Origin of the sequence: Bradyrhizobium sp. SZCCHNR1017 (assembly GCF_032381375.1) — a bacterium.
Taxonomy (GTDB): domain Bacteria; phylum Pseudomonadota; class Alphaproteobacteria; order Rhizobiales; family Xanthobacteraceae; genus Bradyrhizobium.
This window is the reverse complement of record NZ_JAUHIR010000002.1, coordinates 172,036-227,963: the sequence shown is the minus strand read 5'-3', so window position 1 is coordinate 227,963 and position 55,928 is coordinate 172,036. Positions and strand designations below refer to the sequence as shown.

At 66.1% G+C, this 55,928-nt stretch carries 58 protein-coding genes; 25 read left to right on the top strand and 33 right to left on the bottom strand.

Annotation, left to right across the window (positions count from 1 at the left end; translation table 11 throughout):
* Nucleotides 1–127 precede the first annotated feature (127 nt).
* Genes rpe through QW863_RS06625 form a run of 4 tightly spaced genes read left to right on the top strand, consistent with a single transcriptional unit; the run spans nt 128 to nt 2,766 of the window.
* Nucleotides 128–829, top strand: a complete 702-nt coding sequence (rpe, locus tag QW863_RS06640; RefSeq protein WP_315714981.1) for a ribulose-phosphate 3-epimerase — start codon at nt 128–130, stop codon at nt 827–829.
* A 15-nt stretch (nt 830–844) separates the two neighbouring features.
* Nucleotides 845–1,330: an ureidoglycolate lyase gene (locus QW863_RS06635; protein WP_315714781.1), complete on the top strand. Its 486-nt coding sequence runs from the start codon at nt 845–847 to the stop codon at nt 1,328–1,330.
* A 47-nt stretch (nt 1,331–1,377) separates the two neighbouring features.
* Nucleotides 1,378–2,208, top strand: coding sequence for a bifunctional allantoicase/(S)-ureidoglycine aminohydrolase (locus tag QW863_RS06630; protein WP_315714982.1), 831 nt, complete (start codon nt 1,378–1,380; stop codon nt 2,206–2,208).
* A 42-nt stretch (nt 2,209–2,250) separates the two neighbouring features.
* Complete coding sequence (locus QW863_RS06625) at nt 2,251–2,766, top strand: hypothetical protein (RefSeq protein WP_315714782.1); 516 nt, start codon at nt 2,251–2,253, stop codon at nt 2,764–2,766.
* 133 nt (nt 2,767–2,899) lie between these two features.
* Here the strand turns inward: QW863_RS06625 and QW863_RS06620 are convergent, their stop codons facing one another.
* The 7 genes from QW863_RS06620 to QW863_RS06590 all read right to left on the bottom strand — a co-directional run bounded on the left by QW863_RS06620 (nt 2,900) and on the right by QW863_RS06590 (nt 8,941).
* Complete coding sequence (locus tag QW863_RS06620) at nt 2,900–4,231, bottom strand: dicarboxylate/amino acid:cation symporter (RefSeq protein WP_315714783.1); 1,332 nt, start codon at nt 4,229–4,231, stop codon at nt 2,900–2,902.
* Nucleotides 4,232–4,395: 164 nt separating this feature from the next.
* On the bottom strand, nt 4,396–5,853 hold the full coding sequence (locus QW863_RS06615; RefSeq protein ID WP_315714784.1) for a bifunctional serine/threonine-protein kinase/universal stress protein: 1,458 nt from the start codon (nt 5,851–5,853) through the stop codon (nt 4,396–4,398).
* Nucleotides 5,854–5,856: 3 nt separating this feature from the next.
* On the bottom strand, nt 5,857–6,597 hold the full coding sequence (locus tag QW863_RS06610) for a metallophosphoesterase family protein (protein ID WP_315714785.1): 741 nt from the start codon (nt 6,595–6,597) through the stop codon (nt 5,857–5,859).
* An 88-nt stretch (nt 6,598–6,685) separates the two neighbouring features.
* A complete protein-coding gene (locus QW863_RS06605) occupies nt 6,686–6,844 on the bottom strand; it encodes a hypothetical protein (RefSeq protein WP_315714786.1) in 159 nt (52 codons plus the stop codon).
* 44 nt (nt 6,845–6,888) lie between these two features.
* The gene (locus QW863_RS06600) at nt 6,889–7,497 is read right to left on the bottom strand and encodes a hypothetical protein (RefSeq protein WP_315714787.1); all 609 of its coding nucleotides are present in this window, start codon (nt 7,495–7,497) and stop codon (nt 6,889–6,891) included.
* Complete coding sequence (locus QW863_RS06595; protein WP_315714788.1) at nt 7,494–8,165, bottom strand: hypothetical protein; 672 nt, start codon at nt 8,163–8,165, stop codon at nt 7,494–7,496. Before QW863_RS06595 ends, QW863_RS06600 begins: the two co-directional genes overlap by 4 nt.
* The gene (locus QW863_RS06590; protein WP_315714789.1) at nt 8,162–8,941 is read right to left on the bottom strand and encodes a MotA/TolQ/ExbB proton channel family protein; all 780 of its coding nucleotides are present in this window, start codon (nt 8,939–8,941) and stop codon (nt 8,162–8,164) included. The genes QW863_RS06595 and QW863_RS06590 overlap by 4 nt, the downstream gene beginning before the upstream one ends.
* 194 nt (nt 8,942–9,135) lie before the next feature.
* Between QW863_RS06590 and QW863_RS06585 the strand changes: the two genes are divergently transcribed.
* Nucleotides 9,136–10,494 (top strand): histidine kinase, encoded by a 1,359-nt coding sequence (locus QW863_RS06585; protein ID WP_315714790.1) that lies wholly within the window; start codon nt 9,136–9,138, stop codon nt 10,492–10,494.
* Between the two features lie 10 nt (nt 10,495–10,504).
* Nucleotides 10,505–11,152: a response regulator transcription factor gene (locus tag QW863_RS06580; protein ID WP_315714791.1), complete on the top strand. Its 648-nt coding sequence runs from the start codon at nt 10,505–10,507 to the stop codon at nt 11,150–11,152.
* Nucleotides 11,153–11,169: 17 nt separating this feature from the next.
* On the opposite strand, the gene QW863_RS06575 is transcribed toward QW863_RS06580, so the two are convergent.
* Both QW863_RS06575 and QW863_RS06570 read right to left on the bottom strand, forming a co-directional pair.
* Entirely contained in the window at nt 11,170–11,757 is a 588-nt protein-coding gene (locus QW863_RS06575; protein ID WP_315714792.1) for a TetR family transcriptional regulator, read from the bottom strand.
* Nucleotides 11,754–11,927 (bottom strand): hypothetical protein, encoded by a 174-nt coding sequence (locus tag QW863_RS06570; RefSeq protein WP_315714793.1) that lies wholly within the window; start codon nt 11,925–11,927, stop codon nt 11,754–11,756. The genes QW863_RS06575 and QW863_RS06570 overlap by 4 nt, the downstream gene beginning before the upstream one ends.
* 281 nt (nt 11,928–12,208) lie before the next feature.
* Here QW863_RS06570 and purB point away from each other — a divergent pair, with 281 nt between their 5' ends.
* On the top strand, nt 12,209–13,516 hold the full coding sequence (purB, locus tag QW863_RS06565; protein WP_315714794.1) for an adenylosuccinate lyase: 1,308 nt from the start codon (nt 12,209–12,211) through the stop codon (nt 13,514–13,516).
* A gap of 13 nt (nt 13,517–13,529) precedes the next feature.
* Here the strand turns inward: purB and QW863_RS06560 are convergent, their stop codons facing one another.
* Nucleotides 13,530–14,294: a hypothetical protein gene (locus tag QW863_RS06560; RefSeq protein ID WP_315714795.1), complete on the bottom strand. Its 765-nt coding sequence runs from the start codon at nt 14,292–14,294 to the stop codon at nt 13,530–13,532.
* Nucleotides 14,295–14,423: 129 nt separating this feature from the next.
* Entirely contained in the window at nt 14,424–16,862 is a 2,439-nt protein-coding gene (locus QW863_RS06555; RefSeq protein WP_315714796.1) for a DUF2235 domain-containing protein, read from the bottom strand.
* Nucleotides 16,863–17,199: 337 nt separating this feature from the next.
* Here QW863_RS06555 and QW863_RS06550 point away from each other — a divergent pair, with 337 nt between their 5' ends.
* Nucleotides 17,200–17,742 (top strand): cytochrome b, encoded by a 543-nt coding sequence (locus QW863_RS06550; protein ID WP_315714797.1) that lies wholly within the window; start codon nt 17,200–17,202, stop codon nt 17,740–17,742.
* Between the two features lie 154 nt (nt 17,743–17,896).
* Here QW863_RS06550 and ftsH read toward each other — a convergent pair whose 3' ends face one another.
* Together ftsH and QW863_RS06540 are read right to left on the bottom strand one after the other, a co-directional pair.
* Nucleotides 17,897–19,744 (bottom strand): ATP-dependent zinc metalloprotease FtsH, encoded by a 1,848-nt coding sequence (ftsH, locus tag QW863_RS06545; protein WP_315714798.1) that lies wholly within the window; start codon nt 19,742–19,744, stop codon nt 17,897–17,899.
* Between the two features lie 66 nt (nt 19,745–19,810).
* Entirely contained in the window at nt 19,811–20,764 is a 954-nt protein-coding gene (locus QW863_RS06540; RefSeq protein WP_315714799.1) for a lipid kinase, read from the bottom strand.
* 577 nt (nt 20,765–21,341) lie between these two features.
* On the opposite strand from QW863_RS06540, the gene QW863_RS06535 reads away from it, so the two are divergent.
* The 7 genes from QW863_RS06535 (at nt 21,342) to QW863_RS06505 (ending at nt 28,958) form a co-directional block, all read left to right on the top strand.
* Nucleotides 21,342–22,319 (top strand): TerC family protein, encoded by a 978-nt coding sequence (locus tag QW863_RS06535; RefSeq protein WP_315714800.1) that lies wholly within the window; start codon nt 21,342–21,344, stop codon nt 22,317–22,319.
* 28 nt (nt 22,320–22,347) lie between these two features.
* A complete protein-coding gene (locus tag QW863_RS06530; protein WP_315714801.1) occupies nt 22,348–23,301 on the top strand; it encodes an exopolysaccharide biosynthesis protein in 954 nt (317 codons plus the stop codon).
* A gap of 241 nt (nt 23,302–23,542) precedes the next feature.
* Nucleotides 23,543–25,288, top strand: a complete 1,746-nt coding sequence (locus tag QW863_RS06525; RefSeq protein ID WP_315714983.1) for a CHAD domain-containing protein — start codon at nt 23,543–23,545, stop codon at nt 25,286–25,288.
* Nucleotides 25,289–25,371: 83 nt separating this feature from the next.
* Nucleotides 25,372–25,584, top strand: coding sequence for an MJ0042-type zinc finger domain-containing protein (locus tag QW863_RS06520; RefSeq protein WP_315714802.1), 213 nt, complete (start codon nt 25,372–25,374; stop codon nt 25,582–25,584).
* 194 nt (nt 25,585–25,778) lie between these two features.
* Complete coding sequence (locus tag QW863_RS06515; RefSeq protein WP_315714803.1) at nt 25,779–26,951, top strand: M20 aminoacylase family protein; 1,173 nt, start codon at nt 25,779–25,781, stop codon at nt 26,949–26,951.
* A 307-nt stretch (nt 26,952–27,258) separates the two neighbouring features.
* A complete protein-coding gene (locus QW863_RS06510; RefSeq protein ID WP_315714804.1) occupies nt 27,259–28,173 on the top strand; it encodes a DMT family transporter in 915 nt (304 codons plus the stop codon).
* A gap of 53 nt (nt 28,174–28,226) precedes the next feature.
* Nucleotides 28,227–28,958 (top strand): hypothetical protein, encoded by a 732-nt coding sequence (locus QW863_RS06505; protein WP_315714805.1) that lies wholly within the window; start codon nt 28,227–28,229, stop codon nt 28,956–28,958.
* Between the two features lie 241 nt (nt 28,959–29,199).
* Here QW863_RS06505 and QW863_RS06500 read toward each other — a convergent pair whose 3' ends face one another.
* Nucleotides 29,200–30,216, bottom strand: coding sequence for an NAD(P)-dependent alcohol dehydrogenase (locus QW863_RS06500; protein WP_315714806.1), 1,017 nt, complete (start codon nt 30,214–30,216; stop codon nt 29,200–29,202).
* Between the two features lie 343 nt (nt 30,217–30,559).
* Complete coding sequence (locus QW863_RS06495) at nt 30,560–31,414, bottom strand: HWE histidine kinase domain-containing protein (RefSeq protein WP_315714808.1); 855 nt, start codon at nt 31,412–31,414, stop codon at nt 30,560–30,562.
* Between the two features lie 500 nt (nt 31,415–31,914).
* Between QW863_RS06495 and QW863_RS06490 the strand changes: the two genes are divergently transcribed.
* From QW863_RS06490 to QW863_RS06475, 4 genes are all read left to right on the top strand, one after another.
* A complete protein-coding gene (locus QW863_RS06490) occupies nt 31,915–32,328 on the top strand; it encodes a hypothetical protein (RefSeq protein ID WP_315714984.1) in 414 nt (137 codons plus the stop codon).
* A 166-nt stretch (nt 32,329–32,494) separates the two neighbouring features.
* Entirely contained in the window at nt 32,495–32,680 is a 186-nt protein-coding gene (locus tag QW863_RS06485; protein ID WP_315714985.1) for a hypothetical protein, read from the top strand.
* 157 nt (nt 32,681–32,837) lie between these two features.
* The gene (locus tag QW863_RS06480; protein WP_315714986.1) at nt 32,838–33,374 is read left to right on the top strand and encodes a thermonuclease family protein; all 537 of its coding nucleotides are present in this window, start codon (nt 32,838–32,840) and stop codon (nt 33,372–33,374) included.
* Nucleotides 33,375–33,490: 116 nt separating this feature from the next.
* A complete protein-coding gene (locus QW863_RS06475; protein WP_315714810.1) occupies nt 33,491–34,588 on the top strand; it encodes a D-alanine--D-alanine ligase family protein in 1,098 nt (365 codons plus the stop codon).
* Nucleotides 34,589–34,613: 25 nt separating this feature from the next.
* Here the strand turns inward: QW863_RS06475 and QW863_RS06470 are convergent, their stop codons facing one another.
* The 16 genes from QW863_RS06470 to QW863_RS06395 form a co-directional block, all read right to left on the bottom strand.
* Nucleotides 34,614–35,813 carry an efflux RND transporter periplasmic adaptor subunit gene (locus QW863_RS06470; protein WP_315714811.1) on the bottom strand — a complete coding sequence of 400 codons (1,200 nt, stop codon included), beginning with the start codon at nt 35,811–35,813 and terminating at the stop codon, nt 34,614–34,616.
* A 2-nt stretch (nt 35,814–35,815) separates the two neighbouring features.
* Entirely contained in the window at nt 35,816–38,182 is a 2,367-nt protein-coding gene (locus tag QW863_RS06465) for an ABC transporter permease (RefSeq protein WP_315714987.1), read from the bottom strand.
* Entirely contained in the window at nt 38,176–38,937 is a 762-nt protein-coding gene (locus tag QW863_RS06460) for an ABC transporter ATP-binding protein (RefSeq protein WP_315714812.1), read from the bottom strand. Before QW863_RS06460 ends, QW863_RS06465 begins: the two co-directional genes overlap by 7 nt.
* A gap of 166 nt (nt 38,938–39,103) precedes the next feature.
* Nucleotides 39,104–39,376 (bottom strand): hypothetical protein, encoded by a 273-nt coding sequence (locus QW863_RS06455; protein ID WP_315714813.1) that lies wholly within the window; start codon nt 39,374–39,376, stop codon nt 39,104–39,106.
* Nucleotides 39,377–39,568: 192 nt separating this feature from the next.
* Nucleotides 39,569–40,816, bottom strand: a complete 1,248-nt coding sequence (locus QW863_RS06450) for a PHB depolymerase family esterase (RefSeq protein WP_315714814.1) — start codon at nt 40,814–40,816, stop codon at nt 39,569–39,571.
* 4 nt (nt 40,817–40,820) lie between these two features.
* Nucleotides 40,821–41,261: a CopG family transcriptional regulator gene (locus tag QW863_RS06445; protein ID WP_315714988.1), complete on the bottom strand. Its 441-nt coding sequence runs from the start codon at nt 41,259–41,261 to the stop codon at nt 40,821–40,823.
* Nucleotides 41,262–41,708: 447 nt separating this feature from the next.
* On the bottom strand, nt 41,709–42,122 hold the full coding sequence (locus QW863_RS06440) for a GFA family protein (protein WP_315714815.1): 414 nt from the start codon (nt 42,120–42,122) through the stop codon (nt 41,709–41,711).
* 14 nt (nt 42,123–42,136) lie between these two features.
* A complete protein-coding gene (locus QW863_RS06435) occupies nt 42,137–42,616 on the bottom strand; it encodes an SRPBCC domain-containing protein (RefSeq protein WP_315714816.1) in 480 nt (159 codons plus the stop codon).
* Nucleotides 42,613–42,942, bottom strand: coding sequence for a metalloregulator ArsR/SmtB family transcription factor (locus tag QW863_RS06430; RefSeq protein WP_315714817.1), 330 nt, complete (start codon nt 42,940–42,942; stop codon nt 42,613–42,615). The genes QW863_RS06435 and QW863_RS06430 overlap by 4 nt, the downstream gene beginning before the upstream one ends.
* Nucleotides 42,943–43,397: 455 nt before the next feature.
* A complete protein-coding gene (locus QW863_RS06425; RefSeq protein ID WP_315714818.1) occupies nt 43,398–44,075 on the bottom strand; it encodes a transposase in 678 nt (225 codons plus the stop codon).
* A gap of 47 nt (nt 44,076–44,122) precedes the next feature.
* Nucleotides 44,123–44,461: a hypothetical protein gene (locus tag QW863_RS06420; RefSeq protein WP_315714819.1), complete on the bottom strand. Its 339-nt coding sequence runs from the start codon at nt 44,459–44,461 to the stop codon at nt 44,123–44,125.
* A 726-nt stretch (nt 44,462–45,187) separates the two neighbouring features.
* Nucleotides 45,188–45,544: a hypothetical protein gene (locus tag QW863_RS06415; RefSeq protein WP_315714820.1), complete on the bottom strand. Its 357-nt coding sequence runs from the start codon at nt 45,542–45,544 to the stop codon at nt 45,188–45,190.
* A gap of 48 nt (nt 45,545–45,592) precedes the next feature.
* Complete coding sequence (locus QW863_RS06410) at nt 45,593–45,859, bottom strand: transposase (protein ID WP_315714821.1); 267 nt, start codon at nt 45,857–45,859, stop codon at nt 45,593–45,595.
* Nucleotides 45,860–45,988: 129 nt separating this feature from the next.
* Complete coding sequence (locus QW863_RS06405; protein WP_315714822.1) at nt 45,989–46,762, bottom strand: hypothetical protein; 774 nt, start codon at nt 46,760–46,762, stop codon at nt 45,989–45,991.
* A 41-nt stretch (nt 46,763–46,803) separates the two neighbouring features.
* On the bottom strand, nt 46,804–47,226 hold the full coding sequence (locus QW863_RS06400; RefSeq protein WP_315714823.1) for a hypothetical protein: 423 nt from the start codon (nt 47,224–47,226) through the stop codon (nt 46,804–46,806).
* A gap of 130 nt (nt 47,227–47,356) precedes the next feature.
* The gene (locus tag QW863_RS06395) at nt 47,357–48,493 is read right to left on the bottom strand and encodes an HlyD family type I secretion periplasmic adaptor subunit (RefSeq protein WP_315714824.1); all 1,137 of its coding nucleotides are present in this window, start codon (nt 48,491–48,493) and stop codon (nt 47,357–47,359) included.
* 1,007 nt (nt 48,494–49,500) lie between these two features.
* On the opposite strand from QW863_RS06395, the gene murI reads away from it, so the two are divergent.
* From murI to QW863_RS06365, 6 genes are all read left to right on the top strand, one after another.
* The gene (murI, locus tag QW863_RS06390; RefSeq protein ID WP_315714825.1) at nt 49,501–50,298 is read left to right on the top strand and encodes a glutamate racemase; all 798 of its coding nucleotides are present in this window, start codon (nt 49,501–49,503) and stop codon (nt 50,296–50,298) included.
* A 12-nt stretch (nt 50,299–50,310) separates the two neighbouring features.
* Nucleotides 50,311–51,084 carry an HpcH/HpaI aldolase family protein gene (locus QW863_RS06385; RefSeq protein WP_315714826.1) on the top strand — a complete coding sequence of 258 codons (774 nt, stop codon included), beginning with the start codon at nt 50,311–50,313 and terminating at the stop codon, nt 51,082–51,084.
* A gap of 240 nt (nt 51,085–51,324) precedes the next feature.
* Nucleotides 51,325–52,149 carry an acyltransferase gene (locus tag QW863_RS06380; protein ID WP_315714827.1) on the top strand — a complete coding sequence of 275 codons (825 nt, stop codon included), beginning with the start codon at nt 51,325–51,327 and terminating at the stop codon, nt 52,147–52,149.
* Nucleotides 52,150–52,363: 214 nt separating this feature from the next.
* Nucleotides 52,364–52,981, top strand: a complete 618-nt coding sequence (gene rpsD, locus QW863_RS06375; RefSeq protein WP_011925811.1) for a 30S ribosomal protein S4 — start codon at nt 52,364–52,366, stop codon at nt 52,979–52,981.
* 204 nt (nt 52,982–53,185) lie between these two features.
* Nucleotides 53,186–53,740: a hypothetical protein gene (locus QW863_RS06370; RefSeq protein WP_315714828.1), complete on the top strand. Its 555-nt coding sequence runs from the start codon at nt 53,186–53,188 to the stop codon at nt 53,738–53,740.
* A gap of 74 nt (nt 53,741–53,814) precedes the next feature.
* Nucleotides 53,815–54,882, top strand: a complete 1,068-nt coding sequence (locus QW863_RS06365; RefSeq protein ID WP_315714829.1) for a threonine aldolase family protein — start codon at nt 53,815–53,817, stop codon at nt 54,880–54,882.
* 53 nt (nt 54,883–54,935) lie between these two features.
* On the opposite strand, the gene QW863_RS06360 is transcribed toward QW863_RS06365, so the two are convergent.
* Nucleotides 54,936–55,505, bottom strand: a complete 570-nt coding sequence (locus tag QW863_RS06360; RefSeq protein WP_315714989.1) for an O-acetyl-ADP-ribose deacetylase — start codon at nt 55,503–55,505, stop codon at nt 54,936–54,938.
* Nucleotides 55,506–55,514: 9 nt separating this feature from the next.
* A complete protein-coding gene (grxD, locus tag QW863_RS06355; RefSeq protein WP_315714830.1) occupies nt 55,515–55,853 on the bottom strand; it encodes a Grx4 family monothiol glutaredoxin in 339 nt (112 codons plus the stop codon).
* Nucleotides 55,854–55,928 lie beyond the last annotated feature (75 nt).

Sequence of the window (55,928 nt, the reverse complement as noted above, 5' to 3'; positions counted from 1 at the left end):
TTCGCGATGTTACGGTGGCCTGAACCCGGCAGATCGTGCCGTGCCCGGCAGATTTTTCCCGCTCGCGTTGCCGCAGCCGGCCCTGCATGATACGGCGACATCCCCGATCGTCCTGGAACAGCCGCCCATGACCCAGTCCTTCACGCCGCGTCCGCTCGTCATCGCGCCATCGATCCTGGCGTCGGATTTCTCCAAGCTCGGCGAAGAGGTGCGCGCCGTCGATGCCGCCGGGGCCGACTGGATCCATCTCGACGTCATGGACGGGCATTTCGTCCCGAACATTTCCTATGGCCCGGATGTCATCAAGGCGCTGCGCCCACACACCACCAAGATCTTCGACGCGCATCTGATGATCACGCCGTGCGATCCCTATCTCGAGGCCTTCGCCAAGGCCGGCTGCGACCACATCACGGTCCACGCCGAGGCCGGCCCGCATCTGCATCGCTCGCTGCAGGCAATCCGCGCGCTCGGCAAGAAGGCCGGCGTCTCGCTCAACCCGTCGACCCCGCTCAACGTCATCGAATATGTGCTCGACCTCGTCGACCTCGTGCTGATCATGTCGGTCAATCCCGGCTTCGGCGGCCAGGCCTTCATCCCCTCGGCGATTGGCAAGATCCAGGATCTGCGCGCGATGACCGCGGGCCGGCCGATCGATATCGAGGTCGATGGCGGCGTCGGCCGCGACAATGCCGGCGCACTCGCCGCCGCTGGCGCCAACGCCTTCGTCGCAGGCTCCGCCGTCTTCAAGGGCGGCACGATGGAAGCCTATCGCAGCAACATCGCCGCGATCCGCAGCGCCGCCGCGTTGGCGCGCGGCGAAGCGATCTGAGGCACGCGAGACGGGATGCACACGCTCACGCCGCAGCCGCTGACGAAAGCGGCCTTCGCTGCTTTCGGCGACGTCGTCGAGACCGATGGCGCCCAGCCCATCGACATCAACCAGGGCTTCGCCCGCCGCTGCAACGGCCTCGCTGCTGTCGACGTGACATCGGGCGGCGCGGCCGTGAACATCAGCCTGTTCGAGGCCAAGCCGCGGCCGTTGCCGATCGAGATCAAGCTGATGGAGCGGCACCCGCTCGGCAGCCAGCTGTTCATGCCGTTGCAGGACCGGCCGTGGCTGGTGCTGGTCTGCGCCGATCCGCGCGATCCCGCGAGCTACCACGCCTTCACGGCAACCGGCCGCCAGGGCGTCAACTACGCGCGCAACGTCTGGCATCATCCGCTCTTGGTGTTCGACGAGGCCTCGCGCTTCATGGTGGTCGACCGCATCAGCCCCGACAATCTCGAGGAGCTGTGGCTCGACGAGCCGCTCTACCTTGCCATTCCCTGATGACCGATGGCGCGCCGGTTGATCATCCGCGCCGTGGAGAGACGATGATGGACAAGCCGAACTACTTCGTGCCGCATGGCGGCCACCCGCCGCAGACCGACCTGCTGACCGGCCGCGCCGTGTTCACCGAGGCGTATGCCGTCATCCCGAAGGGCGTGATGCGCGACATCGTCACCTCGGCGCTGCCGTTCTGGGACAAGACGCGAACCTGGGTGATCGCGCGTCCCCTCTCCGGCTTCTCGGAAACGTTCTCGCAATACATCGTCGAGGTCTCGCCCGGCGGCGGCAGCGCCCAGCCCGAGCCGGATCCGGAGGCCGAGGGCGTGCTGTTCGTGGTGTCAGGCGAGATCATGCTCACCATCGCCGGCAAAGAGCATCGCCTGGGCCATGGCGGCTACGCCTTCCTGCCGCCGTCCTGCAAGTGGACGATGCGCAACGACAGCCAGGCGCCCGCGACCTTCCACTGGATCCGCAAGGCCTATGAGGCCGTTCCCGGCATCGCCGTGCCCGAGGCCTTCGTCACCAACGAGGCGACGATCGCCCCTGCCGCGATGCCGGAGACGCAGGGCCGCTGGGCCACCACGCGCTTCGTCGATCCGCTCGACGTTCGCCACGACATGCACGTCAACATCGTCACCTTCGAGCCCGGCGCCGTGATCCCGTTCCTGGAGACGCATGTGATGGAGCACGGGCTCTATGTGCTCGAGGGAAAGGCGGTCTACAAGCTCAACCGCGACTGGGTCGAGGTCGAGGCCGGCGACTTCATGTGGCTGCGCGCCTTCTGCCCGCAGGCCTGCTACGCCGGTGGCCCCGGCCGCTTCCGCTACCTGCTCTACAAGGACGCCAACCGGCACATGAAGCTGCGGCCGTTCAGGTGAAGGCCAGCAGCATCCGCTGAATGAGTCCTGGATACACGGCTGATGTCGACCGTTCCCGAACGCCTGGAGAGCTTGATCGAAGGGGAATTGGCTGAGCTGTCCGACAAGCGTGTGCTCTCGCATATCCGCGGCATGCTCGTCGCACCTCACATGGTGCTGCGCGATTGGGACTATGGCCAACCGGGGGAGCAATATCCCTGCTGGTTCGTGCTTCGCGATGCACAATCCGGTGCCGAGATCGCCTATTGTGAGCACGGCTTCGGACCGGGCTGCCCCTGGGGCCTGGTGAGTTCTGCGCACGAACCGGAGTTCCGCCATATGGGCATGGACTCCGGCTGGTTCACCTCGTTTCTGGATGCATTTTTCGATTCTTTCGCCTGCGTGGCGCTTCTAATCTGGAAGGTGATCAACATCGATGCTGACGGAACCCGGACCTGTCTGACCGCCGAAGGCGCGTGGGAGAGCACATGGCAGCGGGTCTACGAATTGCGCAATCATGATCCGAGCGGCCGCTATGAATGCGGCCACGACATCGGCTATCGCAAGACTGCCACCTGATGCGCTCGTCGAATCTTCGGCCGCAACCGCCGACGAAGAGCTTCTCCTCATCGGCCTCGAACACCGGCTCGATCGCGCGATCGACCAATCCACGCCGTACTCGCTCCCTCATTCTCCCCCTAGTGATCCTCCCTCACGCCCCCTGATACTCCACCTCTTCCGCCGTGCCGCGGTCGAGCACGGCCTTCGCCTTGGCATGGTCGAGGTCGTCCTCCCAGGCGGCGACGACGACGGTGGCGACGCAGTTGCCGATCAGGTTGCCGACGGCGCGCGCGATGCCGACGAACCAGTCGACGGACAGCACCAGCACCAGACCGATGGCGGGGATAGCCGGCACGGCGCCGAGCGTTGCGGCCAGGATGACGATGGCCGAGCCGGGCACGCCATGGGCGCCCTTGGACGTGACCAGCGACACGCCGAGCACCAGCAGCAGGTCGCTGACCGACAGCGGCGTGTTGGTGGCCTGGGCGATGAAGACGACGGCGAGCGTCAGGTAGATCGAGAACGCATCGAGGTTGAAGGAATAGCCGGTCGGGATGACCAGGCCGACGACCTCCTGCTTGACGCCCATCGCCTCGAGCTTGCGCATGATCTGCGGCAGCACGGAGTCGGACGACGCCGTCGCCAGCACGATCAGCAGCTCCTCCTTCAAATAGCGCAGGAACTTGAACAGGCTGAGGCCGGCCATGCGCATCACGAGGCCAAGCGCGGTCACGACGAACAGCGCCACCGAGACGTAGAACAGCACGACCAGCGCCAAGAGCTGCTTGAGCGAGCCGACGCCATATTTGCCGACGGTGAAGCCGATGGCGCCGAGCACGCCGAGCGGCGCGACGCGCACGATCAGCCCCATCGCCTTGAACAGCACCTTGGCGACGGACTCGATCAGGTCGACCACGGGCTTGCCGGGCTCGCCGACCAGCGCCAGGCTGACGCCGAAGATCACCGCGAAGAACAGCACCTGCAGCACGTCGTTGCGGGCAAAGGCGTCGAACGCCGTCGGCGGAATGATGTTGAGGATGAAGCCGCCGAAGCCGCCGCCCTGCAGCTTGTGGGCGTTGTCGGCGAAGCTCGCGAGCTGCTTGGCGTCGAGCTTGGAGACGTCGATGTTCATGCCGTGGCCGGGGCTGAAGACCAGCGCCAGCACGAGGCCGAAGGCCAGCGCGATCGTGGTCATGCCCTCGAAATAGACCAGCGACTTGACGCCGACGCGGCCGACCTTCCTGAGATCGCCGGCGCTCGCAATGCCGTGCACGACGACGCAGAACACGATCGGCGCGACCACCATGGCGATCAGACGCAGGAAAGCGTCGCTGAAGAATTTGAGCCCCTGGGCGGTCTCGGGCGCGAAGACGCCGATCAGGATGCCGAGCACGAGCGCAGCCACGACCTGAAAGAAGAGCGAGCCGAACAGGCCTCGCTTCGGCGCGGCTGTCCCCGCCATGCTCACATCCGTTGCCGCCATTGATCGTCCCCCCTCAGAAAAAAACCGACACGTTCCGCACGCGCCGGATCACTTTGGAGGGGGAACTTTCGAAACGCAACCGCAGCCGCGCCTCACTTTTCAGCCTGTGCATGCCGTTCTGACTGTCGTGCTTGGAGGCGCCGTGGATCTTCATCGCATGTCCATCATTCCCCCGACACGACCCTTGCCGGCGCATCATCATCGTCGCCCTCGGCTTCCCGTGCCGCGAGCCGTGTCCGCACCACGGTCACCGTACACCCCGCCTCCGCGGCGACCTTCGCCGAGACGCTGCCGAGCAGCGAGCGCAGCACGGAATCGCGGCGGGCGCCGATGATGATGTGGTCGACCTGGTTGGCCTCGGCGAATTCGATGATGGAGGCCGCCGGATCGACCGCCTCCAGCACGTGCACCGTCAGCCGGCTCGTGTCGAGCTTGAGCGGCGTCGCCCAGTGCTTCAGCGCGACCATGCGGTCGATGTGCTTGTTGTTGCCCTCCTCGTCCAGGGTGCGGTCGATGGTGAGACGCCCGAGCTTCAGCACGTTGACGCAGGCGAGCCGAGCCGCGGGCAAAGTGGCGAGGATGCGCTGCGCGGTCAGCCGCAGCGCGCCGTTGAGCTCCTCGCCGCCTTCCACGGTGTCGATCGCGACCGCCACGATCGGGCTGGAGGCGATCTGCACCGCGACGTCGGATGTTTTCTGTTCCGGCTGCACCAGGCCGCGGTTGAAGCGGCGGCGCCACACGGCCGTGATCGGGTCGCGCTTGACCTTCTCCGCACGCGCCGTCAGCTTGACCTGGTCGGGATGGCCGAGATCGAAGGCGAGCTGCGCCGCGGTCGGATAGCGCCACACCGGCTCGATCTCCAGGCAGCGCAGCACGATCTCCTGCAGCCACGGCGGATAGTCCGGCTTCAGCTGTCGCGGTGGATAGGGATCGCGCCACAGCCGCCGGCGCATGCCGCGCAGGGTCTCGGTCTCGCCGAACGGCCGCACGCCGGTGGTGAAGAAGTAGAGCAGCACGCCGAGCGAAAAGATGTCGCTGCGCGGATCGCTACGCGTGCCCATCATGCGCTCCGGCGCCATGTAGGGCGCGGTGCCGTAAGGCAGGCGGAACTCCTCCTGCAAGAGATCCGGCAAGTGCTTGTGGCAGGACAGGCCGTAGTCGATCAGCACCGCCTCCCCCGTCGGCCGGAACATGATGCTGGAGGGCTTGATGTCGTGATGGATGACGTGCTGCCGGTGAATATCGGCGAGCGCGGTCGCGATCTTCGCGACCAGCACCCGCGCCTCCTCGTAAGCCAGCGGCAGCTCGGGCAGCCGCTTGTACAGCGTATCGCCTGGAATCTGCTCGATCACCACATAGGCCTGGGTGGCGAAATCGCCGGTGCCGAAACAGGCCGGCACGTGCGGTCCCGACAGTTTTGGCAGAATCATCTGCTCCATCTCGAAGCTGACGATCGCCGCAGGATCCTCGCCCTCGGAGACGCGCGGCACCTTCATCAGGATGGGCCGGTCGATGTCCGGATGGGTGACGCTCCACAACGTCGCCATGCCGCCGGAATGCACGCATTCACCCACCGTGAAGCCGTCGATCACGACGCCCGGCTTGAGCCTTGATTTCGTCATGCTCTAGCGCCCCATCGAGAGCCGCTGCGCCAGCCAGGGCGGCAGGCCGTTGTCGCGAATGCGCTGCGCCGCCGCCTCGACGTCATAGGGCACGCGGCAATAGGTCAGCTCGCGGGTCCTGGTGTCGAAGGTCACGAACGACGCGGCCGGATCACCGTCGCGCGGCTGGCCGACCGAGCCGACCACGGCCAGCCATTGCCGGCCGCGCAACAGCTGAATGGGCATGTTGGCGGTCGGGGTGAAGCTCGTCATCTTCGCGGTGGCGGACATCGAGTACAGCGCCGGACGGTGGATGTGGCCGCAGAACGTCACCTGCGCCTCGGTCGCGATCATGCTGCGCGCGGCGTCGGCCGACGACTGCACATAGCGCCAGCGCGGCGGGCTGGACGCCTCCGCATGCACGAACAACCGGTCGTCGTCACCGATACTCATCGGCAGCTCGGCGAGAAAGCGGCGCTGCTCGGCGCTGAGCCGCCCGCGCGTCCACTCCATCGCCGCCTGCGCCTCGGCATTCATGCTCTCGCTCGCCGTCGAAACGGCATTGTCGTGATTGCCGCGCACCGCCAGCCCGCCCTCGGCGACGATCTCCATGACGGTGTCGACCGACCATTCCGGATCGGCGCCATAGCCGACGATGTCGCCGAGACAGATGAGACGATCCGCGCCACGCGCACGCGCCGCCTCCAGGCAGGCCGCGAAGGCCTGCCGATTGGCATGGATATCGGTGAAAATCGCCAGCAGCAACCCGTGTCCTCCGGTTCTCAAGGCTAGCGGCCGTGGCCACACGAGACTTGAGGAACATCAAACAAGATAGGCGGAGAGATGCGGAATGTCAGCGTTGCAGGTCCCCTGCGATGCGCCGGTGCGGCTTTCTTCCCTGGGTAAAGCCGAAGCCCAGGAACTTGCGGTGGTTCGGTCTGGCGACCGCGCTCTTGACCTTGTTGACCTTGAGCTCGAGGCGCCGTGCCAGGAACGTCCCGATGCTCGCCATCACCCGCGCGCGAGCTTCGCGCGGGAGGATACGGCCGCAGCCGCCTACTGCTCGTCCTTCGGCGGCATGCGCGGCGGCAGCAGTGGCGTGAACGAGACGCCGTCGCCGGCGTTCTTGGCGGCCTTGAACTCGCCGGTGGAGGGATCACCGCCGGCGGTCTCGATGATCGTCTTCGGCAGAATGTATTCGCGCGCGGCATCGATGACCCCGCCATCACCGGTGCCGAAATCGGCGGCGCGGCCGCCCTGCGGATGGCCCGCCGCGATCTGGTCGGCGGCGTGCTGCGCCTTGTCGGCAAGTGTGTCGCTGTAGGGAATACGATAGGCGCGCGGCACGCCGCTCGGACGGTTGTCGTCGTCCAGCGCCTCGACCCACAGATAGACCGCGCCGGGATCGCCCTCGACGGAGTGCGGATCGACGATCCGCACCTGCAGCACCTTGAAGCTCCTCGGCAGCCGGTCGACGCTGGCCCAGCCGAGCAGGCCGCGGGCGCCGGCGAAGCTGCCGACATAGAACGCACTGGTGATGACCACGGCGACCGCCTTGGCCTGCCAAGGCAGCCTTGCATAGACCAGCACCAGCAAGAGCAGCGCGCCGATCAGCGCGTAGCACGCGGACAGCGTGACGATGACGGTCTGCAGACTGCTCATCATCGCCTGATCACCCTGACGCCGGTCTTGGGATCGAGATCGGCGCCGTTGCGCCAATTGCTGCGGAACGTCTCCAAAAGCGATTTCGGTCGGCGCTGCACATCGATCACCTTGCCCTCGGCATTGAGCTTGAAGCGCAGCGCCGTCTTCTCGTCGCCGGAATGGTCGAGCACGACCTTGTCGTCGAAGATCACCTGCGCGGTCGGGTTGAGCTTCTGCACCTTCACGGTGGCCTCGACCGGCGCGCCGCTGACGTTCTGGAAATGCGAGATGTTGACGGTGTATTCGCCGGCGACGATGCCTCTGATGGTCACGATCTCCTCGCGGATCGGCGACGGGATCTTCAGACCGTTGACCAGGATGAAATCGTTGGCGCCGCCGCGGTCGTCGCGATCGAGGGTGAGGAAGCCGGCCTCGCGATGCCGGTACCAGGCGATGTTGCCGACAGGGTCCTGCACGAACAGGTCGAGATCGTCGGGATGGTTATCCGGCCAGTCCATCGTGATCAGGAACTCGGCCTTCGAGTCGACCTTGCCGTCCTTGGCGTCCGGCGAGATCGCGAGCACCGCGATGAAGAAGAAGAACGCGACGATCTGCAGCGCCTTGAATAGCATGACGCTGAACGGGTCGAACTGCTCCTCGCGCGGATAGAGCCCGAAATCGTCCATCATGCGCCCTGCTCCGGCGCGCGATCCATCGCGCGCTCGAGCCGCGGCGTCACCCGCGTCTCGGTGAGCATGACAGCGTCCGAAAACACGCGCCCGGTCGCCGCGTCCAGCATGTAGTACTGGATGCGCACCAGGATCGAGCCGACGAGGCCGGCGAGCGTCGTGTACATCGCCACCGCCATGCCGTCACTCATCAGCCCCATCGAGGATTTCATCGCCAGCTTGTCGTTGACGTCGAGGCCGGCAATCGGCGCCAGCATGATGATGAAGCCGATGATGGTGCCGAGCAGGCCGAGCTTCATCAGCGTGTCCGATGCGAAGCCGCCGAAGCCGTTGGAGCCGCGCAGGCGGTCGGCGAGCGTCCGCAGCAGCAGCGTCTGGTCGAGCCGCCCTGCCCCTTGCGTCCGCGCCTTGGTGACGAGGCTGCGGATGTGGTTGGTGACCAGCCCTTTGGGAAGCAACTGCGCATCAGGTTCGAGCGCGCGCGCCGCATCGGGCCCGATCAGCACGGCGCGGCAGCGCCGCGCCGCATCCGCCTCGCGCGCGATCGCTCTGGTGCGCCAGAAGCAATGGCAGCACGTGGCGACGTAGAGCACGGCGATGACGCTGGAGATGTAGGTGCGGTCGGAGGCGACCATCAGGTGGAAATAGCCGTAGCGGGCGAGCACCACGGCGGCGAATATCGTGAGGCCGGTGAAGATCATCCAGAGCAGCAGCGGCCCGCGCTCGGCTGCGTCGCGCGCAGGTTCCACTCGTTCGGCACTGCTGACCACGCTCATGCATGAACTCCCGATGCGCGCCGTTTCGTTCGGCGCTTCGCAGACGAGTTAAGCAGAGCAGCGGAACAGCGTCCAAAGACATCTGCCTCGAGGCTCTCGGGAAAATTTCCCAACCTGCCGCTTGCTGCAGTGCATTTGCTTGGCGGAGCACCAGCCCATTGTTACGCTGCGGCAAAAGCCGTGGAGAGGATCGCATGCGTCTCGTGCTCCAGCTCATTGCGCGCCTTGCGCTGATCGTGCTGCTGTGTCTGGCCGCCGCGGCCGTATGGGTCACCGTCGACGCCTATCGCAGCGTCGACCGCGCCACCGCGGCATCGGCCGACCGGGTCTCGCAGGCGCTGGAGGCGCTGTACTGGCGCGAGCTGCTGCTGCGCGGCAACCGATCGCGCGAGCGGCTGCTGCCGCTGCCCGACTGGCGCACGACCGAGACCATGAAGCTGATCGCGCCCGGCATCTGCGTACAGTTCAAGCCGGAGGCGGCGTTCGAGAAGCCGCTGTGCGGCCAGAGCAAGGGCCTCGGCGCCGCGCCGCCGCGCTGGTTCTCAAGCGCCGTGGAAGCCATCCTCGGCGATCACGCGGCGGTCGCGCAGCCGATCAGCGCGCGCGCCACCACGGCGGGAACCGTCTCGGCGATCGCCGATCCCGATGCGGCGATCCAGCTCGCCTGGCTGCGCATCCAGGACAGCTTTGGCGTGGCGCTGGCGATGGCGGTCGCGATCGGCGTACTGGCCTCGCTGGCGATCGCCCATGCGCTGGCGCCGGCGCGCAGCATCGTCTCGGCGCTGCAGCGGATGGCCGAGGGCGACCACCGCCCCTCACTGCCGCGCTTCCGCTCGATGGAGCTCGCGATGATCGGCCGCGCCGTCGGCGAGCTCGGCGACCGGCTGGCGCAGGCCAACGAGCAGCGCGCCGCGCTGACCGAGCGCCTGCTCGACATCCGCGACGAGGAGCGGCGGGCGCTCGCCCGCGAGCTGCACGACGAGTTCGGGCAGAACCTCACTGCGATCCTCGCTTTTGCCTCGACGATCGAGAGCGCCGGCAACGGCCGCAACGATCAGATCGCCCAGGACGCACGCATGATCACGCGATCCGTCAGCCATCTGATGGCGTGCCTGCGCGGCACCTTGAGCCGACTGCGCCGTCCGCTCACCGAGGAGCTCGGCCTCGCCGCAGGCCTGATCGCGCTGACCGAGAACTATCAGCACGCCGCGCGACCGGCGATCCGGCTCGACCTCCACGGTGATCTCGCCGACATCCAGGGCCCGGTCGCGGTCACCGCCTACCGGATGGCGCAGGAGTGCCTGACCAACGCCCTGCGCCACACCAGTGCGAGCGAGGTGTCGTTGCGGGTCGAGCGGCGCTCCGGGCCCGACAGTGCGCTGCTGATTTCAGTCGAGGACGACGGCGGCGGCGATGCGACACTGCTGGCGCAATCGAGCGGCTTCGGCCTGACCGGAATCCGCGAGCGCATCGCCGCGGTCGGCGGCTCGCTGTCGATCGGACCGGCCGCGCGCGGGCTCAGCGTCTCCGCGACAATTCCACTGGCCGCCTGAGACAACCGGGATGCCCGAGCGCACAGGCATTTCGATCCTGCTGGTCGACGACCACCCGGTGGTCCGGCAAGGCTATCGCCGCGTGCTGGAGAGCCAGGACGGGTTTCGAGTCATCGCCGAGGCCGACAGCGCCGCGGCGGCCTATGCCGCGTTCAAGGCGCATGCGCCCGACGTGGTCGTGCTCGACATCTCGATGAAGGGCGCCAGCGGGCTGGAGGCGATCCGCAACATCCGCGCTCGCGACAATCGCGCCTGCATCCTCGTGTTCTCGATGCATGGCGAGGCGCCGTTGGTGAAGGCGGCGTTCGCCGCCGGCGCGAGCGGCTTCGTCACCAAGAGCAGCGAGCCGTCGGCGCTGGTCCGTGCCATCCGCATGGTGATCAGCGGGGAGCGCGCGCTCAGCGACGACGTCGCCCATGTGCTGGCCGCCGACAGTCTCGATCCGCAGCAGACCGTGCTCGACCGGCTCGGCGAGCGTGAGATCGAAATCCTGCGCCAGTTCGCGTCGGGCCTGACCACCGAGCAGATCGCCACGAACCTGCACCTCAGCGTCAAGACGGTGCAGAACTATCATTATCTGGTGAAGGCCAAGACGGGACTGCAGACGGATGCGCAGCTGGTGCGGCTGGCGGTGACCAGCGGGCTGACGGATTTGTAGCCCGGATGAACGCGCGCCTAGCGCGCCTGAAGTCCACGGAGCAGCAGGGTCAGCACGGCATCGACGCGGGCCGAGCAGGTGCATTCGCCCCATTCGTCAGCGTGGGCGGGATGATGGAAGCTTCGGGTCGCGTCGAAGATCGCCGCGGCCGCGGTCTTGGGATCAGCGACATCGAACGTCCCCTGCGCGACCCCCTCAGCGATCATGCCCTCGACCTGGGCGATCAGGTTCTGCTTGTGCGCCTTGACCACCGAGCACGCCTCGCGCGCCAGGGTGAGATAGGTCGCGAACATCTCCGGATCTTCACAGACCCGTTTCTGCTTGGCGCCGAACAGCTCGCGCAGCCAGCGCTCCAGCTTCGCCGGCGCCGGTCCCGGCTCGGCCGCGATCTGCGCCAGCGGCGCGCTGACCCGCTCGAGCCAGCGCTTGGCAACCGCCTCGCGCAGCGACGCCTTGCTCGGAAAGTGACGGTAGACGGAGCCGTGGCTGACATCGAGCGCTCTCGCGACGTCGACGACCGTCGCTTTGGCGAGCCCATAACGGCGCAACACGTCCTCGGTAACTTCGAGGATGCGCTCGGATGTCAGAACCACGGCCTCATTCATGCGTGCACCATATCGGCGTCGGACGTATTCGCCTTGATCTGGATCGTCTCAGCCTGGTCGGCGGACGATGGCGCGCGAAACCTGGTGGCCTGGGCCTCCAGGTGACGCGCGACCTGGAGATTCAGCCAGTCCTGAAATTGTGAGTGCAACAATCGCTTTTCAATCTTCATCGAAGCGGTCCTTCGCAGTTGAAACCGCTGAACCCAAGGTCAGACAGTGGAAGTTGGTCTTAAGCAAGATGGCAGGGTCGACATACACCATCGCGCTGACAGATTTCAATATCTGTCAGCGCGATTTTTTGAAAATGGTATTATGATCCGGAAACGGCATGCCGAGCGGCCGGAAAGACCGCCGTTTGTGTCGATCCGGCCACTCTGGTAAAGCGCGGCGTAAAATGCCGGCGCGGACGCTTGGTCCCGCCCACCTTCCCTCCCGCCTCGGAGCGCCGTCGATGATCCCCCGCTATTCCCGTCCCGAAATGGCCTCGATCTGGGAGCCGCAGACCCGGTTCAAGATCTGGTTCGAGATCGAGGCGCATGCGGCGGACGCGCTGGCGGAGCTCGGCGTGATCCCCAAGGAGGCCGCCAAGACGATCTGGGCCAAGGCCAAGGACGCCACCTTCGACGTCGCCCGCATCGATGAGATCGAGCGCGAGACCAAGCACGACGTCATCGCCTTCCTGACCCATCTCGCCGAGATCGTCGGTCCCGAGGCGCGCTTCGTGCACCAGGGCATGACGTCATCGGACGTGCTCGACACCTGCCTCAACGTCCAGCTCACCCGCTCCGCCGACCTGCTGCTCGCCGATCTCGACCGCGTGCTTGCGGCGCTGAAGACACGCGCCTTCGAGCACAAGATGACGCCGACCATCGGCCGCTCGCACGGCATCCACGCCGAGCCGGTGACGTTCGGCCTCAAGCTCGCTTATGCCTATGCCGAATTCTCCCGCGCGCGCGCGCGCCTGGTCGCCGCGCGGAAGGAAGTCGCGACCTGCGCGATTTCCGGCGCCGTCGGCACCTTCGCCCAGATCGATCCGCGCGTGGAAGAGCACGTCGCCAAGGCGATGGGCCTGTCGCCCGAGCCGATCTCGACCCAGGTGATTCCGCGCGACCGCCACGCGATGTTCTTTGCGACCCTCGGCGTGATCGCCTCCTCGGTCGAACGCTTTGCGACCGAAGTCCGCCACCTGCAGCGCACCGAGGTGCTGGAAGCCGAGGAGTTCTTCTCCGAGGGGCAGAAGGGCTCGTCGGCGATGCCGCACAAGCGCAACCCGGTGCTGTCGGAGAACCTCACCGGCCTCGCCCGCATGGTGCGTGCCTATGTGACGCCCGCGATGGAGAACGTCGTGCTCTGGCATGAGCGCGACATCTCGCACTCCTCGGTCGAGCGCATGATCGGCCCCGACGCCACCGTGACGCTCGACTTCGCGCTGGTTCGCCTCGCCGGCCTGGTCGAGAAGCTGCTGGTCTATCCCGCCAACATGGAAAAGAACCTCGACCGCCTCGGCGGCCTCGTGCACTCGCAGCGCGTGCTGATCGCGCTGACCCAGAAGGGGGCGAGCCGCGAGGACTCCTACAAGCTGGTCCAGCGCAACGCGATGCCGGTGTGGCGCGGCGAAGGCGACTTCCGCACTTTGCTCAAGGCCGACGCCGACGTGAAGAAGTACCTGAGCGACGCCGAGATCGACGAGCAGTTCGACCTCGGCTATCACCTCAAGCACGTCGACACGATCTTCCGGCGCGTGTTCGGGGAGAGCTGAGCGGGCGGACGCCTCAGTCCGCCTCCTCGCACTTGTCCTGCTTGACCTTGAACATCTTCCGGAACTGGGTCTCGAGCGCGCTCCGCATCGCCTCCATCTTCTTCTCGCCGGTGTTGCGGAGGTTGTAGTTGATAGCGCAATTGCTCCAGCCGAAATTGACCAGATAGATCCGCATGCGCTCCTGGCCGTCCGGCTTCTGCGCTTCGGCGGCGTAGCGAGCGACGCAGGCCTTCGGACTGGCGTTGTCGGCACAGCCCTTGTCGACGGTCTGGCGAAACATCTGCTGCAGGTCGGTCTTGCCCTCGATCGCGTCGACGAACTTTGCACAGGCGGCGGCAGGCTGGTAGTCGCGCAGCGCCGCGGGCGTCTTGAATCCGCGGGTCTGCGCCAGGTCGAAATCGCAACTGTCCTTCAGCTCCGCCACCCTGGCGCGGCGGTAGTCGTCGACACCGGGCAGCGCGATGAACTCCAGCCGCGCGGCAGCGTCGAGCGTGGCCTTGCAGGCGCGGTCGATCTTGTCGGCGTCGAGCGCCGCGACCGCCTTCGGGTCGAATGCCGGCAACGTGCCCGGCGAGTCGAAATCGGACGGGCCAAACAGCAGACGGACGGTGTTGCGCAGCCGCGTCTCGTCGTGCTTGGCGGGATCGTACCGGACCGTGAAACGGCAGCCGCTGTCCCAGGACATCGTCCGCTCGGCGGCATGGGCGCTGGCACCGGCGAGCGTGACGGCGGCGAGCGCCAAGCGTGCGGTCCATCCTGTCCAGCTTCGTCGGGTCATGGTACTCTTCGCAGTCGATCAATGCCTGTATCCTACCCAGCCCCGACGCCAACACCAGCCCGTGCCGCGCAGCATCTGAAGCGTGACGACGTCACGCTCGACAAGTGCCAGACCTGGCAGCGCTTGCAGCTACAGCTTCTTCAACGAGACGACCGCGTTGCCCTTGTTGTTGAAGTAGAATCGATACAACAGCAGCCAAGGAAGCATGATGGACGTGTCGTTGACGTAGACGAACACCTCCCCATCGCTGCGGGCCGTGAACCTGGCTGTCCAGCGGCTGCTGCCGGGCGTTTCCTGCTGGAAAGCCGGGAGATGCTCCTCCAGCCCGGTGCTGCCCACCCGCACGATCGGTGCGAACCAGTTCGACCAGATCAGCCGCTTGAAGGGTATCCCAGGCAATTGGGTCCAGGTGCCGTAACCGAAGCCGGCCGGAGTCGCAGGGATGCCGCCGTCGCTCCATGCCTCCCCGACGTCGAGCACGATCTGATAGGTCTCGCCCTGCGCCACGGTCAGCGCTGTCGGATAGCAATGGTGACGCGTCTCGAATACTGGCCGGATGCTTCCACCAGGGTATGCGCCGATCTCTGTCTCCTCGACCTCGATCGGCCTCAGCGTCTCCTTGCAGAACAGCCCGGCCGTATTGGCCGCGCCGAACCCCAGCCACCAGAACAGCCAGAACATGATGGCGAACGGGAAGATCCACGTTTTCAGCAGATAGAAACCGGCAACATACCAGCCCTGGCGTCGCAGCGAATAAACCGTCGCGCGCCAGCCGGTCACCGGCTTGTGCCGGGATGGATCGTTCCAGGCGATGCGTGCGGCGTCGCGGATCGTTCGCTGCAGTGAGGTGCCCCACGCCGTCAAGCCGAGCGCAGCGGCCACACCAACCACCAGCAAACCCGGCGAATCCCGAAACGCGACGAACCATGGGTCGAGAAATTTGGGCAAGAAGGCTGCCGCTCCGTTGACCAGCGGATTTACCAGCCCATGCAAGGGCTCATAAAGCACGCGCGGCCAATAGATGACGAAATATGGGATCGCCGCGACGAACAGCAGCGCGAACATGGTGGCGAAATAGACCACGCGGCGCAGCCAGACCCAATTCCAGACATCGTCCTGCACCCGCGTCCGCGCGTGCCCGTGATCGAGCGGATGCAGCGCATCGACCGGCGTATCGGTCTCATCCGTGACGCGGTAAGCGGCGGGTACGACCACCGGTGCATAGTGATCGGGACCCGACCCAATGCGTTCGAACACGGTGCGGTGGATCGTCGGCTTCACCGGCGGCAGAGGTGGCTGCGGCAGGCTCGGATGCAGATCGTCAGCAAGAAGCCCGGTCTGGGCCTTGAACGGCGAATGAAGCAGCCACTTGATGCGACTGACATCGTACCGGAGCGATAGCTTGTAGGGCGGCGCGTCATAGATCTCGCGCAGATTGCGCGGCTTGTAGCGGTAGTAGGCCGCAAGCCCCTTGCGCGAGTCGTTCAGCGTGTCGAGCGGATCGATCTCGGGATCGTAGAGGAGCCTGCGCCGCCCGTCGAGATAGACGAGACCATAGGCCTGGGCGCGGTCGAGCATCCAATCGAGCGTCACATAGGAAAGGCCATCCTGCGGATAGCCGCCGCCGATGTCGGAATGCACGCCGGTAAACCACACCTGGCTGATGCGCTCGCGGTCACGTGGCGGCAGATCGGTGCGCAGATGCGGCGGCGGCTCGGCCAGTTTCGCAGCCGCACTGCGCGGATCGTGGTCGATGCCGAACAGCCAGTCCTTCTTGTCACTGCGGCCTGAAACAGCCTCGTCCCGTCCCCACACATAGCGCTCATCCCAGATCACCGGGCGGAAGGCGTCACGCTCCTCCTCGATCGCGAGGGCGTGGCAAGCGCGATGGATCTTGGAATTCATGAACTGGTCCGGCATCGACAGCGGCCAGATCCAATAGTCAATGGCGCGCGTCATCTCCTCGATCGGCCCGCCGTAGGCGTCAACGGTGTCCCAAATGCCGACGAAATGCACGCTCTCGACCTCGACTGCTGGCGGAGCCTGCAGCGCCACGCCCTGCACTCTGCGCAGCGTTCTGATTCCCCAGTCGCGCACTCCGCGCAGGTCCAGGCCGATCTTGCCGAGATATCTGAGAATTCCGCTATTGTAGCGACGCCGATAGCGGCGATAGGCGTCTGCGGCGAACCGGGCGAGATCGGCTTCATTGTCGTCGTAGGCGACGAGCCCCTGCCCCGCGATCATTGCCGCCACGATACGGATGGTGAAGGCACCGCGGCTGAACCCGAAGCAGTAGATGCGGTCGCCCGGCTTGTAGTTGCGACAGCAGAAGCTGTAGATCGCAATCACATTCCGCTTCAGGCCGAAGCCGAAGATGCCGCCGAGGGCTGCGAACAGCTTGAAGGAGGACGTTCCGACGCCATCGTCATAAAAGGCGACTTGCCGGCGCGGATCGCGCAGGTCCAGCAGCTGGAACAGGCGCCAGACATTGGTCTTGAACACGGCCTTGGCGCTGTTGCCGGTCCCGTCCGACAACAGCACGATGTTCTTTGCAACAGGATTGGACACGAGGCCCCCCGACCAGAATGCCGGCAGGGAGATTGGTCCGCAATTGCAGGAAAATCAAGGCACAATCCCTGCGCGAGCCCGCAGGACCACCCGCTCAGTTCTCAGCACCGCCCGTCATCCGCAAGGCAACATCGTCGCTTGATCCAATGCAGTCATCGAACGGGGGACGGCTTATCGAGGCGCGACTGACAGAGCGGCACGCATGGAATCACTCAAAAATGATCAGCAGATGCCTTTGTGCGGTTGTCCGACATCTCGTCGTCGACCTCTGATCCTTCGACAGAGGTCAGATCCGCGACTAAGCAGGTCGCCGGAATTCACCACTGACGAGCCCGACATGCCCGAGACGATCGCGAGCTACGATCCCCTGCTGCGATGGATTCATTGGGCGACCGCCCTGCTGTTCATCGCAGCGATGCTGATCGGGCTGTATTGCGGCCTTCAGCCGGCCGGGACGTCGCCGCGGCGGGAGCTGCTGGAGGTTCACAAATCGCTCGGCGTCACGCTGTTTATGCTGGCCATTCTCCGCGTGATCGTGCGGGCTCGCACCATGGCGCCGGCCGCTCCGGCCACGTTCGGACCGATGGTCTGCGCGCTGTCGCAGCTCAATCATTGGGCGCTCTATGCGCTGCTGCTGATCATGCCCGTCACCGGCTACATGTTCTCGTCGGCCGGCGGCTATTCGCTGCGTTATTTCGGGACCTTCAGCTGGCCGCGCCTGTTCGCCGGCGACAGGACGATCGCCCATGCCGGCGAGATCACGCATGATACGCTGGCCTATCTGGTCTATCTCGTGGTCGGCCTGCACATTGCGGCCACGCTCTGGCACGCGTTTGTCAAGAAGGACGAGGCGCTGGCCCGGATGTGGCCGCGGCGGTGAGCGTGGCCGCCGTAGGGTGGGCAAAGCAGCCGCCGTCAGCCGGCAGCGTGCCCATCGTCGTGCGGCGAGCTCATTGCCAAGACGATGGGCACGGCGCTACACAATCCCGATCGTGGAGACCGCACGGCCGCGCCTTTGCTCCCCGACTCGACAACTATATCGGCTTCGCTGCCACAACGAGATCGCCGGCGCGCTGGTCCTGCTTCAGCAGGGCGGCGAGCTCGCTCTCGTCGAGCGTCTCCTTGACCAGCAGGCGGCGCGCCGCGCGCTCCAGCACGTCGCGCTTGTCCTGCAGCAGCTTGCGGGTGCGCTCCAGCGCGTTCGTCACGATCGCACGCACCTCGGCGTCGATCGCATCCCCTGCGGCCTCGCCATACTCGGCGCTGCGTGAGACGCCCGGCGCAAGAAACGACTGGTTGTCGCGCTCATAGGCGACCGAGCCCAGTTGCTCCGACATGCCGTAGCGGGTCACCATCGAGCGCGCGATGTCGGTGACGCGGCGCAGATCGTCGGCGGCGCCCGTCGACAGATGGCCGTAGACCACGAGCTCCGCGGCGCGGCCGCCGAGCAGCACCGCCATCTTGTTCTCGAGCTCCTCGCGCGTCATCAGGAAGCGATCTTCCGTCGGGCGCTGGATGGTGTAGCCGAGCGCGCCGACGCCGCGCGGGATGATCGACACCTTGTGCACGGGATCGGTGCCCGGCAGGCTCATCGCGACGATCGCATGCCCCATCTCGTGATAGGCGACGATCTCGCGCTCCTTCGGATTGAGCAGCCGGTTGCGCTTCTCCAATCCGGCGACGATGCGCTCGATCGCATTGTTGAAATCATCGAGCGTGACCTCGTCGCCGCCGCGCCGCGTCGCCAGCAAGGTCGCCTCGTTGACGAGGTTGGCGAGATCGGCGCCGGTGAAGCCGGGCGTCAGCGCCGCGACCTTCTCCGGATCGACGTCGGCGGCGAGCTTGGCCTTCTTCAGATGCACCTGCAGGATCTGGATGCGACCCGGCTTGTCGGGCCGGTCGACCAGCACCTGGCGGTCGAAGCGGCCGGCCCGCAGCAGCGCCGGATCGAGAATCTCCGGCCGGTTGGTCGCTGCCAGCAGCACGAGGCCGGTCGAGGAATCGAAGCCATCGAGCTCGACCAGCAACTGGTTCAGAGTCTGCTCCTTCTCGTCATGGCCGCCGGCGAACGGGCCCATGCCGCGGGCGCGGCCGAGCGCATCGAGCTCGTCGATGAAGATGATCGCGGGCGCCTTGGCGCGGGCCTGCTCGAACAGGTCGCGCACGCGCGCGGCACCGACGCCGACGAACATCTCGACGAATTCCGAGCCCGAGATCGAGAAGAATGGCACGCCGGCCTCGCCCGCGACCGCCTTGGCGAGCAGCGTCTTGCCGGTGCCGGGCGGGCCGACCAGCAGCACGCCCTTGGGCATGCGGCCGCCGAGACGGCCATAGGATTTCGGATCCTTCAGGAACGAGACGATCTCGCGCAGTTCGTCCTTGGCCTCGTCGACGCCGGCAACGTCGTCGAAGCGGACGCCCGTGTTGGATTCGACGTAGACCTTGGCCTTGCTCTTGCCGATCTGCATCAGGCCGCCGCCGAGCCCGCCGGCGCCACCCATCATCCGGCGCGACAGCCAGTACCAGACGCCGAAGAACAGCGCGATCGGCATCACCAGCGAGAGGATGTCGCCGAGGATGTTGCTCTCGACGCGACCGGTGAAGGTGACGTTGGCCTTGCTGAGCTCCTTGGCGAACTCCTGGTCGACGCGCGTCGTCGCGAAGCGCGACTGGCCGCTGGGCAGCGGCTCCTTCAGTGTGCCTTCCAGGTAGTTCTCGGAGACGCCGACCTCCTTCACCTTGCCGGCTGCGAGCAGGTCCTGGAATTGACTGTAGGGAATAACGGCGACCTGGCGATAGCTCGTCCACGCATTGTGGATCATCATCGCGACGAAGATCGCGACGATCGCGTACCAGAGATTGAAGCGGGTCTGCTTGGTCATGGGTCTCTCAATCGGGTGATCAGTCGAAATCGAGTGTCCGCGAACGGCGGATCAAGCGGCCGCGCGTCAGGTGCGGTCCTGCGCTGCGTCCTCGGGCACGAACACCGTGACCGCACGCGGCAGCACGGAGAAGCGCGCCGGCGTGAAGGTGACGAGCTCGCCATCGGCATTGATCCGGCGCGGACGGCGCGTGCGGATCTCGAACGATGTATCACGCGAGGCCCGCACCTCCTGCCACAGGCCGTGGCGGCCCTTGCGGAAGTCATAGGCCATCGCCAGCAGCTTCCAGATGCGGCCGATCTCCAGCGAATACAGATCGAGATGGGAATCGTCGATCTCGGCGCGGTGATCGACCGCCATGCCGCCGCCGTAGTAGCGGCCATTGCCGACCGCGATCTGGAGCGTCTTCACCCGCACCGCGCCGTCGGACGATACGATCATCGCGCGGAACGGCCGTGCATTGGTCAGCACCTTCAGCGCCGTGAGCGCATAGCCGAGCCGGCCGAACCTCCGCTTGGTTTCCTTGGTCAGCTGCCGCGCGAGGTCGGCGCTCAAGCCGAGGCTGGCGACGTTGAAGAACGGGTGCCCGTTGACCTCGCCGAGATCGATCCGGCGGCGATGGCCGGCCGCAATCACATCGACCGCGGCCTCCATATCCGGCGGCAGGCCAAGCGTGCGGGCAAGGTCATTGGCGGTGCCAGCCGGAATGATGCCCAGCGGCAGGCCGGTCTTGAGCAGTGCAGGCGCAGCCGCGTTCAGGCTGCCGTCCCCCCCGGCGACGACGACCGCCTCCGCATCGTCGGCATGGGCTTCGATCCACGGCGCCACCTCGCGCGGACTATGCGGCGCCGAGATCACGAGATCATAGCCGACTGCGCTCAGCCGCGACACGGCAACGCCGGCCGCCTCGCCGCCGGAGCGGCTGCCGCGATTGATGATCATCAAGAGGCGGCGCGTTGCCACGGCCGGGCGCGACGGCGGCGCCTTCGCGATCGATACCTGGTCACCCCCCGTGGTCACGATTGTCTCCCGTACACAAAATGCCAGCGCGCTCCAGCGCACAGGTTCCATACAAAGTGGCGAGCAGGCGCTCCGGTTCCATCACGATCACCGCCGCCCATCCAGGCGATGCCGGGAGGTTTCAGCGGGGTAACGATTGTTGGGATGGTGATGTGGGGGCGAGAGCCGCAAGGCCCGATAGCAACAAGCGACGCGTGGGGCCGCATCTCGTCAAACTCCTCAATAGCGCCCGAAGTGCGCAATACCGCCAGCGGCAGCGGTCATGAAAGAGAGTCCGACATCATAGTCTCACGGACTATCAGAGGGGCCCGGATCTCCGGCCCTCTGGAATTAGTTCACCGCCGCCCGGCCGCAAGACGGCCGCCGGGCAGCAGACACTCTGTCGCACCTCGCCGTTCATCTTGCCGAACGCAGATGCGAACGGCGGGCTCTTGAAAACCGCAGGCTCTTGAAAACCACTCGGCAGACACATACGTCCGTCGCCTACCCCTGGTCCGGGCCCCTCTGGTGAAGCTGCCGGTGCGCTCACGATGTCGGACCTGACATCAATCTCACCGGCTTGAAAGAGGGACCCGTCGTGGAATTCCTGCTCATCGCGTTTGCCGGCAAGCCCGTCTGGATGTGGCTCGCCTTCCTCGCAATCGTGCTCGCCCTCCTCGTCTTCGATCTCGGCATCCTCCATCGCAAGACGCGCGAGATCTCGGTGCGCGAGAGCCTCGTCATGAGCGGCATCTACATCATGCTCGCCCTCGCCTTCGGCGCCTGGGTGTGGTGGCAAATCGGCGCCGAGGCCGGCACCGCCTATCTCACCGCGTTCACGATCGAGAAGGCGCTGGCGATGGACAACGTCTTCGTCATCGCCATGATCTTCAGCTACTTCTCGATCCCGCGCGCCTATCAGCACCGCGTGCTGTTCTGGGGCATCGTCGGCGTCATCGTGCTGCGCGCGATCATGATCGGCTTGGGCGCCGCGATCGTCGCCCAGGCGAGTTGGGTACTCTATCTGTTCGCGCTGTTCCTGGTCGCGACCGGCATCAAGATGCTGGTGTTCAAGGACACGCCGCACGACATCGGCGCCAACCCGGCGCTGGCCTGGGTGCGCCGCCGCTTCGACGTCACCGACCGCCTGCACGAAGAGCGCTTCTTCGTGCGCCAGCCTGATGCGCGCGGCAAGCCGACCTGGTTCATGACGCCGCTGTTCCTGGCGCTGATCCTGATCGAGTTTGCCGACGTCATCTTCGCGGTCGACTCGGTGCCCGCGATCTTCGCGATCTCGACCGACCCCTTCGTGGTCTACACGTCGAACATCTTCGCGATCCTCGGCCTGCGCGCGCTCTATTTCGCGCTTGCCGCGATGGTGGATCGCTTCCAGTATCTCAAGCTGGCGCTGGCGGCGGTGCTGATCTTCATCGGCTCGAAGATCTTCCTGGCCGACCTGCTCGGGCTCGAGAAGTTTCCGCCCGCGATTTCGCTCGGCATCACGTTCGGTCTGCTCGGCGCCGGCATCGCCTATTCGCTGTGGAAGACGCGGCCTGCGGTCGAGCCGACGAAGTGAGGCAGGTCAAAGGACAAGAGGTTGCTGCGTGGCAGTGAATGATGTCGCATCCGACGACGAGGACTCCTCGGCGCCGCGCCGTCACAACGGGCCGATCAGCCGCCGGCTGCTCGCGATCGCCCGTACGGTGCGGTCCGAGGAGCCGTCGATCGGCGAGTTGTTCGACCGGCTGGAATCGGAAGGTCTTGGCCTGACTCTGCTGCTGCTGACCCTGCCGGCGCTGATCCCGTTGCCGGGCCCATTCGGCATGGTGTTCGGCACGTTTGTCGCGCTGGTCGCGCTGCAGATCCTGTTCGGCGCCGAGCGGCTATGGCTGCCCGAACAGTTGCGCCGCCGGCCGGTGCCGCAGCGGCTGCTGCGCAAGATCATCCGCGCCGGTCTCGACTGGGCGGGCTATGCCGAACGCGGCCTGCGCGAGGACCGGCTGGTCTGGCTGACCGGCCGGCCGGCGCGGATGCTGCTCGCGCTGCCGCTGCTTCTGATGGCGGTCACCATCATCCTGCCGATCCCGATGGGCAACGTGATGCCGGCGCTGGCGCTGATCGCCGCCTCGATCGGCTTCATGGCAGGCGACGGCCTCGCCGTGCTGGTGTCGATCCTGATTGCGATGGCTGCGGTGGTCTGGACTGCCGTTCTGCTCTACACCGGCGCCGCAGCAGCCGACTATGCCGCAACTCTCCTGGCCCGCTTAGCTGTGCATCTGCGGGCGATGCTGGAAAGCGTCGGTGTCGATCTCGGCTTTGCCGCAGGCGTGACAACCGTATTTGCAGTGGTAACCGGCATCGCGGCGCTTGCCTTCTGGGTGCAGGCGGTACGCCACCGGCGCAGCCGGCGCGCATCCTTCGATCCAGCGCAGGATCCGCGCGAGCGCTCCCGCGCGCTGGCGCGTCGCGGCCGCGGCCTCGTGGCCGCCGCGAGCATTGCGACCACCGCAGCCGCCGTCTTCATCGCCACGCGTTTCATGCTCACCGGCTCGATCTGAAGTTCCGCCTGTGGCGGCGCCGCCGCACGACGGTGCATTGCGGCTGCGACGGACATATCTTCGTGAGCACCTGCCGGCCGGAAGCGCGAGCACTTGTCATTGAAGCAGCAACAAAAAATGCGACCGGTAAGCTCTGGCGCGTCGCGCATCGTCGACGGCCTGCGAGAAATGCCACTGTCCCTTTGTGCCGGCTGCAGCTATACGAGAGATGACTGTCATTAAACGGTTACAGAATCGACACATGCCCGATTCGAACGCACCGGCGTCGATCCACGGCAGTGGCCATGCGGTCGGCGTGCGGGAGATTGGTGAGTCGGCGAGCAGCGATCCCGGTGGCGCCGCCGATCGCTTGACTGCGCAGCACCTTGCCGACCACGCGGTCACGCAGGAGGATGCCGCAGCGCCTGTCGTGGAGGTCGCGGCGCCGTCCTTGCCGGATCCGGCGGCCGGCAGCGGCCACGAGATCGAGCTGAAACTGCTCGTCGCGCCCGATCGACTCGCCGGCTTCAACAACGCACCGGTCGTCACCGCGCATGCGCGCAACAAGGGCTCGCGCAAGCATCTGACATCGGTCTACTACGACACGCCGAAGCGCATGCTGTGGAAGAACGGCTTCACCTTGCGGGTGCGCCAGAGCGGCTCGCGCTTCGTGCAGACCGTGAAAGAGCAGCACAGCGACGACCCGCTCAAGCGCGGAGAGTGGGAGGCCAGCGTCAGCTCGCTGGCGCCCGATCCGGTGCTGGCGGCCGCGCTGCTGCCGGAGGAGCTTCGCTCCGCGCTGGCCGAGGCAACGCTCGAGGCGGTGTTCACGGCCGACGTGCATCGTCACGCGCGCATGCTCGACGTGCCCGGCGCGACGATCGAGATCGCGTTCGACAGCGGTGTCATCAAGGCCGGCGAGCACCGTGAGATCGTGAGCGAGATCGAGCTGGAGCTCAAGAGCGGCAACCCCGCCGCCATCTACGAGATCGCACAGCGCATCGCCGATCACGGACCGATCAGACCTTCGATCCGCAGCAAATCCGCGCGCGGTTTCGACCTCGCAGCCGGCGCAGCGCCGGGGGCCGAAAAGCCGCCCAAGCTGCGCCTCGATCCGGCGGTGTCTCTCGACGAGAGCTTCGCCCTCGTCCTGCGCGGCAGCCTGCATCATCTGCTGCAGGCCATGCCTGCGGCAGAGGACGGACGCGATACGGAAGGCGTGCATCAGTTGCGGGTGGCGCTGCGCCGCCTGCGCGCCGCGTTGCACCTGATGCGGCCGCTCGGGACCTCGGCGACGCTCGACGGTCTCGAGGCGGATGCGCGCTGGCTGGCACAGAGCCTCTCGGCGGCGCGCGACCTCGACGTGTTCCTAACCGATACGCTGCCCGAGATCGCCGAGGCCTGCCCCACTGTTGCAGGCTTCGACTCGCTCCGGGCGCTCGCCGAGCGGCGCCGCGATCTCGCCTATCGCACGCTGCGCATCGCGCTTGCCGAGCGCCGCTGCGCCGCTTTCGTGCTCGGCCTCGGCGAATGGACCGAGACCCGCGGCTGGCGCAACGACGTCTCCCCCGACGATCTCCGACGCCTCGCGGCGCCCGCGATCGATTTTGCCGGGCCTGTCCTGTCGGAGCGCCACCAGAAGGTGCTCAAGCGCGGCCGCCGCTTCAAGAAGCTGTCGGCCGAGCGGCGCCACCGGCTGCGTCTCGCGCTGAAGAAGCTGCGCTACAGCATCGACTTCCTGCTGCCGCTCTACGGCGCGAGCAAATCGGCGAAGAAATATGCCAGGACGCTCGCCGGCTTCCAGGAGCAGCTTGGCCACTACAACGACATGGCGGTCACCGCCGGCGTGATCGAGACCCTCGGCACCACCTCCACCGAGGCGGCGATCGCGGCCGCCGCGATCACCGGCTGGCAGTCGCATGCCATGGCCGGCGTGGAGGAGCCGTTGCGCGAGGCGTGGCGCGCCTTCACCAAGGCGCCGACGCCATGGCAGGCCGAGGAGGCGTGACGACCGGACGCGGTGACGTCGGTTCATGGACCGCATTGATCTGGTTCAAGGCGTCTGGTCGAGCTGTTTGGGAGCGTGATCTCATGAAGATATCCAGCGTGACGTGTCCCCATTGCCGTGCCGCCTACGAGATCGCGGAATCGACCTCCGCCGTTGGCGCTGCCGGGCGGTTCGACTGCGGCGTCTGCGGCACGCCATTGGCGGCGTGGGACGAGCCGAAGCTGCGGGCCTTCCGCCTGGAGGTACCACCCGAGCGCAAATATCCCCGCGTGCCGGCCCCCGCCCCGCTCACCTGACTCCCGTTCCGCAATCCGGAACGCCCGGCGTGGTCCGTCGAGGTGACCGCGCATCCGCGCATGGCGCCATGGCCGGCGGCAACTTGCCTGGCTTTTTTGACCGGGTCATAGTCGGTCACCGCGCGGTGCTGCCGGCTGGCTTGGCCGCATCCACTGCAGCGTCCCGATCCACTTCAGCGAGTCATCCGGTCCTCATGCCCATCCTCAACAGCATCGCCGCGCTCTCCGACGAAATGGCCGCTTGGCGCCACGACTTCCACGAACATCCCGAGCTGCTGTACGAGGTGCATCGCACCGCCGGCATCGTCGCAGACAAGCTGCGCGCATTCGGCTGCGACGAGGTGGTGACGGGCATCGGCCGCACCGGCGTGGTCGGCGTGATCCGCGGCCGCAAGTCGGCCTCCGGCAGGACCATCGGCCTGCGCGCCGACATGGATGCGCTCCCGATCGAGGAAACCTCTGGCGTTCCCTACGCCTCGAAGACGCCGGGCCTGATGCACGCCTGCGGCCACGACGGCCACACCGCGATGCTGCTGGGCGCTGCGAAATATCTCGCCGAGACCCGCAATTTCGACGGCACCGCCATCGTCATCTTCCAGCCGGCCGAGGAAGGCGGCGCCGGCGGCAAGGCGATGGTCGATGACGGGCTGATGACGCGCTGGGGCATCCAGGAGGTCTACGGCATGCACAACATGCCGGGCGTGCCCGAAGGCCATTTCGAAATCTCGCCCGGCGCGATGCTGGCCTCGGCTGATGCGATCCACATCAAGGTCACCGGCAAGGGCGGCCATGGCGGCGCCGGCCCGCACCGGGCGGTCGACAGCATCCTGATCGCCTCGCAGATCGTCAACGCGCTGCAGTCGATCGTCGCCCGCAACGTCGATCCGTTGAAGTCGGCGGTGATCTCGGTGTGCTCGATCCATGGCGGCACCACCTTCAACGTGATCCCCGAGACGGTCGAGATGCTGGGCACCGTGCGCACGCTCGATCCGGAGATCCGCGATCTCGTCGAGAGGCGCATCGTCGAGGTCGCCGAGGCCACCGCGCGCGCCTATGGCGGCTCGGCCGAGGCGATCTACGAGCGCAAATATCCGGTGACGATGAATCACCCTGCGCAGGCGGCTTTCGCCGCCGACGTCGCCCGCGACGTCGCCGGCGCTGAGCGTGTCAACGACCGCGCCATTCCGCTGATGGGCGGCGAGGATTTCGCGTTCATGCTGGAGGCGCGCCCGGGCGCCTTCGTGTTCCTCGGCATGGGCCCCGGCAACGAATGCCACCACCCGGCCTACCGCTTCAACGACAACATCCTCAGCGCCGGCGCATCGTACTGGGTGAAGCTGGTCGAGAAGAGCATGCCGGCGAACTGATCGGAGCGACCGCGCAAGCTCGCAACGAGCGTCATTGCGAGGAGCCGTAGGCGACGAAGCAATCCAGGATCTTCATCGGATCGCCAGTCTGGATTGCTTCGCTCCGCGCTCCGCTCGCAATGACGGGTGTGGCTGACATCGCCGGCCCCACAGGCTCCGTCATCGCGAGCGCCAGCGAAGCGATCCAGGGACGCTATGCACCGATCGGAATGGCTTCGGCTTCCTTCCACGAACAGTTCGCCCCGTATCGAAACATCACGCGCCGCCGCCCGGCTAGGAGAAGCCATTCTCCCGCCCGCGAGGCACCATGCAGAGCCGCTCCGATCTCACGACAGAATTCGCCCTCCTGCTCGTTCTGTCCACCTTGTGGGGCGCCTCATACACCTTCATCAAGATCGGCGTCGAAACCATTCCGCCGCTGACCCTGATCGCCGCGCGCACGCTGATTGCGGGGCTGCTGCTGGCCGCGATCATCCGCAGCCGCGGCCTCGCTTGGCCGCGTGACCGGACGATTTGGCGTCGCTTCGTGATCCAGGCCGGTCTCAACAGCGTCGTGCCATTCACGCTGATCGCCTGGGCCGAGCGCACCGTCGAGGCGGGTCTTGCGACGATCCTCAACGCGACCTCGCCGATCTTCACCTTCCTGCTGACCGCGCTGGTGACGCACCACGAGCCTGTCACCCTGCGCAAGCTGGTCGGCGTCGCCGCCGGACTCGCCGGCACCTGCCTCATCGTCGGCACCGAGGCGCTGGGCGGGCTTGGCCGCGAGCTGTGGGCGCAGATTGCGATCGTCGCCGCCACCATCTGCTATGCCGGTGCGGCGATCATGGGAAAGAGCTTCAAGGGACTCGATCCGATGTTGCCGGCCGCGGGATCGCTGCTGTCGGGCGCCGCGGTGCTGATCCCGCTTGCGCTGGTCGTCGACCATCCGTGGACGCTGGCACCGTCACTGCGCTCGGTGCTGGCGCTGGTCGCGCTCGCGACCGTCTCGACTGCGGCCGCGATGGTGATCTATTTCCGCCTGGTGCAGACGCTCGGCTCGATCGGCGCCACCGCGCAATCCTATCTGCGGGTGCCGATCGGCGTTGCGATCGCCGTGGCCGGGCTCGGCGAGCACCTCGCGCCGACCGCCTGGATCGGCCTCACCTGTGTCCTCATTGGTGTGATCGCGATGACGCTGCCCGCGCGCAAGAAGCCGACAGGCGATCCGATCCAAGGTTGACCGCACGCACCAGCGCTGCTTTGAACCCAAAGCGGCAACGCTGGATCAATAAAATGCAATGCATCTTCGTTTTGCTTCTTGTCGCGCTGGCAACCACGATTGGTCCGGCCGCGGCCTCGGCCGACATCCCCTACGCGATATCGGAGCATCCTTCACAAGACGGCCGCTGCAAAGGAGACACCGGCAAGGCCGACCTCGACCGCGACGAGCAGGCCTGCCTCGCTCAGTTGAACGATGTCGTCAGGCGCAACGGCAAGTCGCTGGAAATCACATTCAAGGATGGTTCCACCAGAAGCTACGTGACCCGACTTCCGGATGACCTACCCGGACATGAGGACGACTCGGTCGAGTACAAGCTCGTCGGCTACTTTCCGGAGCACGAACTCCTGCTGATCGAGATCGGCTATTGGGAAGGCGTGCAATGGATGCTGCTGTGGCTCAATCGCGTCATCGAGACCAAGATCCATTCGCCGCCGCACGCCTCGCCAAGCCGCCGCTGGCTGTTTTCGGTCTGCTCCAGCGAAGGTCCCTCCGGCTGCGGCAACGGGATGGAGATCGTTGCCGCGCCGTTCGACCTCAAGCTGGGGGGCTGGTCCTATCTCACCCCTGACGACGACTACACCTTCTACGAGTTCGACGGCTGGGACGGCGACGACCGCGTCAAGGTCATCGCCACCTTCAAGGTCGGCACCGAGATGAAGCCATTCCCGGCCTCTGTCGAACGCATCAACGGCCGCTGGCAATTGAAGCTGCCAAAACAGCACCGCAAACCGCCACGTCAATAGCAGCCCGTTTCTCTCGCCGTCATTCCGGGGCGGCGCGAAGCGACGAGCCCGGAATCCATAACCACGACTGTGCATGTGGCGAAGACGAGCATACCGGCCAGCTCGCGTCGCACAGCATCCTGTGGCTATGGATTCCGGGCTCGCGCCGCTGCGCGACGCGCCCCGGAATGACGGCGGAGAGAGTGAGGCTAAGAGCGCTGCCCTGCTTCGATGACGCAGTCGCCGACAGCAGCGTGGTCACTCATCCCCCGATCGCGATCGTCACCTTGCCGAGATGCGCGCCGCTCGCCATGTAGTGGAACGCCTCGCGCGCCTCGCTGAACGGAAACACGCGGTCGACCACCGGCTTCACCTGATGCAGCGTCAGCGCGTTCGCCAGCGCCTGGAGATCGTCGACCGAGCCGACCGTGACGCCCTGCAGCCGCTGCTGCTGCATCACCATCAGCGGCAGCCGCAGCTCCGAGGCCGGCGCACCGGCGAGCACGCCGATGAAGGCGATGGTGCCGCCGATCCGGGTGGCACGGATCGACTCGTTCAAGGTGCCGACGCCGCCGACCTCGACCACGAGATCGACGCCCTGCCCGGTGATCTCGCGCGCCTTCTTGCCCCAATCCGGCACCTGCTTGTAGTTCAGCGTGACATCGGCGCCGAGCGCCGTCAGCCGCGCGATCTTGGCGTCGCTCGACGACGTCGCGATCACCCGCGCGCCGGCCATCTTCGCGATCAGCAGCGCAAAGATCGAGACGCCGCCGCTGCCTTGCGTCAGCACGGTGTGGCCGGGCCTGATGCCGCCGAGCTTGATCACCGCGCTCCAGGCGGTGACGCCGGCGCACGGCAATGTCGCGGCCTCGACGTCGGTGAGATGCGCCGGCGTCCGCACCAGCGCGTGCATGGGAAACACCCGATACTCCGTCAACGTGCCGTCGACGGCGCCGCCCAGCGCCGCACGCATCTTCGCTTCGCTCGGCTCGCCGCCGGTCCAGCTCTCGAAGAAGCTGCCGATGACTCGGTCGCCGGTCGCGAATGCTGTGACGCCCTCACCGACCGCCTCGACCACGCCTGCGCCGTCGGACAGCGGCACCAGCGGAAATTTCTGCCGCGAGCCGTAGCCGCCCCTCACCGTGATCAGGTCACGATAGTTGATGCTCGCCGCCGTCAGCCGCACCAGCACCTCGCCCCTCCCCGGCTGCGGCACGGGCTTGTCGACCAGCGCCAGCGCATCGATTCCGCCGGGCCCCTGCAGCTCGTAACATTGCATCCGATGTCTCCCGCCCAAGCGGCGTCGCCGCTTCGTTGTTCTGCCGGGAATGGTGAAGCGTTTCGTGCCGGCGATCAAGCCGAGCCTCGTTCCGCGCGGCGGACAGACAACGCGAACGCAACGCAAATCCGATGGTCGCGGCGCCGCCGGCTCTCAGTCATCGATCAGCGGGATCACGACATGGTTCAGCACATATTCCGTGCCAACCCACAGCAGCAATCCAGCCAGCAGCAGCATGTCGCGCCGTTCCATCGAACACATACGCAGCAACGCCGCTGCGCGTTTCGCATCGCAGCCATGCCACGCGCCGCGAGACATGCGACGCCTGCGAGGAACCGGGCCTTCACATCGCCGCGTCGAACCTGATCCGGCAGACCAGACCTTCGTCGCGATAATCCTGCTCGATGCTGCCGCCGATCGCCGCAAGGCTCGCACGGATCATGCGCGTGCCGAAGCCCTCTTTCCCGGGCGGCTCGATCGGGTGCGGACCGAGCTCGCGCCAGGCCACGCTGCCGCGGCCGCCCTCCTGCGCGATCTGGACCTCGAGTCGTCCACCCTGGCCGCGCAGCGCGCCGTATTTGACGGCGTTGGTCGCAAGTTCGTGGAACACCAGCGCGAGATTACGCACCGCTTCCGGCCCCAACGGCATGTCCGGGCCGTCCACCGTCACGGCGCCGGAGGCGCGATACGGCTGCAGCTCGACGTCGAGCAGCATGCGCAAGGTCATCAGGCGGTGGTCCGACCAGGCGAGACTGTTGGCGCGCGCGACGGCGTCGAGCCGCAGCGCGATCGCTTCCCCTTTGGCGCGATCCTCGCCCGACAGGCTCGATCTGACGATCGCCTGAAACAACGCGAGCTGATTGTTCACGCGATGTCTCAGCTCGCCGAGCAGCAACTCGCGCGCATGCTCGCTGCGCTTCAGCTCCATCAGCGCGCCGCGACAGAGATGCCCGAGCCAGATGATCAGCGCCGCGGTGCTCAGGAATCCGACGAGGTTGATCGCCTCGGCATGATCGGGACGATCGGTGAAGCCGACGAGCACCACGGTGGCAGACAGCCAGGCGGCAAAAATGGCCGCGGGAATGCCGCCGAGCAGCGCGGCGAACACCACCGCAGGGTAGAACGTCGCGTAGGGCAGCGTCGCGCCGGCATAGTCCAGCCCGATCCGGCCCGCGGTCGAAATCGCGACGGCGAGCATGGTGAGCAGAAACGTGGTCGCCGACCACTGTCTGCCCCGAACGATCCAATCTGAGAAACTCCGACCCGCGCGCACGATTGACCCCGAGCGCAAGGTCTATCGCCGGACGCCTGCAGGAACAAGCTGAAGCAACTGCCGCATGGGCGCAAAAATTTTAGGAACTTTTGCCGCGCCGTTGCGTTTGACGGCCCTGTTGCGCCAGACGGAACGCATCATGCCGCGTGGTGGGAGAAGCGACCGCTGCGCCGCCACCGGCAAGCGTGACTACATGGCCCCTGCGCCCCCAGCGCCTCTGCTCGACACCATCAGTGCTACTCCGCGTCGCGTCGGCGCAGCACGAATGCTGGACGTTGCATGATGAGCTCGTCGCCGGCTGCGCCGATGAACTGAAAGACAACGGTATCGGAACGCTGCACGCGAGAGAGCTTGTATCCGGCGCCTCTTGCTGCGCTAATCCTAGCGGCTTGCCGCTGAGCGCCGCAGCGTCGATCATGGCGGTCATGACGACGAAATCGCGCGAGAGACTCTACGGTGCCGGCATCCGCATCGCGCAGGAGCAGGCCGCGCGCGCGCGCAAGGAAGCGGATCGTCTGGCCTGCGACGCCTGGAATAAGCGGATGCTCGGCTACAAGGGACCGGCGCAGCCGTCGCCGCTGCTCGGTGACGCGCTCAACGCGGGCTATTACTATCTCGAAGTGCGCTGCCTCGGCTGCGACACCAATCAGACCGTTGCGCTCGACATCATCAGGCGCGCCAAGACGACGCCAATCCATGAACTCGAGCGCTACATGCGCTGCCAGGACTGCTCGCGGCTGCGCGGTCGTCCCTACAAGCGCAGCGCGCTGGTGGCATTGCGCGAGACCAAGATCTCGGCCGCGCATCCGGCCTCGACATGGTGGCCCGGTGAACGATAGACAGTCGAATGCCGAGCGTCGCGTCATCTCGCATCCCCATAGAGGTACTCCGATCAGGCGCTGACGGCGCCGCTCGAAAAAATGCATGGACACCCGGAACAATCATGACGATCCGTTGTTTCGAAAACTTGCCGGCGCGGCAGGGAAGCGGAACATGTCAGAGTTGATGACCCAGCCGGACAAGCTGCGGGCCGACGCAGCGGAATGCGCCCTCATTCGTGATCTCGCCACCGACCGCGACAAGCGCGAGCTGTTCGCGCGCCTGGCCGAGCATCTGAGCATGCTCGCCGCCGAGGTCGAGCACGCGGCGCGCGCACGGGATGGGCACGCAGAGAATGCGAGCCTGCGCTGAACCGCGACGCTCGCCGGACGAACTGCGCCGATTGCGCTCCGCTGCTGTTGCGGTGCTCGCCACACAATCGCGCACCTCCCATTCGCTATAGATCGGGATGATCCGCGATCGATTCGCGCAGCGAGCGATCACGCCCCTCTCAGCGCCACAGGTGCCGATCTTGCGACGTCTCCTCCCCCGTCTCGCCTGCCTCGTTCTGCCGCTTCTCCTCGCTTTCCCCGCCACAGCCGCTGAGCTCGTCGGCCGCGTCAGCATCGTCGATGGCGACACGCTGGACATTCACGGCGAACGGATTCGCCTGTGGGGCATCGACGCGCCCGAAAGCGCGCAGCTCTGCCGCGGCCGCGACCGCAAGCCATATCGCTGCGGCGCGCTGGCCGCCAACACGCTGGACGCGTTCACGCGCAGCAAGGTTCTGCGCTGCCTGCCGGTCGATGGCGATCGCTACGGCCGCATCGTCGCGCGTTGCGCCGCCGGCGCGACGGATCTCGGCCAGTTCATGGTGTCGCGCGGGCTTGCGGTCGAGGAGCCGCAATATTCGCGCGGCGTTTACACCGCCGATCAGCGCGCCGCCCGCCGCGCCGGCCGCGGCATCTGGTCGGGCCGCTTCATCGCGCCGCCGCTCTATCGGAGCTGCATGCATGCCGGCGGTACGACGTCGGTGTGCTCGGACGGCGGGATCGGCTGGCGGTGAGCGCCGCCGCATGACGACGTCGCCTTCCACCACACCCGACACAACACCTCAATTGCCACGCGTTGGCCTCTGGCTGTACGGTCGCGCATCGCAGAGATCAGGGCTGGATGAGGACGATGACGGAGACAAAGACGCGCGTGGCGATCCTGTTCGGCGGGCGCTCGGCGGAGCACGACGTCTCGCGGGCCTCGGCGGCCAACATCGTCCGCTCGCTCGATGCCGGTCGCTACGCCGTCACGCTGATCGGCATCACCACCGACGGACGCTGGGTGCTCGCCGACGCTGCGAATGACGGCACGGGCGCGGCGCTGACCGTACCCGCTGACGGCCCGCAGATCGTGCTGCTGCCGGCCGGCCAGGGCCGCGCGCTGGTCATCGGCGACGGCGCCCCGCGCGAGCTCGCCTTCGACGTCGTGTTTCCGGTGCTGCACGGTCCGAACGGCGAGGACGGCACCGTGCAGGGCGCGCTGGAGCTCGCCGATGTCGCCTATGTCGGCGGCCGCGTGATGGGATCGGCGGCGGCGATGGACAAGGACGTCGCCAAGCGCCTGCTGCGCGATGCCGGCCTGCCGATCGTGCCGTTCGTCACCATGACGGAAGCGTCGCCTGTGACCTATGCGGCGGCGGTCGACGCCGTCGGGTCATCCGAGCTGTTCGTCAAGCCGGCCAATCTCGGCTCCTCCGTCGGCATCTCCAAGGCGCGCAACGCCGAGGAGTTCGAAGCCGCCTGCCGCCTGGCGCTGCGCTTCGACCTGAAGATCCTGATCGAGCGCTGCATCAGCCCGGTGCGCGAGATCGAATGCGCGGTGCTGGAGCATGCCGACGGCGAGGTCGCCGCCTCCGAGCTCGGCGAGATCGTGCCCGCCGACAGCCACGGCTTCTATTCCTATGAGGCCAAATACACCGATGCCAAGGGCGCCTCGCTGCACGTCCCGGCGCAGGTCGAACCCGCTCTCGCCGCGCGCATCCGCAAAATGGCCACCGAGGTGTTCGGCGTGCTCTGCTGCGAGAGTCTCGCGCGCGTCGACTTCTTCGTCCGCGGCGAGGAGGTCTACGTCAACGAGGTGAACACCCTGCCGGGCTTCACCAACATCAGCATGTACCCGAAGATGTGGGAGGCCACCGGCCTGCCCCAGCCGGCGCTGATGGACAGCCTGATCGCACACGCGCTGGCGCGCCATGCCCGGCTCAGGCAACTGGCGTCGCAGCGCTGAGGAACGCGTCTGCGGCCGCCGCAGGTCAGCGCGGCGCCACCTTGACGCCGGCGGCGACCCGGTCACTGGGATAGATGATCACGACATCGCCGCTGGCGACGCCGTCGGCCACGGCGGCGAACCGGCCCGAGCGCCGGATGAGCCGGACGGTGCGCAACTCGGCGCGCCCATCCTTCAGCGCGAACACCGACCAGTCGTCACCGCGCTTGAACAGCGCGCCGGTCGGAACGATGGTCGCATCCTCCTGCGTGAAGACGACGATCTGCGCATCGAGCTGATAGGCATCGCCGAGCCGCTGCCATTGCTCGGCCGGCGAGACGATGTCGATCAGCACGTTGACCCGCTGCTCCTCGACACCGAGCGTGGAGATCTTCGTGAAAGCCGCCGGCTCGACCCGGCGAACCCTGCCCGACAGGCGGCCTGCCCCGCCCCAGCGATCGATCGTGACCTCGGCGCCGGGACGGATCTCGACCGCGTCGGTGCTCAGCACGTCGATGACCACTTCGAGATCACGGGGATCGCCGAGCTCGAGCAGCGCCGCGCCTGGCTGCACCGTCGTCTCGCTTTCCTGGATCACTTTCAGCACCAGCCCGCCGACCGGCGCGGTCACGCTCCAGCTATCCGCCGGCGCATCGGCATCGGTCTTGCTCCCGTAGCGCGCCAGCATCGCCCTAAGCTGGCTGAGCTCGTGCTCGGCGGCATGGTCGGCATATTCGGCGGCGCGCAGGTCACGTTCGGCAATCCGCATCGCGAGCTCGGCGCGCTCCCGCGCCTGCGCCGTCGCGGCTCCGCTGGCGGCCAGGGCCGTGGTACGCGCCAGATCGGCGCTCGCCTGCGCACTCTGCGCCTGCGCTCGGGCCACTACCTCCTTGGCGCGCTCGACATTGGCCTCTGCCGCACCGAGCAGCTCCTCGACCTCGCGGCGGGCCCGCGGATCGAGCAGCGGCGCCGGCGCCGGCATGATTGTGGCGACCACGTCGTCGGCCTTGACCTGGTCGCCGGCCTTGAAGCGGATGCGGCCGAGACGGCCGGCGAGCGGCGCGGCCACGACGTAGCGCTGGCGCACCCGCGTCTTGCCGTCGTCCTCGACGGTGGCAACGAACCGCCCTTTCGTCACCGCGGCCGTCTCCACCGGGACGGGGCCCGGCATCATCATCCAGGCGATGACGGCGGCCGCCGCCAGAACGCTCGATACGATGACGACGCGGCGCAAAACGGGTGGCATGCTCATTCCCTGGTCTTGAGGGCCGCGACCAGATCGAGCTGATCCACCCTCCTGCGGACGATGATGGCGCTGATCGCGGCGCTGGCCAAGACCACCGCTGTCGCGATCAGGTAGGTCTGCGGCGCGATCACGCCCGGGATCTGGAAGCTCTCGCTGGAATGCAGGCGCGCGATCAGCCCGATGATGGCGTGCGACAGCCACAGGCCGAGCGGAATCCCGACCGCGATGTCCAGCGCGAACTCGCCGAACAGGATGCCCGCGACCTCGCCGCGGGTGAAGCCCAGCACCCGCAGGCTCGCGAGCTCCCAGGCGCGCTCCTGCAGGCTGATGCGGGCGCTGTTGTAGACCACGCCCACGGTGATGATCGCGGCGAAGCCGGTGAGGATGCCGGCGGTGACGAACACGAGGCCCGCGATCTTCTCGATGAAGGATGCGAGGGTGTAGGCCTTCATCGTCACGGATTCGATTTTCGGCATGCTCTTGAACCTCGCGCCGAGCGCAGCCAGCGCCGCCGGCTCGACCTGGAGGCTCGCCGCCGAGATCACCGCGCCTTCGCCGGTGAAGCGGTTGAGCGTGTCGATGTCCATGTAGGACGCCATGCCGATCGCCTCGTCGACGATGGCGCTCACCGGCAGGTCGCGCCGCCGACGGTGGCCTTCCATCGCCTCCACCGTCACGACCTGCCCTGCGCTCAGCGCCAGGCGCTCGGCAAGGCGTCGGGTCAGCGTGATGCCATCGGGCGCCGCGACGATCGGACGACGCGCGGAATCGTGCGGTCGCCGCAGCTCGTCGGTGGCCGCCAGTCCGATCACCGAGGTGAGGTAGCTCTGGTGCCCGGCCCGCAGGCGCACCGGAACGATGCGCTGGCCTTCGATCGCGAGCACGCCGGGCTGGCGCGCCAGGTCACGCAGGATCGCGCGGTCCATCGGATGGATGAAAGTGATCGTGGCGTTGCCGCGCTCGACCAGATTGAACTGCAACTCGATCATCTCGCCGATGGCGTCGCGCCAGAAGATCCCGAGCACCATCATCGGCACCGCGAAGGCGATGCCGACGATGGTGAACAGCGAACGGAACGGCCGCCCAGCGACGTTGCGCAGCATCATCATCCGCCGCGCGCCGAACGCCGTGCCGGGCAGGATGCGCTCGATCCAGGAGCGGCGGAACCCCAGCGGCATCGCGGGCCGCATCGCCTCCGCCGGCGCAAGGCCGACGACCTCCTGAAGCGCCGTGACGACACCGAGGGCGCCCGCCGCGACGCTGATCGCGACACCGGCCACCGCCGCCCATGGCGCCAGCCGAAACGGCAGCTCCGGAAGACGGAAGAACCCCTGATAGCTCGCGATCATGGCATGGCCGAAGCCGACGCCGCCGGCGATGCCGAGCACCGATCCGATCAGCACGATGACCAGCATCAGCTTGAGATAGTGGAAGGTGAGCCGCAGCGTCGGAAAGCCGAGCGCCTTCAGCGCCGCGATCTGCTCGCGCTGCGCGGCGACCAGCCGCCCGAGCGCGCCGTTGAGCAGGAACGTGGCGACACCGAAGAAGATGATGGGGATGGTGATCGACATCACCTTCTGCTGGTTCAGCTCGTCCTCGAGAAAGCGGTTCGACGGCTGGTCCCGCCGCGCGATCGCGCCGATCGAGCCATAGGGCTCGAGCAGCCGGTCGAGCTCCTCGATCACGGGCTTGGGATCGACACCCGGAGCGAGCGCGACCACGGCATCGTTGAACGCCCCTTTCATGTCGAAGGCGGCCTCGGCCGCGCTCCGGTCGACCCACAGGATGGCGTAGAGGCGATCGTCGGGGATCGGCAATCCCGGCTTCACCGCGTAGACATATTCCGGCGACAACGCGATGCCGGAAACCCGGAAGCCCTGCACGCGGCCATTGAGCAGCACGCGGATTTCGTCACCCGGACTGACGCCATTGGCCTCGGCAAACGCCTCGTTGACCGCGGCGCTGCGGGCGGCACCCGGCTCGGGCGCGGCGCCGCGGCGCAGATGCAACCGCGCCAGGGGCTCATCGCCGGCGTGGGTCAGCGACACCAGGCGGGCCGAGACCGGTTGCGAGACGGCCGGCCAATCGACGATGACCTCGCGCACGATGCGCGGCTCGACCGCGACCACGCCAGGAATGGAATTGAGCCGCGGCACCAGCGCGAGCGGCGCCCGCTTCAGCGTGACGAAGATCTGCGGAAACCGGCCGTCGGCATAGAACTGCTCGCAGCCGCCGCGCAGGGACAAATAGGTCGAGACCGAGCCGACGAACACGGCGACACCGGCCGCCACCAGCAGCGCGATCGTGACCACCTGTCCGCGCATCGCGCCGACGTCGCGCCACAGCTTGCGGTCCAGCAGGCTCACCAGCGCACCTCATCGGCCGAGAGGCGCCGCGCATTGCGCGTCTCGCCGACGATGCGCCCGCCGCCGAGCCGGAGCACGCGATCGGCCATGCCGGCGATCGCCGCATTGTGCGTGATGATGATGGTGGTCGTCCCGAGCTGCGCGTTGGCGCGCGCGATCGCGGCGAGCACGACCTTCCCCGTCTCATAGTCCAGCGCACCGGTCGGCTCGTCGCACAACAGCACGTCGGGCGCCTTGACCATGGCGCGGGCCACCGCGACGCGCTGCTGCTCGCCGCCGGACAGTTGCGAGGGAAAGTGGTCGATCCGCCGCTCGAGGCCGACGAGCTTGAGCACCTCGAGCGGATCGAGCGGCTTGTCGGCGATCTCGGTGACCAGCGCGACGTTCTCGAGGACCGTCAGACTCGGGATCAGGTTGTAGAACTGAAACACGAAGCCGACATGCTCGCGCCGGTAGCGCGTCAGCTCGGCATCGCCGGCGCCGACCAGTTGATGATCGCGCCATTGCGCTTCGCCCGACGTCGGGCTGTCCAGTCCGCCGAGGATGTTGAGCAGGGTCGACTTGCCCGATCCCGACGGCCCGAGCAGCACCACGAGCTCCCCCTCGTAGATGTCGAGGTCGACATCGCGCAGCGCATGCACCTCGACCTCGCCCATCCGATAGGTCTTCGAGAGCTTGCGCGCGCGGAACACCGGGGCGGCGCCGGGCCGATCAGAAGGCGCGGCGGGGCCCCCGTCGTTGGTGACGGCCGAACTCATCGGGCTGCGGTTCCTGCACCAAAGGCCCGCATCGAACGTGCGAGACGTCTCACGCCTAAATCCTCGACATCGGATGACATCCCCGACCATCGGTCGGCAGCCATCGTCATCCGTTGATGCATGTCAAGCGGACCACATCATCACGTGGCCAACGCGCTGATGCCCATCAGACCGCGGTCGCGATCACATACACCAGCACGGCTGCGCCGAGGCAGCGGCGCCAGGGGTTGACGCCGCGCAGGAGTTCGTCGAACGCCCAGACGAAGAGACTGGCTTTGACCAGACAATCCAGATTGGCGCCTGTCTGACCCGGCGGATGCCAGACCCAGCCGACGAGGCTGCCCGCCAGCACGATCCAAAGAGCGGGGTTCGGCATCTGGGCGATCGTGATCTCGCCGGTCGCGCGATTGCGGAAGAACCAGTTCAGGAATCGCGACATCGGACCACCCGCGTTCGTCGTGACATGGTCATGCGCCCTCCCGAGGACGACACCCGCCAGGATATTCGTGCCCGCTTAACGGGGGAGATGCATCATGGTTGCCGGTAGCAGCGACGCGCAGATGTGCAGATGTATTGCCCCCGCACGATGGAATGCAGCGCCACCGGCATATTCACGGGCGCCACCGTTTTGCTAGTCCGCGCGTGAATGCGCGAGGAAGAACCGCAACATCTCCCGTGTCGCATCCGGCCCTTTGGGATCGGTGTACGAACCGGCCGGACTGCCGCCCGACCAGGCGTGAGCGGCGCCGTGAATGGTCCAGTGCTCCGACGTCACCTTCCCGCTGGCCTCCGTCAGCAAAGTCCGCGTGAAGGCATGGCCGCCGGGCACCCGCCCGCGCACGACCGACGATGTCCCGCTGAAGGCGGCGGCCGACTGCGCGACGATCCGGTCGCCATTGGCGGGATGCACGGTGGCGTCGCGATCGCCATGGAAGACGATGGTCGGCACAACCGATCTCCGATCTGCCGTGTGGCCGGCGCCTTGGCGCATCGCCATCAACGCCGAGGGAAGATCGCGCGCGGCCCCGCAGGCGAGACCGGAATGGACGCCCGCCGCGGCGTAGAGATCGGGATAGGTCGCGGCCATGATGGCGGCCGTGGCGCCTCCGGCCGACAGGCCGGCGACATAGACGCGCCTGGAATCTACAGCATGGTCGCGCATCACCTGGCGGGTGATGCCCGCGATCAGCGACGGCTCGCCGCCCTCGCGCTGCTGGTCGCCGGTGCGAAACCAGTTCCAGCATTTCGACTGATTGGCACCGCTCGGCTGCTCCGGATAGACGACGAGGCAGCTCTGCTCCTCGCCCAGGAAGTTCATCCGTGTGCCGGCCGCGAAATCGTCCGCCGACTGTGTGCAGCCATGCAGCATGACGACGAGCGGAAGCTGACGGCCCTCGGCCCTGCTGGGGATCAACAGCTTGTAGCTCCGGCGTCCCGCCGCATTGCCGAAGCTGGCCTGGACGAATCTTGCACCTTCGGGGGTGGTGTCGCGCGCCGAAGGCGCGCGCAGATGCGGACCTCGCAGGCCGAAGCCCGGCAGCTCGCCGAGATCTTCGCGCCGGACGGGTCGCTGGCGCGCCTGAGCGGGCTTGGCTTGCCATGGCTTGGCTTGCCATGGCTTGTGCGATGGCTTGGCCTGCGTGGCGCGCGCTTGCGCCGGGGCAACCTTCGCGGACGGCCGGTCGCGCTCACTGACGCGCGTCGCCTGTCCCTCGATGGTCGGAGGCGCGAGCCGCGCCGGCACTGATCGCACTGGACTGGCCGCTGCCGCCGGCGAGCCATCGCCGCGCAGCATACGTTGCAGCAACGCCGTGGCCTCGCCCAACTGGCCGGCCCGCGTCAGGCGCGTCGCTTCGCGCATGATCTCTTGGTTCAGCATCGCGCTACCTCATTCTGTCGGCGAGAGCGGCCTTGACCGCGGGGGTGGCATGCAGTGCGCCCAGCACGGAGACCGAGGCGACGGTGGCGCGGGCCAGCTCGGGCGTCACATCGGCGGCGATGGTGGCAAGCCCAAGCACGTTGATTTGCAGCATCTGCCCTGCCCGCTGCGCCGCTTCGAGATCGGCGCGGCTGTAATGCCGCAAGCCGAGGTCCAGGCTGTTGCGCACCGTCGACTGCCTGACCACGTCGGCGTGCCGGTCGAGCTGATTGCGGATCGCGGTGCGGATGAAATCGGTGCGATTGGAATAGAACCCTTCCCGCACCATCAGATCGACCTGACCGAGATCGACGTAGCCGAGATTGACGGTGATCTTCTCGGTGTCCGGAACTTTCCCGCGGAGTGGGTGGACGTTGTCGGGCACAGCGGCATCCAATTCCACCATCCACTGGGATGGTGCATGGATGGCATATGGATGCCCACCGTTGACATTCAAGGCGCAAGCGCAATGTTCCGCCAGGGAACCGGTGATGCCGCGAGCTTCCTGTCGATCCTATCGCCTGCCAGCGCGGCCCGGCTCGATGCAGCAACCGAGGAAAGGGCCGGTCCAACATCGGAGGGGCAAGATAGAGCGTGCAGTCGCCACTGCCCCACCGCCGCGCACGCCGTCGTTAGTGTAGTGCACAGTAACCCCGGGGCCGTAACCCTGGTCATCGTCGAAGGCGGACGATCCAGTACGCCGAGGTTTTTCGGTTCGGTATCTTCTGCAGCAGAATACTGGATGCTCCGCTTTTGGCGGAGCATGACAGCATTGGAGACGGCGAGAGCTCATCCCACGGCCAATTGCCGATTCTCAGGAAATGCTCGTCTCGTTCGCCCCAAGCACCAAGACTCACCGCGGCGGCATCTTCTCGAATTTCGGCAGCGCCGGATCGAGGTGATCCCAGGCGTACCCGGCTGATGTCCACGACACCAGTTGCGGCTTGTAGCGGCCGGGGTCGTCGAGACTGGCCGGCGGGACGATGAACACCTCGGGCATCGCGGGAAATGTCAGGTGAACGTGCGAGCCGCAGGTCGGGCAGAAGGCGCGCCGCTTGACGGTGCCGCCGTCGCCGATGCTCTGCCAATGCGACACCTCGCCGTCGACCTTCACCTCCGCCGCGACGAAGGTCAAATGCGATTGATGCCCGGTGCCGCTGTCGCGCTGACATTGCCGGCACTGGCAGTCCAGCATCACGGCCGGCTCGCCCGTAATCTCGTAGCGGACTGCGCCGCAGGCGCAGCCGCCGGCATAGGACTTCGTCATGTCGCTCTCCTTGTTCAATGCGGCCGCTGCGATGACGCCTGTTCGGCGGCGATCTGATCGAGCTTCTTGACGACCGTCTTCCAGCCCTCGCCCATCTTGCGATAGGCGGTGTCATTGGTCGGCAGCACGAAGCCGGAATGCACCAGGCGAAGGCGCGTGCCCGTGTCCGCCTTGGAAAGACTGAAGGTGACCACCGTCTCCAGCTTCGCGCCGTAGCCGACATTGCTGTCGTGGCCGCCCTTCCACGCGTAGGACAGCCGCTCGTTCGGCACGACCTCCAGCACCTCGCAGTGAATGGTGCCATCCCATTCGCCGGCCGGCGTCGTTTGAAAGGTGAACCGATTGCCGATGATCGGCTCAAAGCCCTTGGGCGCCATCAGCCAGCGGCCGATCAGCTCGCCGTTGGTCAAGGCTTTCCAGATGATCTCCGGCGCATGCGGAAAGATGTCCTCGACGACAATGGCCCGCGTATCCGCGTTCACGGCTTGGTTCATGGATCGATGTCCTTCAGCAGGTTTCTCAGATTGGCAAAGCGGTCGCGCCAGAACGCGCCGTAATGGCTCATCCAGTCGGCCAGCGGCTCCAGGCCGCGTGGCTCCGCGCGGTAATAGACCTTGCGGCCCTCGGGGCGCTCGCAGACCAAGCCGGCCTGTTTCAAGGATTTCAGATGCTGGGAGATCGCGCCCTGCGTGACGGTGCTGCCGCGGGTGAGTTCGACGACGGTGATCTCGTCGGCCTCGACGATGCGCTCGAACACCGCACGCCGCGTCGGATCGGCCAGCGCGCGCATGACGGCAGTGATGGGTTCAGGCTGGATCATGAAAAAACAATAGCAATCGCTAATCAATTAGTCAACACTAATATTATTGGAAAGACCGCCTGGCGTTTCGCCATGGCAAGGGGAGCCAACCTCCACGGCTAAATCGCCCACTCGAAAATCCGAATTTTTATTCTTCCGTTTTTCAGAATTTGATGCTACGGTGTCGCGTCCCGCCTCGATTGAGGGGCGTTTCGCGATCGTCACGAGCGTTGGGTGCGGGATGCGGTGGGCGTGTCGGGTTGCAGCGTGAGCGATCATGCCGACGAACGATCCGATGCGCACGGCGAAATCGTGTGGTCCTGGCATCCCGGTGCTGATGCCAAGCCGGCGCTGCAAGTTCGACGAGCGCGCGGGCATTTCGGTGACAGTGCACTTAACTTCTTAGGCGTTTTGATTGCGCGTTTGACGACAAGGCACTCAGGCTCGCAGCCGCGCCGGCGCCTTGGCCGCGACGCTCACCCGTCCTCCGCCTCGGCCGGCTTCGGCCCGCGTTTGGCGGGCTTGAGCACGCGCCCGGTCAATTTCTCGATGCGGGCGAGGAAGCGGTCGCTGCCGATCGGCCGGCCGATGCTCTCGGCGGCGCGCAGACGCGCGAACAGCGCATCCTCGTCGTCCGGCGCGCGGCTCAGGAGTCCGGCGATGTCCGGGAACATCGTCTTCACCGGCTCACGTGCGGTCAGACCGTCGTCGCGCCCGCGCAGATGCGCGCGCGTGCTCGACCAGGCCCAGTCCTGGGCGCGAGCCACCAGCCGCGCCCGCACCGGATTGAGACTGACGTAGCGCAGCGCCGCCGCCAGATGCGCCTCGTCCATCGCCACCGCGCCGAACCGCCCCTGCCAGAAATGCCCGCTGCGCTTGCGGCGCGCCTGGATGACGCCGGCATAGCTGCGATGCACCCGCGACAGCGCCCGGCGCAGACCGTCGGCATCCGACGGCACCAGGATCAGATGCACGTGGTTCGGCATCAGGCACCACGCCCACACCGCGACGTCAGCCGCCCGGCAATGGGTCGCGAGCAGATCGCGGTACAGCGCGTAGTCGTCGTCGCCGAAGAATGTCCGCGCCCGACCATTGCCGCGCTGGGTGACGTGGTGCGGCAGACCAGGGATAACGACACGGGCAAGGCGGGCCATGCAGCATCATGCGCACTCGGACGGCGCATGTCAAATTAAGTGCACTGTCACCGTAAATCCGTCAGCATTTCCATAAGAATCACGGTTATCCTTGCAGCATCCGCATGCGTTACATCTGGATCGATCGTCTGCGCGCTTCGTTCTATTTGATCGATAAATTGGCTAGCCAGCTCCTTGTTCTCGGATCCGTGCACTGCCCGAAACTGGCGCACTACGGCTTGATCCTGAACAAGCTGGAGCGCTACAGGCATCAGCTCCTCGCGCGACCGAAGTGCCCTCCGCTGTAGAATTTCCTGCCAACGATCCGTCGAATGTTCAGTCGAACCAGCCTCCGGACGGCCAGTCGTTATGTGGAGAACGTATTTTGGTTTTTCTTCTTCGGCCATTACGACCCCCATGTTATTCTAAGGAGCGAACTGATCGACTGCTCTAGCAGTTAAGCATCGGAAGAGAATGGCCCACTTTGAACTAATGAGCTATCTCTCCAAGGCGGGCCATGCGCCATCTTGCGCACTCGGACGGCACATGTCAAATTAAGTGCACTGTCACCTTAAATCCCAATCTATTCATTCGAGCACTTAAACAAGCTCTTTGGCTGACGACATGTGAGATCCCAATGCCCCGCAAATCGGCAAGACGACAACACGATTCGACGGCCATCGGACTCGCCAGCAATTGAACAGTGCTCGTCATCCAGCAAAATGCCGCTATCTGTCATTCGCCAAACGCCTTGAATAGATTCTGCCTCACCCGTCGGCTCAAGTACAAATCCCGAAAGCGCGCCGCCTTCGAACAAGCAAATTCTGACAAGCCACCGCCTATTTGAGGAGGGCTTCGAATCTAGCCCGCGGTCGACGCTCAACGCCCAACAACCTCTTACGTCCTTCTGCAACAGATTCTTGGCCGATAGCTCCTGAGAAAGCCCGACCGATGTGAAGCAGAGCAAAGCGGGCAGCAGTATCGAACCGCTCAGCGCGCGGATCGGATACAACGCTAAAAATATCCTTATTAGCCTCTGCGAGCCATTCATGGTTACGACTATTAGACCCGATTGACGGAGTTACGGTGACAGTGCACAAAACTGCGCAAGCCTGGTTTCAGCGTCCCCCCGCTCAATCCTCCTCTACGGGCTTCGGCCCGCGTTTGGCCGGCTTGAGCACGCGCCCGGTCAATTTCTCGATGCGGGCGAGGAAGCGGTCGCTGCCGATCGGCCGGCCGATGCTCTCGGCGGCGCGCAGACGCGCGAACAGAGCCTCCTCGTCCTCCGGCGCGCGGGTCAGGAGTCCGGCAATGTCCGGGAACATTGCCTTCACCGGCTCACGTGCGGTCAGGCCGTCGTCGCGCCCGCGCAGATGCGCGCGCGTGCTCGACCAGCCCCAGTCCTGGGCGCGCGCCGCCAGCCGCGCCCGCACCGGATTGAGACTGACATAGCGCAGCGCCGCCGCCAGATGCGCCTCGTCCATCGCCACGGCGCCGAACCGCCCCTGCCAGAAATGCCCGCTGCGCTTGCGGCGCGCCTAGATGACGCCGGCATAGCTGCGATGCACCCGCGACAGCGCCCGGCGCAGCCCGTCGGCATCCGACGGCACCAGGATCAGATGCACGTGGTTCGGCATCAGGCACCACGCCCACACCGCGACGTCAGCCGCCCGGCAATGGGTCGCGAGCAGATCGCGGTAGAGCGCGTAGTCGTCGTCGCCGAAGAATGTTCGCGCGCGGCCATTGCCGCGCTGGGTGACGTGGTGCGGCAGACCAGGAACGACGACACGGGCAAGGCGGGCCATGCGCCATCTTGCGCACTCGGACGGCGCATGTCAATTAAGTGCACTGTCACCGTAAATCCGAAGCTCGATGATAAACAATCTCAGCTAATGCGGCGGCGAACTGAACCGGATCAAGACTATTGTTGCTCATTATATTCCCCCGAAGATGTTTACAAGCGAGTAGCGCTTGAAGAAATAGACGTATTCAGCGCGTTCGAAGGCATAACCAAAATCACCGGTATGCCGCTGCAGCTCCTCGTTGATCGGCTGCCCGTTAATTCGATTTACATTAGGGTTGCTGTTAGAACTAATCTCAGATGGCAGGCCATCAATGTTCCAGACGACATCGCAAAACGCGAAACCCTTGAGCTCGGGCCGTACGCTGACGTCGACATAGCTTTTTCTCGGCTTCGCCTTGATCTCGGCCGGCAACTGCCCGGTAGCATCGAGACGGTTCAACGATAGATCCGACGCTGCCGGATACACGTCGCCGACAACGTGCCCGGTGAAGAAGATCAGCGCCCCTGGCTTATGACGCGGAAGCCCAGGGAAGAACGTCGATTCCGTAGGAAAAAACTCGTAGAGGGGGCTATCTTCGAACAGCACCTTCCTTCCATGATAGTCGCCAGCAGAATAGAGCGCGCGTTGCGCGTCGCCGTTTGGATACCAATAATCTGGCCTGCTCGCAGGCCAGAATGGCCGGATCGCTTCGCTCACTGTATCCGGCAGTTTCACGCGCGAAAGGCCGCTACATATAGACCCCATCGCACGATAGCCGGGCTTCCATCGTACTTTCTTCCAGCGATCCACCTCGTTGATACCTAGCAATCCATACGTTACGAAATTCTTTGAAGCCTCCGTACCCCGCCATTCCTGCCATTCTTCGCGCGTCGCCTTGCTGATCGTAGCACCGAAAAACTTCAATTCGGAAAGCGGGCTCTCGTAAGCATCTTCGGACGCATAAGCTACGCCGAACCAGGTGCGTCCGCACTCTCGTAAGTCACAATTAGTGGCAGCAGGCTCTTTGGGACCTTTCCATTGTCGGTCGTCTCACCACCACAAGCCTCCGGCGGCCGCACTACTACGCCGTGCCCGTCCTTCATCTTGAGCCCGAAGGCCATCGGCGCCACGCTGACCTCGACGGTTCGGTCATTGTCCTTGTACGTTGTGATGCTTACGCGACAGCCGACCACGATATCGAAATTGAGAGGCTCGCCCTTGTAGGCGAGCTTGACCTTCAGGCGATAATAGGTCGCGCGATCCTCTCCGGGAGTTCTCACCTCGCGCGACTTGGTAAAGCTCGAATCACCAAAAAGAGCTCGCGAGCTCATGCCCAGCAGCACAATACCTGCGCCGATTCCAAGGAGGACAACGATAAATCTCCTCATCCTAGCACTCCAGAAGCCAACGATTCTGCGAACTGTCTTCCAGCGAGATTTGAGACGAATCTACAATCGTTTACTAAGATGGATATCTGCATTCGCGGTGAATGACGCGAAAGGAGGTCGATCAAGACGGTCATCGTTCCCTCAAGCTCTCGTGCCGATACCTCAAGCGCGGCGACATCACATACTCGATGATCCGCCGTGTCCCCGTCTTGATCTCCACCGTCACCGCCATGCCGGGCGCAAGCGCGACCATCTTGTCCTCCACCTGCATTCGCTTCTCGTCCAGCGACACCCGCGCCGCGTAGAGGAACTCCTGGCCCGCCGGCTCGCTTGTCTCCGCCAGCGCTCCGGCGGTCTTGCCGCCATTCTGTTTGTCCGCGGGCTTCTCGCGGACGATGGAGTCCTGCGAGACGCTGATCACCTTGCCGTGGACGAGGCCGTAGCGGGTGAAGTTGAAGGTATCGATCTTGATCTCGGCTGATTGCCCGACATTGACGAAGCCGATGTCGCGGTTGGAGATCATGGCTTCCGCCTCGAGCTGGCTGTCGGCGGGCACGATGAGCATCAACTGTTGCGCCGGTGTGACGACGCCGCCGACGGTGTGCAAAGCGAGCTGCTGAACTGTGCCGTCGATCGGCGCGCGCAGCACCTGCTCGGCGATCTTGCGCTCGGCCTTGACGAGGTCCTGCGTCAATTCGTCCGCCTTCTTCTCGGCGTCCGAGAGATCCGACAGCACCTGACGCTCGAAGCCTGAGCGGGTCTGCGCCAGCTGCTGCTCCAGCGCCAGCCGCGCGGCCTCGATCTCGACCAGGCGCCGCGTCTGCACGATGCGCTCGCTCTGCTGATCGATCAGCCGCGACTGCGCATCGATGAAGGCGATCTGGTTGCCGTACTGGATCTCCTTGGCGTTGCGGCGGATGTCGGCGGTCTCCTGCAGGAACGGCAAAGTGGCGTCGATCTTGGCGATCGCGGCCTCGATCGACTGCGCCTCGGCGCGCTTCTGCGCGATCTGTTGCAGATTGGAGGCGAGCTTCGACTGCTGCTCGGCGGCCTGGGCCTGCAGCGCGGCGCGAGCGCGCGCGACGTCGGTGGGCGCGGCGCCTTGCGGCACCACCAGCGGCCGCAGCTCGGCCAGATCAGCGAAGCTGTCGCGCAGCACGCCGAGCCGGGCGACGTCGAGCCGCGCCTGCATCAGGCCCTGCGCGACGCGGCGGCGCTCGGCCTCGGTCACGGTGCGGTCGAGTTCGACCAGCGCTTGCCCCAGCATCGCAGGCTCCTCCCAGCCTGGGAGGAAACATCCTCCGCCCATCCGAGCAAGGCGAGATTGCCGGCAGCAAAAATCAGGTTTGCCAAATCGTTACAAGGGGATCACGGTTTCGGCCGGCGGCCTCGAAGATTCTTCTTCTGTTTTTCGGAATTTCATGCTATGATCCCGCGCCGTCCCGCCTCACTTGAGGGGCGTTTCGCGATCGTCACGAGCGTTGGGTGCGGGATGCGGTGGGCGTGTCGGGTTGCAGCGTGAGCGATCATGCCGACGAACGATCCGATGCGCACGGCGAAGTCGTGTGGTCCTGGCATCCCGGTGCTGATGCCAAGCCGGCGCTGCAAGTTCGACGAGCGCGCGGGCGACGGGGGCAAGAAAGCCGATCCCCGGGGAGATCACGTATAAGCCGTTCCAACCATTGCGCGGGGAAGGCCGGGATGATCCGGCCCGTACCTGTGGTTCCTGCCGCCTGCATTTTTTTCGCAGGCGGGCCATGGGTGCGACCGGCACCCGGCCTTTCCCGCGCCCTCATTCTGAAGAGGGCGGTCAGACGAGCAACACTCGGACGCGGAAGCGGGCGCGAGGATGAGAGCACATGTTTCAGCGTCATTCATGTTTCAGCGTCATTGCGAGGAGCGCAGCGACGAAGCAATCCAGAGTCGTCGCGAGACTCTGGATTGCTTCGCTCGGCATGACGCCTCCATCTCCACTGTCGTCCCGGGCAAGCTGCGGCAACGCGTCAGCGTTGGCGCGGCGCCGCCCCCGGGGCCATACTCCGCAGCGGTCGTGTGACGCACGCTGGAGCGTCCAGCTCGCAAGCCCAACCCCGCCGGTGGTTATGGATCCCGGCGTTCGCCGGATGACACTGAGATTTTGACAGCCACCGTGGCCCCAATGCGCAGCTTTGAACCTTCGCCACCGCTGCCCGAACACACCCAAGCGCCTCACTCCCGCCAAATCCCGCAGAAAAACCGACTGAATCCGCCTCCCCGATCCGGTAGACTCGCCGCGTGACCCATCGCCCTACGATTCTCGTCTTCGACTCAGGCCTCGGCGGCCTGTCCGTGCTGCGCGAGGTGGTGCGGGCGCGGCCCGATGCCCACTACGTCTATGTCGCCGACGACGCGTTCTTTCCGTACGGCCATCACAGCGAGGCGGCGCTGATCGCCCGCGTGGTGCCGCTGATGGGCGAGTTGATCGCCGCGCACGAGCCGGACCTCGTCGTGATCGCCTGCAACACCGCCTCGGTGCAGACGCTGGCGCCGCTGCGCGCGGCCTACGCGACGCCGTTCGTCGGCACCGTGCCCGCGATCAAGCCGGCCTGCGCGCAATCCCTGACGAAGCGCGTCTCCGTGCTCGGCACCAAGGCGACGGTGCAGCGCGAATACACCCACGCCCTCATCCGCGACTTCGCGCGGGGCTGCGCCGTCACGCTGGTCGGCTCGCCGGAACTCGCGTCACTGGCGGAGGCCGCGCTCAGCGGAACCCAGGTCAGCGACGCGGCCATTGCCGCCGAGATCGCGCCTTGCTTCGTGGGCGACGCCGCCGATCCCGCGGGCCGGACCGACACCGTCGTGCTCGCCTGCACGCATTATCCGCTGCTGCTCGACCGGCTCGAACGCCTGGCGCCCTGGCCGGTGACCTGGATAGATCCCGCGCCCGCCATCGCGCGCCGTGTCGTCGACCTGCTGGGCCCCCCGGCTGGCGGCCCCGACGATGGCGGCGCCACCATGATCTTCACCTCGAACAAGCCACATCAGCTCGGCCGCGCGCTCACGCCCTATTTCGGCGGCCGCGTCCCGGCCTGACGGAGACCGCCGATGTCCGCAGCGCCCAAACCGCTCAACCGCCTCAAGCAGGCTTGGCGCGACAAGCAGCCGACCTTCGGCGCCATCGCCACCATCCCGAGCATCCAGACCGTGCGTATCATGGCGCAGTCGCTCGACTGGATCATCGTCGACCTCGAGCACGGGCCGATCGATCTCTCGACGGCGCATGCGATGATCACGGCTACCGCAGGCACGCCCTGCGTGCCGCTGGTGCGCATCGCCGCCAACGAGCCGCATCTGGCGAAGGCGCCGATGGACCTCGGCGCGCTCGGCATCAACTTCCCGATGATTTCCAGCCGCACTGATGCCGAGAAGGCGGTCCGTAGCGTGCGCTACCCGCCCCAGGGCGACCGCCTGTGGGGTCCGTTCCACGCCCCCTTCCGCTGGAACGTGTCGATGGCCGACTACATGGCGACCGCCGACGACGACATGATCTGCATGGTGACGATCGAGCATGTCGAGGCGGTCGAGCGGATCGACGAGATCATGGCCACGCCCGGCATCGACATCGCGGTGATCGGCCCGGGCGATCTCGCCACCTCGATCAACAAGCGCGGCCAGCTCGATGATCCCGAAGTGAAATCCCTGATCGCCCGCGCCGAGGCCGGCATCCTCAGATCAGGCGTGCCGATCGGCGGCGCCGCGCGCTCGGCCGATCAGGCCAATGCGATGATCGCGCGCGGTTACGTGGCGCTGGCGCTCGGCTTCGACTGGTCCTTGTTTCAGCGCGGCATCGCCGCGAGCTTCGAGGGGATCAAGCGCTGATTCGCGCCGTTTCGAGCCGCGCTTCATGTTTCAAACGAAAAACAACTTTGCGGAAGAAGACATGAGGAAGAAGACGATTTTCGGTCTGTCGCCGGCCGTGCTCGGGGTCTGAGGCCAAGCCGCTCGCCTCGCCGGCGCCCTCGAACGGCGCTTCCGTAACCCGGCCTGCGGTGTTAACAGCAGCCGCCGCCGGGGAGCCGGATCAGGCCAAGCAGAACGAACGGGAGCGACAGGTCCAGGATGCGCGGAACCACCAGGCCGATTTCGCTGCACCGCCGTCTGATCATCGATCTGATGCTCGCCTCCCGTGGTGTGCCGTTCGTCTCACTGGCCCGGACGATCCAGATCGGGCCGCTGCTGGAGGCCCGCGCCGCGGCCGTCCGCCCGCCCGGTTTCGCCGCGCTCTTCGTCAAGGCGTTCGCCCTGGTCGCCCGCGACGAGCCGGTGCTGCGCACGCTCTACACCGGGTGGCCGCGGCGCTGCCTCTACGAGCTGCCGCGCAGCGTCGCCACCGTCACCATTGCCCGGGTCGAGAATGGCGAGGATTGCGTGCTGCCGCAGCGCGTCTCCGGGCCGGAGGCCATGTCGCTGGCCGAGATCGACGCTGTCATCCGGCAGGGCAAGGAGGCGCCGGTCGGGGACGTCGCCATGTTCCGCAAGATCATGCGGGCGACCCGGCTGCCGTTGCCACTGCGCCGGTTCGCTTGGTGGGTCGGGCTGAATTTCGGACGCCAGCGCGCCAACTGGTTCGGCAATTTCTCCGTCACCAGCGTCGCGGCCTGCGGCGGCGGCCAGCTCCTCGCCCTGAGCCCGGGACCGTTCATCATCAATTACGACGTCGTCGCGCCGGACCAGACGATTCCCATCCTGATCCGTTGGGATCACCGGGTTACCGACGGCGCCGTGATCGCCAGGACGGCGATCCGGCTCGAGCAGGTGCTGAATGGCGAGATCGCGGCCGAGCTGCGGGCCCGCCCGGTTCCCGGGCGCGGGCCGGCGGAGGCCGACCTGGGATGCGAGGCGGCGCGGCAGAAAATGACCGTCCTGAGCGGGCCACAGGCGTGATTTGCCGGCAAAAGGGGCGGTTGCGGTTTGACAAACCGGCGCTTTCTCGCTTAAGAACCCCCCTGCTCGCGGGCCGCTTTCGGCCCGCGTTGCGTTTCGCGACCCGTGGCCTTCTCCCTTCATGCTTTGGGGAGGGGCCTGTCGGTGGACCGGATTTCCCGGACACACAGGAGGGCGCGTTTCCTCAAACCCTAACTTGATCGAAGAGGACGCGATGACTAAGCGCAGTGAGGCGAAGTACAAGATCGATCGCCGCATGGGCCAGAACATCTGGGGCCGCCCGAAGAGCCCCGTCAACCGCCGCGAATACGGCCCCGGCCAGCACGGCCAGCGCCGCAAGGGCAAGCTCTCGGACTTCGGCGTGCAGCTGCGCGCCAAGCAGAAGCTGAAGGGCTATTACGCCAACATCTCTGAGCGCCAGTTCCACGGCATCTATGTCGAGGCCGGCCGTCTCAAGGGCGACACCGGCGAGAACCTGATCGGCATTCTCGAGCGCCGTCTCGACACGGTGGTTTTCCGCGCCAAGTTCGTCTCGACCATGTTCGCGGCGCGCCAGTTCATCAACCACGGCCACATCAAGGTGAACGGCCGCAAGGTCAACATCGCGAGCTACCAGGTCAAGCCGGGCGACGTGATCGAGGTCAAGGAAGCCTCGAAGCAGCTCGCCGTGGTGCTGGAAGCGACCCAGCTCGCCGAGCGTGACGTGCCCGACTACATCGAGGCCGATCACTCCAAGATGACCGCGAAGTTCATCCGCATCCCCGCGCTGTCGGACGTGCCGTTCGCGGTGCAGATGGAGCCGCATCTGATCGTCGAGTTCTACTCGCGCTGAGCTTGACCGGACCGCGGTCCGGTCCCATCTGATAATCCGAAGGCCCTGGCACGCGCCGGGGCCTTTTCTTTTTGGGCTTGTTTTCGGATGGGGCGAACCGATTCCCGAATGCCACACCTGCCACGAATTCGCCCCAACCTGGGCTGACAGCTACTCCGTCCCGTGATTCACTGTCTGCAGTTGTAAAGTAGCGGGGCGTTCGCCATGGAGTTCAACAGGCGCAATATCATCTTCGGTGCGTTGCCGACCGATGCGGTCGGTGCCCCGCCTCTGCCGCCGTTGCGGGCGCCGCCGCTCAGCGCTCCGCCGTTACGCGCACGGACCTCCGGCGTCCGCTACCGCTTCAACGACGGCCTCTATCCCTCGACGGTCTTCGACCTCCTCGAACGCTCCTGCTGGCACGTCCAGTCCGATGCGACAGCCCATGTGATCCGCCATGTCGGGACCGGGCTCACCTTCGCCGATGCGCAGCTTCGCCACGATCCCTACGCGCTCGAGCTCCTCCACTGTTTCGACGACTCGCGCGAGCTCGCCGACGAATGGCACACCATGCTGGTCGGCTGGGCCGCGGTGAACATGGGCTGGAACATCAAGCGGCAACGCCCGGGCGCCGCGCTGCTTCTTTCACCGTCGCGGCAGAGCCCGCTCGAACCCTGGGTGTTCGATTGCACCGAGGCGCCGCCGCTGGTCGCCGAGCCGATCGAGAGCAAGCCGTTGCGGCGGCCGGACATCTGGCTCAACCCGCCGCGCGCGGCGTAATCGAGGAGGCGTTTTGCGGGGGCGATGCGAGTTGGGTAAGGTCCGGGTCGTGATAAGCCGAACGAGGACCGCCGATGTATTACACCCCGCCCGCGCGTGATCCCAAGGCGCCGCCCGTGCGCGTCAATCTGTTGTCGGACACGCAGACCCGCCCGACAGCCGCGATGCGCGAGGCCATCGCGCGGGCCGAGGTCGGCGACGAGCAGATCGGCGACGATCCGACCGTGCATGAATTGTGCGGCCGCGTCGCCGCGCTGCTCGGCAAGGAGGCCGCGGTGCTGATGCCGTCGGGCACGATGTGCAATGTCGCGGCAACGCTGGTGCATTGCCGCCCAGGCGACGAGATCCTGGCACACGAGACCGCGCACATCATCTCGCGCGAGGGCGGCGCGCATGCGGCGCTCGGCGGTTTCCAGGTGACGCAGCTGAAGGGGCCCGACGGGCAGTTCACGCCGGAGACGTTCCGCGCCGCGCTGCATCCGCGCTCGCGCTACCAGCCGCCGCAGACCGTCGTCAGTGTCGAGCAGACCGCCAATATCGGCGGCGGCACGATCTGGAAGAAGGCTGCGCTCGACGAGATCGCCGAGATCGCCAAGGCGAACGGCATGGCGACGCATATGGACGGCGCAAGGCTGCTCAACGCGACGGTTGCCACCGGCATTCCCGCTGCCGAGATGACCGCGGGCTGGGATTCGGCCTGGATCGATTTCTCCAAGGGGCTGGGCGCGCCGATCGGCGGCGTGCTCGCCGGCAGTGCCGCCTTCATCGACGAGGTGTGGCGCTGGAAGCAGCGGCTCGGCGGCGCGATGCGCCAGGCCGGCGTGGTCGCCGCGGCCTGCATCCATGCGCTCGATCATCACGTCGACCGGCTCGCCGAGGATCACGCCAATGCGCGGGCGCTGGCACGCGGGCTGTCGCAGATCCAGGGTGTCGAGATCCAGGAGCCGGAGACCAATCTGGTGTTCTTCAAGCCGGACGGCGCCGGCGTGTCCGGCGAGACGATGGTGAGTGAATTGCGCAAGCGCGGCGTGCTGCTGGCGATGATGGACGGCCGCATCCGCGCCTGCACCCATCTCGACGTGACAGCCGCCATGATCGAAGAGACGATCGGCCACGTCAGGGAGATCGTACGCAGGGCATGAGGATCATCGCACGCGCGCCCGGCAGACCTAATGCCGCACAGGGCACGCCGCTGTCAGCGCGGCGATCCCTTGCGAGCGCGGCTCTCGACGGCCCGGCTCAACGCCTCATCGTGCAACTCGGCACTCGCATCGGAAAAGCAGCAGAACACGATCTGCGACAGCGACGTCTCCGCGCTGATGGTCTCGATCGAAGTGGCGACCGCTATCGATGCCGCACGATCCGCAGGGAAGCGGAAGATGCCCGTCGAGATCGCGGGGAACGCGACCGAGTCCAAACGATGCTTGTGACACAGCTCGATCGAGCGCCGGTAGCACGAGGCCAGCAGCTCCGGCTCGCCGCGGTCGCCGCCCTGCCAGACCGGGCCAACGGTGTGGATCACGTGGCGGGCCGGCAGCCGGTAGCCTTTGGTGATCTTGGCCTCGCCGGTCCTGCAGCCATGGAGCATGCGGCACTCCATGACGAGGTCCGGTCCCGCCGCACGGTGGATCGCACCGTCGACGCCTCCACCACCGAGCAGAGACGAGTTCGCGGCGTTGACGATGGCGTCAACGCCGAGCTTGGTGATGTCGGCGACGATGACCTCGAATCGGGTCGCGCCGACCTTTCGGACCGGATAGCTCAGCCGGATAGCTCAGACAGAGGCCGCCGTCCCGACCGGGATGCCCTTGTCGGTGAACAGCTGCTGCAGCTCGCCGCTCTGGAACATCTCGCGCACGATATCGCAGCCGCCGACGAACTCGCCCTTCACATAGAGCTGCGGAATCGTCGGCCAGTTCGAGAACGTCTTGATGCCGTTGCGCAGCTCGGCGGATTCGAGAACGTTGAGGCCCTTATAGCCGACGCCGACGTGGTCCAGGATCTGCACGACCTGGCCGGAAAATCCGCACTGCGGAAACTGCGGCGTCCCCTTCATGAACAGGACGACGTCGTTCGACTTCACTTCATTGTCAATGAATTGCTCAATGCTCATCTTCGCTTCCTCTAGGGCGCCTCAAGGAACGCCTGGGGCTCGGTGCGCGCTGATCGCCACCGGACGGGTTTCGTC

What these genes read in the sequence shown, in the direction of transcription:
- QW863_RS06575 (WP_315714792.1), bottom strand. Translation starts at nt 11,757, where the DNA reads ATGAATGAGGCCGTGGTTCTGACATCCGAGCGCATCCTCGAAGTTACC.
- QW863_RS06445 (WP_315714988.1), bottom strand. Translation starts at nt 41,261, where the DNA reads ATGGTGGAATTGGATGCCGCTGTGCCCGACAACGTCCACCCACTCCGC.
- QW863_RS06380 (WP_315714827.1), top strand. Translation starts at nt 51,325, where the DNA reads ATGCGCGGAACCACCAGGCCGATTTCGCTGCACCGCCGTCTGATCATC.
- QW863_RS06485 (WP_315714985.1), top strand. Translation starts at nt 32,495, where the DNA reads ATGACCCAGCCGGACAAGCTGCGGGCCGACGCAGCGGAATGCGCCCTC.
- QW863_RS06525 (WP_315714983.1), top strand. Translation starts at nt 23,543, where the DNA reads ATGCCCGATTCGAACGCACCGGCGTCGATCCACGGCAGTGGCCATGCG.
- QW863_RS06370 (WP_315714828.1), top strand. Translation starts at nt 53,186, where the DNA reads ATGGAGTTCAACAGGCGCAATATCATCTTCGGTGCGTTGCCGACCGAT.
- QW863_RS06455 (WP_315714813.1), bottom strand. Translation starts at nt 39,376, where the DNA reads ATGTCGCGATTCCTGAACTGGTTCTTCCGCAATCGCGCGACCGGCGAG.
- QW863_RS06420 (WP_315714819.1), bottom strand. Translation starts at nt 44,461, where the DNA reads ATGGCCGAAGAAGAAAAACCAAAATACGTTCTCCACATAACGACTGGC.
- QW863_RS06430 (WP_315714817.1), bottom strand. Translation starts at nt 42,942, where the DNA reads ATGATCCAGCCTGAACCCATCACTGCCGTCATGCGCGCGCTGGCCGAT.
- QW863_RS06580 (WP_315714791.1), top strand. Translation starts at nt 10,505, where the DNA reads ATGCCCGAGCGCACAGGCATTTCGATCCTGCTGGTCGACGACCACCCG.
- purB (WP_315714794.1), top strand. Translation starts at nt 12,209, where the DNA reads ATGATCCCCCGCTATTCCCGTCCCGAAATGGCCTCGATCTGGGAGCCG.
- QW863_RS06600 (WP_315714787.1), bottom strand. Translation starts at nt 7,497, where the DNA reads ATGATGAGCAGTCTGCAGACCGTCATCGTCACGCTGTCCGCGTGCTAC.
- QW863_RS06510 (WP_315714804.1), top strand. Translation starts at nt 27,259, where the DNA reads ATGCAGAGCCGCTCCGATCTCACGACAGAATTCGCCCTCCTGCTCGTT.
- QW863_RS06515 (WP_315714803.1), top strand. Translation starts at nt 25,779, where the DNA reads ATGCCCATCCTCAACAGCATCGCCGCGCTCTCCGACGAAATGGCCGCT.
- QW863_RS06500 (WP_315714806.1), bottom strand. Translation starts at nt 30,216, where the DNA reads ATGCAATGTTACGAGCTGCAGGGGCCCGGCGGAATCGATGCGCTGGCG.
- QW863_RS06585 (WP_315714790.1), top strand. Translation starts at nt 9,136, where the DNA reads ATGCGTCTCGTGCTCCAGCTCATTGCGCGCCTTGCGCTGATCGTGCTG.
- grxD (WP_315714830.1), bottom strand. Translation starts at nt 55,853, where the DNA reads ATGAGCATTGAGCAATTCATTGACAATGAAGTGAAGTCGAACGACGTC.
- QW863_RS06495 (WP_315714808.1), bottom strand. Translation starts at nt 31,414, where the DNA reads ATGCTCGCCGTCGCGATTTCGACCGCGGGCCGGATCGGGCTGGACTAT.
- QW863_RS06630 (WP_315714982.1), top strand. Translation starts at nt 1,378, where the DNA reads ATGGACAAGCCGAACTACTTCGTGCCGCATGGCGGCCACCCGCCGCAG.
- QW863_RS06520 (WP_315714802.1), top strand. Translation starts at nt 25,372, where the DNA reads ATGAAGATATCCAGCGTGACGTGTCCCCATTGCCGTGCCGCCTACGAG.
- QW863_RS06605 (WP_315714786.1), bottom strand. Translation starts at nt 6,844, where the DNA reads ATGGCGAGCATCGGGACGTTCCTGGCACGGCGCCTCGAGCTCAAGGTC.
- QW863_RS06620 (WP_315714783.1), bottom strand. Translation starts at nt 4,231, where the DNA reads ATGGCGGCAACGGATGTGAGCATGGCGGGGACAGCCGCGCCGAAGCGA.
- QW863_RS06475 (WP_315714810.1), top strand. Translation starts at nt 33,491, where the DNA reads ATGACGGAGACAAAGACGCGCGTGGCGATCCTGTTCGGCGGGCGCTCG.
- QW863_RS06425 (WP_315714818.1), bottom strand. Translation starts at nt 44,075, where the DNA reads ATGGCCCGCCTTGCCCGTGTCGTTATCCCTGGTCTGCCGCACCACGTC.
- QW863_RS06410 (WP_315714821.1), bottom strand. Translation starts at nt 45,859, where the DNA reads ATGGCCCGCCTTGCCCGTGTCGTCGTTCCTGGTCTGCCGCACCACGTC.
- QW863_RS06490 (WP_315714984.1), top strand. Translation starts at nt 31,915, where the DNA reads ATGACGACGAAATCGCGCGAGAGACTCTACGGTGCCGGCATCCGCATC.
- rpe (WP_315714981.1), top strand. Translation starts at nt 128, where the DNA reads ATGACCCAGTCCTTCACGCCGCGTCCGCTCGTCATCGCGCCATCGATC.
- QW863_RS06385 (WP_315714826.1), top strand. Translation starts at nt 50,311, where the DNA reads ATGTCCGCAGCGCCCAAACCGCTCAACCGCCTCAAGCAGGCTTGGCGC.
- QW863_RS06550 (WP_315714797.1), top strand. Translation starts at nt 17,200, where the DNA reads ATGCCCGAGACGATCGCGAGCTACGATCCCCTGCTGCGATGGATTCAT.
- QW863_RS06365 (WP_315714829.1), top strand. Translation starts at nt 53,815, where the DNA reads ATGTATTACACCCCGCCCGCGCGTGATCCCAAGGCGCCGCCCGTGCGC.
- QW863_RS06400 (WP_315714823.1), bottom strand. Translation starts at nt 47,226, where the DNA reads ATGAGGAGATTTATCGTTGTCCTCCTTGGAATCGGCGCAGGTATTGTG.
- rpsD (WP_011925811.1), top strand. Translation starts at nt 52,364, where the DNA reads ATGACTAAGCGCAGTGAGGCGAAGTACAAGATCGATCGCCGCATGGGC.
- QW863_RS06440 (WP_315714815.1), bottom strand. Translation starts at nt 42,122, where the DNA reads ATGACGAAGTCCTATGCCGGCGGCTGCGCCTGCGGCGCAGTCCGCTAC.
- QW863_RS06615 (WP_315714784.1), bottom strand. Translation starts at nt 5,853, where the DNA reads ATGACGAAATCAAGGCTCAAGCCGGGCGTCGTGATCGACGGCTTCACG.
- QW863_RS06460 (WP_315714812.1), bottom strand. Translation starts at nt 38,937, where the DNA reads ATGAGTTCGGCCGTCACCAACGACGGGGGCCCCGCCGCGCCTTCTGAT.
- QW863_RS06590 (WP_315714789.1), bottom strand. Translation starts at nt 8,941, where the DNA reads ATGAGCGTGGTCAGCAGTGCCGAACGAGTGGAACCTGCGCGCGACGCA.
- QW863_RS06505 (WP_315714805.1), top strand. Translation starts at nt 28,227, where the DNA reads ATGCAATGCATCTTCGTTTTGCTTCTTGTCGCGCTGGCAACCACGATT.
- QW863_RS06570 (WP_315714793.1), bottom strand. Translation starts at nt 11,927, where the DNA reads ATGAAGATTGAAAAGCGATTGTTGCACTCACAATTTCAGGACTGGCTG.
- QW863_RS06625 (WP_315714782.1), top strand. Translation starts at nt 2,251, where the DNA reads ATGTCGACCGTTCCCGAACGCCTGGAGAGCTTGATCGAAGGGGAATTG.
- QW863_RS06635 (WP_315714781.1), top strand. Translation starts at nt 845, where the DNA reads ATGCACACGCTCACGCCGCAGCCGCTGACGAAAGCGGCCTTCGCTGCT.
- QW863_RS06560 (WP_315714795.1), bottom strand. Translation starts at nt 14,294, where the DNA reads ATGACCCGACGAAGCTGGACAGGATGGACCGCACGCTTGGCGCTCGCC.
- QW863_RS06395 (WP_315714824.1), bottom strand. Translation starts at nt 48,493, where the DNA reads ATGCTGGGGCAAGCGCTGGTCGAACTCGACCGCACCGTGACCGAGGCC.
- QW863_RS06435 (WP_315714816.1), bottom strand. Translation starts at nt 42,616, where the DNA reads ATGAACCAAGCCGTGAACGCGGATACGCGGGCCATTGTCGTCGAGGAC.
- QW863_RS06595 (WP_315714788.1), bottom strand. Translation starts at nt 8,165, where the DNA reads ATGATGGACGATTTCGGGCTCTATCCGCGCGAGGAGCAGTTCGACCCG.
- QW863_RS06450 (WP_315714814.1), bottom strand. Translation starts at nt 40,816, where the DNA reads ATGCTGAACCAAGAGATCATGCGCGAAGCGACGCGCCTGACGCGGGCC.
- QW863_RS06470 (WP_315714811.1), bottom strand. Translation starts at nt 35,813, where the DNA reads ATGCCACCCGTTTTGCGCCGCGTCGTCATCGTATCGAGCGTTCTGGCG.
- ftsH (WP_315714798.1), bottom strand. Translation starts at nt 19,744, where the DNA reads ATGACCAAGCAGACCCGCTTCAATCTCTGGTACGCGATCGTCGCGATC.